We start from the raw sequence: 57671 nt of genomic DNA, 5'->3' as shown, positions 1-57671 counted from the left end.
GGAAAACAAAGGCCTGGATAAGATGAGCCAGGGTCATGACCAGTGTAGCCAGGTAGGGACCAAGGACAATGGAGGCAAAAACACCTCCCATGAAATGGCAGGAAGAGCCTCGGGTAACCTCAAAGTTGGCCATCTCCAGAGCAAAGCAAAAGGCTCCTACGGCACTGGCCAGTAAAACTTCGTTGGTATTGATCCGCTTCCAGGCTTTTTTCAAGCTGTAGGCCAGAACTCCCGCACAGGCCATATCCACGACCAGGCACAGGCTGTCACTATAGAATCCATCCGGTGCATGCACTGATTCCTCTTTCTCCTTTGATTAGTGGCCAGTGGTCAGTAAAAAAGCTGATAACTGAACTACTGTCTTTATTCTGACTCCTGACTTCTCACTCCTGGCTTCTGACTTCTGACTCCTGACTCCTGACTCCTGACTCCTGACTTCTTTATTTTTATTCGGCACGGCGGTGTCCCATATTTGGAAAATTCTGGTCTATTTCTCAACATCGATAAGAGCATGTTCCATAATTGAAACAGGCGAAGTGAACGTTTAACACTTCGATCCTGGTATCAAAACTTATCGGCGTTGTCTTACTATAATCGATATTCCATAATATTTATGGAGGAAAAGTCCAGACCAAAACCCGGTCTCTGGTATCCTCTGGTTCATCTGGTATTCTTCTTGCTTTATTGAGGTCGGAAGGTTGATGAATGAGCATGAGACACTTACTACTGGTATACATCTTTTTTCTACTGCCTTGTTGGAGGATTGTGCATGGATTGCCGCGGAGTGGTTATTACTGGAATGAAAGCTGCCCTCATTACATTTTTATTCCTCTCAGGATGCAGGAGCGATTCATCGGGGGACAACAAGCAAATTACCCCCTATGCTGCAAACAAAGCAGCCCCTCTATCCGGAATAAGGGTTTCAGGAACGCTGGATATTGATTTTTCCGCCTCTTCCCCCCGTGTCAGGATGAAAGGGCCAACAAATCCCGGCCCTGATGGAACCTCCGGCCCGCCGGATGATGTCCCCGGTGCTGGAGGGGGGCCCCAAAGCGGAAGCGGCTCCGGCACAGGGAATGGTCCTCCGGATGGAACTCCCGGCCCGCCGGATGATACTACGGGATCACAGAGTGGGACGACCGGCGGCGGCCCGCCCACCGGGACTCCGGGGCCTCAGAATGCCGGGCAGGGAGCGGGGAGGGGTGGCGGGACCATGAATGCCGTGATCAGCCAGTATGCGGTGGTCATGATTTTGGGAAATACCGGTTTATATGGAGTTCCCGATGCAGAGGGCAGTTTTCAGATTCTGGATTGTCAGGCAGGAAATTATTCTCTGACCTTATATTACGATGGAAATCAGGTGGCCAAAAAAGATATCCGGCTCAGCCTGCCGTATGACCTCGATTTGGGCCGGATCAGCGGCATTGATGCTGACGGACTGTTGATCTGCGACGGATTTGACGGCTACCGCTTCCCCTGGAAAGATGAGGATGGAGATGGAGTAAACGATCTTTTCCAGGATACTGATGGCGACGGAAAAAATGACCTGACCGGCCAGGCATATGCCCACGGTTACGGATGGCAGGATGAGAACGCAGATGGAATAAACGACAGTTTCATCGATGCAGACGGGGATGGGAGGAATGACCTGCTCCCTCAAAGTTCTCCCTATGGTTTTACTTTCGGATTTGTCGATAAGAATAATGACGGGCTGAACGACTTTTTCCAGGACGCGAATGGAGACGGAATCAATGACTTGAATAATCATGTACTCTACTCTCATTTATATGGCTGGCAGGATGAAGATGAAGATGGAATTAACGATAAATTCGCCGACGCGAATGGTGATGGAATCAATGACCTGACCGGACGGCCGGCTATCCACGGATATCGGTTCAAATTTATCGATCAGAACGGAGACGGAACCAATGATATTTTTACCGATGCCGATGGAAACGGAATCTGTGATCCGGGCAAACCGGCTGAGGGAATGTCCTATGCTCATGGATATGGCTGGCAGGATGAAGACAGAAACGGAATCAATGACAACTTTATCGATGCTAATGGAGATGGGATCAATGACCTCACCGGAATTCGGTACTAAGTACCTGAGAAAGTACACAGCACTCTAAATATGCGGTCGGTCGGGATACCGGCAAACAGATTGGAGTATGGTGTCTGATGGGATAGAAGCTCCCCAAACTGCCCCCTTGGAAAAGGGGGCAGTAACGCCCCGCTCTCCATCTGAAAGCGGCTCTGCCGCAGCAGTTCCCAGATCCGAAGGGAAGGTGCCAACTGACCATAAGATTACAGCGCGGTGTGCACAAACAGGTACACAGGATACGATAATTATCCGCCCGGTTGGGTAAAAGGGGGACAGGTGATTTAAACCTGTCCCTCTTGCAATAACTTAACGTCCCCCTCATCATCTTATCCATTACCTTCAAAGCGGATAAGAGGACAGAGTGAGGAAAATAATTCGAACGGATATTTCATTTTGGAGCCTACTCATACCTATGGAATTAGCTAAGTCGGAAGTGGAAGTAGAAGTAGAAGTGGAAGAAGTGGAAGTAGCAGCTGAAGCTGAGCCGGTAAAAACGCAGAAACCTTATCTTGCAATTACTCGAAGGATATTCCTGGATATCCTGGGCAAGGGAATTTTCGGAGCTATAGCCGGGGCATTCATTTACCCGATAATTCGATATCTGATGCCTCCCCAGAGATCAGCCCGAAATTCAAGTGTTGTGGAAGTCAGTGCAGCCGAGGTCACCATGGGAAAGTCCAAGATTATCAATTATAAAGAAACTCCTACTATTGTCATTAACACAGCCAGTGGCCTTGTTGCCCTCTCGGCTGTATGCACCCACCTGGGATGCATCGTACAGTGGGATGAAAGCAGTCAGGAAATCGTCTGCCCATGTCATGGTGCAAAATATGACCTGAACGGAAATGTAAAATCCGGTCCTGCGCCAAAACCTCTGACCATAGTAAAGGCAACTCTGAACAACGATAAGATACTCGTCGGAGAGGCTTGACCTGGCCAGTAATTTTCATTGTATTTCTCCGGCTTGGCAGGTTGTCTGAAAGTCTCCCCTCTCCTGCCCCTCACTCCCCAAAGGGGAAGAGGGACAGGGGGAAGGGGGAAAAGCTGAAAAACCAGTTTACAGAAGAAGAGCTGTAGGAGTCAGCAGCGAGCTCAGCGTTGGCCGGGGAAGAGTCGAAGTCCTGCTTGCGTAGGTTGGATAGGCCACGAGATATGACCAGTTCGCCGCCGGAACATTGGCTGCCAGCCAGGAGACCAGGGTCGGAGGAAGAGCGGAATAATTAGCGGGCAAGGTGAGAGTGATAGGAAGGCCGGTAATCTGGTTAATCAGGATTCCCGGCGGCCAGAGATCGATTCCGGTAAGAGGATCATAATAAGCCATACCAAGGGGAGTATTATAGAGCAGCCAGGGTTCCCTTCGGAAGGGATCCCATGTCAGGCCGGGCTGGGCTGGTAAAACGGTGGCTGGTGTAAGACTGGTGACCAGCGGAGTGGGAAGCCCGGTGGAGGCATTGGTTGGTGATAGTGCCGGAGACCATAACGGCCAGAGAGTATTGTACGGAGGCAGGGCAGCCCAATTTTGAGCCTTGGCTGTTTTTATGCCGGTTACGAGTAATATACTTATCCCGATAAAGAGAGGACGTGATAAAGATACTACCTTCATTACTTTTTCTTTACTCATGGTTTTACCCTCGTATTCTCTTTTATGGTTCCCTCTCCAAGTGTTTAAAAAATATATATCACATTATCTTTCAACCTCCTTTCACCGGGGATAATTCGCCAAGTCACTATGTTTCAAATCATGTTCCAAATTATATTCTTCCCGTGAAAATTAACCGAAGCATACTCCGTGCCATCGTAAAAGATATGATTATTCAAACTGTTAATTACCTGTTGGTCAAGCAGGGATTCTATTTTTGTTTCAATTGTGAAACACGGTAAAAATTCAGGGGGTCCGAATGCGGCAAGAAAGAACTCTGGGCTCATTTGCGGCTTCACTTGATCTTCTCGATGGGAGGATGCAGGTATGAGGAAACTGAAAAAACTGCTGATTATCGCTGGCTCAGGTATCTCCCTTATGAGTGTGATGACTGTTGTTGGGATCAAAATATCCTCTACTGCCTGGTTTTGTCTTCGTTGCCATGAAACATCAAACATTGCCGCTACCTGGAGAAAATCCAAACACAGCCCGGTTAATTCCCAGGGAAGTGCCTGTATACATTGCCACGCCCGCCCAGGGTTCCTGGGTTTTCTCCAAAGCCAGGTCGAGACGGCATTCACTCATCTGGAATTCCTCGATCCGACTTTCCCTTCTTTCCCCTCTTCCTTATCGGCGCGGAATTGTCAGGCAAATCTCGTACAACCAGAACCAACAGCGATACAGCCAACAATCTGCGAGCCGGTGTCCTGCACTCAATCAGGATGCCACCAAATAGAAGATATAGACAACCATGCCCGGCCAGACCGGCTGATTACCTTAAACCACGTCAAGCATATCCAGGTAATGGAAAAAATCGGCACGATTTCAAAATGTATGCCCTGCCATAGAGATGTTGCTCATGGGGAAGGTTCGTTCCTGCCCAATATGAAAAGCTCCTGCTTTCTTTGCCACAAGGAGCGGGATATCGCGGCCGCAAATTGCACTTTGTGCCATAGTCAGAAGTCAGGAGTCAGGAGCCAGAAGTCAGAAGTCAGAAGTCAGAAGTCAGGAGTCAGAATAAAAGCAGCTCCTTAACATTGAGCGCAGGGCAGCATTTTCCCCCCGCTCCACATCTCACCAAAGCTGTTGACAGCGAACAGCTTTTCACGATATGCTAGAAGGAAAATACGACGGTCGAAGCAGGAGAAATACCAGGACAATACGTACCGGGTACTGAAGAAATCAAGAGGTAATGAGTGAGGGTAATACTAAAGATGCAAAACACCAGGCAGAGAAAATTAAGTGAAAGGCAGAGATTTTTTTTAGGCTGGGCATTAGGGGCGGTGGTCTTGCTTTCCTGCACCAGGGGAATCTGGTGGCCAGGTATCGGAGTCGCTCTGGTGGGGTTGTTGATCAGGATCTGGGCGGCCAGCCATATCCAGAAAAATGTCACTCTCTGCACTCAGGGGCCGTACCGATACACCCGGAATCCGCTTTATCTTGGCAGCATGATTATGGCTATCGGCTTCTGTCTGGCTGTTCAAAGACCTGTTCTCCTGGGCTGTACATTTCTTTTCTTTCTCCTTGTTTACTATCCGGTGATTTTCCGGGAAGAGGAAAGATTAAAAAGTAAATTTCCCGATGCATGGTCCAAATATTATCAGAGCGTCCCCCGGCTTGTTCCGAACCCTTTGCGCAGGTCAATGGACAGGGGAGAATCCGCCACCCTCTGGATGCGGGGCATCAGGAAAGAGAAGCAGTGCATTCTGGGATTCACCGGAGCTGTTCTGGCCATGATGTTTTTGGGAAATGTGATCTATCCACGGATATTGCCTCATCTGCATCTTCCGCCAATCATTGCTTCCGTGATCATGTGACCGCTTCAGTAATCATGAGCTGCCCGCTTCCACAACCCGCGTGCGATGCCCATCAATCAGATCAATTCACCGGCCAGCATCTTCCGGAGCGCCTCAAGCCCCGAAGATCCTACGGTAATTCCCAGTTCCTGAGCAGACTGGCTGACCTTTTGGACCGGCTTGTCCAGCATGTCCTGAAAGGTCCTGACACCGGTGACGATAGCTGCAATATCTTTGACTTTATTGGCTGTCTCGATGTCAAAATAGCCACAGCCAAGAAATCCTCCCGGAGCTTCAATAACCAGGATAACGGTATTTCCCGTCGGTATCCTTACCCCTTTCAGCTTGCGCCCATCCAGATCAATTTCCTGGATTTCCATATTTTTTTCCTTTCTTCCCGTATAATGAGTGATCGGGATTATCTCTTTTATTCCTCAGTGCACGGTAATCCATACGATCTATCTTGAGTTGGCATTGATACTCACAGTGTTCTTGGTTACAATTGCCTCTTGATCTCATATTTTTCCAAAAGAGCAATTGTTCTATCCAGAGTATCTTCCTGAGGAGAAAACTTAATAATATTTCTAGACTCGATGTACTTTTTGATTTCAACAATAGCTTCCCCTTGGGTACAGGGGTGTGTTACTCTCTTGGGACTGGTTATTACGGCAAAGAACTCTATGAGTATCTGGGGACAAACACAAAGAGGTAATTCACCTCTCATTCCCTTATCTCTGAGTTGTTTGGCAGGTAAAAAGAATTGAGAAAAGGTCTGTGAAGCATAAACAAGAATATTGCTATCTATAAAAGCAATCTCAGAGGTAGTCATAAATCTCTTCTCTGGTCAACTTACCAATCACATCGGAAGACCAAGTGGCAAAGTTGATTTTTTCCTCTTTGTGATCCATTGTTTCTTTCTCCCTGCAAGCCAGCTTTTTTTGCTTTTTCTTCTAGGAATTCAACTAATTCCTCGACAAGTTTTACATCCTCATCTGGCAAGTCATGAAGATCTATAATTTTATACATTTCTACCAGCCTTTTTATAATAACCGTAAAATAATGCTCATAACATTAAATAGTAAGATAAAAGAGCTTATGAGCACCTTATCCTTATCAATATAATACTACAAAAAAGCTTTCAAGAGCCAATTTTTTGTTCCAGAACCGTCTATCGGTCCAGTGGACATTTCACCTGGCTTAAGCGGCATCGTTTCTGAAACGGGATGCAAACACAGTCTCGATTCGGTTCCTTATTTAGCCGTCAGGGTAAGTACGCCATCCCAGTCAGGCACTGGAGGAGAATGCAGGTATTGACGGCAGCGGTCAAGATAGTATTTCGAGGGCCCATCGGAGGGGCAAATCTCCAAAACCTTCTGAAACTTCCTGAGCCCTTCCTCCCACCGCTGATTCCGGTAAACCCTGAGCCCTTCGGCAAAGCTTCGCAGCAGAGGTTCATAATGGGCCGCTTCTTCCTTCCTGCCCATAAGCTCAAATATTTTCACCGGCTGCGTTTTTCCTTTCACCCGGACCATATCAAGCTCCCGGACGACAAATTCATCCCGGACAAGCTGACAGGTGTGCTCGCTGATTACCACATCCACCCCATAAACCTTGGTAATTCCTTCCAGCCGCGAGGCCAGGTTGACATTATCCCCCAGGACCGTATAATCCATCCGTTCCCTGGAACCCATATTGCCGACGATCATTTCACCGGAATTGATGCCGATGCCGATTTTTATCTGCGGAAAATTCTTCTGATGCAGATTCCGATTGATTCCGGCCAGGGCTGTTCGCATGTCCAGGGCAGCCCGGCAGGCCAACAGGGCATGATCTTCCCGGACAATAGGTGCACAGTAGACAGCCATAATGGCATCGCCGATGAACTTATCCAGAAATCCCGAGTAATTCAGGATGATCGTGGACATGATGCTCATGTATTCATTTAAAAAGGACACCAGGGCTTCCGGCTCCAGCCGCTCGGAGATGGAAGTAAACCCCCGGATATCGGAAAAAAGGACCGTCAGGAGCTTTTTTTCTCCTCCAAGGCTCAGCATCTGCGGATTCTGGATAAGCTCCTGAACCAGGTCGGGAGCGAGGTAGCGCTCAAAGGAGTTTTTGATCCTTTTCTTCTCCTTCTCCTCGGTGGCATATCGGTAAAGGGTAATCATGGTAAAAATGACCATTATTTCCGCAGCCGGATAGACCAGATTGATCCACATCCCCCGCGAAGAGAACAGGTAGTGATTGAACCCGGTATAGCCGGCAAGAAGAGCCGCAGTCAGACTTAATCCCACGAGGGGCCGGGTAAGGGGGAGCAGGAAACCGAGCAGCAGGCCGACAGCCAGCAACAGGCATAAATCTACGAGAATATAATGCCCCGGAAGTGAAAGAAAGTCAAGATGGAGCAGGCTATCCAGGATATTGGCGTGGATTTCCACCCCGGCCATGATGTTATACGGGGTATAGCGCATATCATAGATGCCGGTTGCTGTAGCTCCTACCAGAACAATCCTGTCCCGGAGTTTTTCAGCCGGAATCCGGCGGGAGAGGATATCGCAGATGCTGTAGTGGGCATAGGTGTCGTGCGGCCCTCGGTAATTGATGAGCAGGTGACCTCTGGCATCGACCGGAACAGGCATGCCTTCGAGGAGCAGGCTTTCCACTCCGTGCTCACCCATCTGGATCAGTATGGAATCCCCGTTCAAACCCCAGTAATGCCTGATAACCTGCATATCCAGGGAAGGGTAGTAATTCCCCTGATAGGCAATAATCAGAGGAGCCCAGCGGATCGTACCGTCAAAATCCGGGTACATATTAAAAGCTCCGCTGGCCAGCGCGCAAGCCCCCAGCATGTCCAGACTGGCTTCATAGCCATACCCTTGAGGGATGATGGGGCTGTCCGAAGCCACGGGACCCAACTGCTGAACCAGGGGATAGCGCTGCGAGACAAGATAAGGCGGAGCAGGCCGCAGCCTCTTGCCGGTCGGTACCTCCTGCGGAGAGAGGAAGAAAAACATGCCCAGAATAACATTGCCCGCTTTCCGAATGGCCAGGCTGAAATCCCGGTCCGGGTCAAGGCGGCTTAATGCCTTCCTGATTTGCTGGCGGTCAATCGAAAGAGCGGAGCTGTTGAGATTTTTGACCAGCTCAAGGGCATGCTCTTCAGAGGATTCCGGGTCCAGCTCCGGGGAGGGAAAGGTGATATCAAATGCCACAACCCTGGCTCCGGCAGCTTTCAGCTCATCGACCAGGCGCTTCATTCTGCTGCGCGGCCAGGGCCATCTTCCCAGCTCATCAATGCTTTTCTGGTCTATGGCTGCAATGACCACTTCAGGTCCTTGAGGAATGCACCCCCGCCAGCGAAAACGCAGGTCGAATGCTTTCAGCTCAATGACTTCCATGAACCGGGGGTGTCCAACATAGAGTCCCATCATGGCCAGGCTGATCGAAAGGCTGATGATAAATCCCCAGGCAAGAGTTTTTCTCGAGTTTTTCACTCTCTCACCCCCCCACGCCTGTGCTTTTCTCCGGGCTTACCTCTGTGCCTCTGTATCTGGTGTGGTGTCCTTCAATTCCTGCACCTGTCATGTCAGGTGCAGGATCTCTCCCTGTCTCAGTATTCTGGCTCTGTCCTGAAATTCCTGGCACTCTTTGGCAATCTCTTCAAGGTACTGCGGCTTCATGCCAAAAAGCCAGACCTGAATCTGCGGATCCAATTCAGCCAGGAGCGTGGATAAAGCTGCCGGAATAAGGTGGCCCGTCTCTTCAGCCAATTTCTTCAGCCGGTTCGGAAAGGAAGTTTCAATAAAGGCGGCCTTGAGTTTTTCAGCACTCCTGATAGCCTGAATAATATCCTGAAGACTGCCGGTATCCCCGGAATACAGGATAGCGGTTTCCTGGTCACGAATCAGGTAACCGGCAGTAGGAACCGTATGGCGCACGGGAAAGGAGATAACTTCGAATTCAGCAATGGAACAGGGCAGACCTGGGCGAAGAGGTTGCAGGCGGAACACAGGCTGTCCATGCTGGCCAGGCAGCCGGGTGAAGTCCGGCCATATCTGATCGTTAAATACATGCCGATGGAGGCTGTCAAGCACATCCTGAATGCTGATAATAGAGATGGATTTATGGATCTGCCCGAAAATAGTATCCCCAAGAAAGGGAAGACCCACGACATGGTCCAGGTGGGCATGGGTGAGCAGGATATCACTGATTTGGCATTGATCCTCAATCTTTAACACTCCCCCTATCTCTCCAGCATCAAGGAGAAGATGGTCATTCAATAAAAAACCGCTCGTATAGAAGCCAGGCAGCCTTCCCCCGCAACACCCCAGAACTTGAATCTTCATGGTTATCCTCCTCTCCATCTTTTCGGCCATTTTGCTCTTCTTCACCAGATTTTCGCTCAATGAAAAGAAAGATAGAAGCTGCACGGGAGGGGCAGTTTTGAGGAAGCAAGGTTGCTGCCCCTCCCGTGCTATGGAAGGGAGGCTTGCATGGAGGAGGAAGTGGTCCTCCATGCGGCTTGGAGGAAGGAGAAAAGCTCCCCTCCCTTGGGTTAGGGACGAAATCGGCAATGGATCCGGTCAATAAGGCCGGTCCAAAGGCCGATCAACCTAGATTGCCCACCAGGGGCGGACCTCAAGGTCGATGGTGAATGTTGTAAACCCTCCACGGCCATCCAGAGCAAAAATCTCAACCACATAGAAACCAGGGAATTGAGTCTGGAACGACCAGATTACATTTCCATTCGAATCCGTGCCGATGGAGCCGATATTACAGGACAGATACACTCTGTCTCCATCAGGATCAGTAACGTCAATTTCAGAATCCAGGACGAACAGCTCGCCGGCACGGCAAACCTGCGGATGATCCCAGTCACCGAGCACAACCGGCGGATGGTTCAGCCATGTTCCCGGATTGACGCAATAAACCTCAAATTGATTGACGGTAAAAAAACCTCGGGGGTCATCAACCCTGACCACGATCGCATAAACTCCTTCGAATTGCGGGGTGAACATGATCTCGCCGCTTCGGGGATTGATCAGAGATTCTGCCCATGGCCCATACATATAGGCAGGAAGATCGGCAATGGTCGCGCTCCAGGTCAGGCCGAACTGGTCAGCCTTGGGATGAGTTCCCGTGCCTGTGTAGATGCAGGTATCCGGGTCATTGGCGGTAATGGGATAGTAAAAAGTCTCTCCTACATAAGCGATTTGGTTATCGAGATCTTCCATGATTGGAGGAAAATTATCTACCGGATAGTTGACCACGGAAACAGGGAAGGTCTCGATATCTCTGCTCAGACCGTTGCTCACTTCCACGGTAACAATAAGGTCCTCAAGAACCTGCGGCTGGAACTCCAGAACGGCCACGTTCGGCCAGAACCTGTAGCCGGCGTTCAGCAAAGCCTGCTCGATTAACGCAACTCTGGCCGGCAAGAAATAGTACATTCCTTCGGATTCGTGGCAGGTACCGATACAGTGACCATGAGGAGCCATATGGGGTTCTTCTTTCCCGAAGTGGTAATACGCAGGCAGGTATGCCGGTTTCCCGCTTCCGGGAACGATCTCCAGCGGTCTGATCAGAGTCTGAGTGAATGCCCCGGAACCGCTGCCGCCGCCGATAAAAGCCCTGAATTGCAGCATATCTTCTTCATGGTTGAGATTACCCAAGTTCCTTCTCCTCATGGTTTGATCGGCCAGTACCGGAGATGCCGGATTGAGACCGGCAGCCGTCACCCGGGCCTTGGCAGCCTGAATTTCCGCGTCAGTCCAATTGAGAGGATCCGGTTCGGCAACGTGGGTTGTCCCTGCATTTTTATCGAGCCAGTAAATACTCTCAGGCGCAAAACCATCCCGTGAATCTTGTGCGTAGGCAATGGTAATATCGTCGGGGTTGTTCAGAATATCGTAGATATTACCCATGTGGTCTTCGGCAAAAACGAGCCTTTGCGTTGGCGCAAACAACTGGACAAAAAGTGGGCCAATCTTATAGAGGTAAGGGCATCCTATACCCTGAGCGCTTCCCAGACCATCGGGCCGGGTCTGTGAGAAGGTAATATCATCCAGCCGGTACTGATTGCCCCTGACCATGATCTGGGTAATACCGGTAATGGATTCGGCTGGGGCAGTACCAACATAAGCAGCCAGGATGTCGTCCAGATTCTGGTTGACCAGGTGCCAGGTGCTATCCTGGAATTCCCTGCCCAGATATACTTCAATGACATCGGAATTGGCTGCAATTGTGCTGCAATTGGCGTTTTTGGGGATTACACTATCCACACTGGTCAAAGTGCAGCCCACAGATCGTTCCCTGGGGATAAAAACGATACGGGCAAAACCGCCGAGAGAAGTTGTAACATCAACGATGACACGGAACGTATCGAACTGCTCTACGGAAAGAGGAGCTCTGACTTTAAAGCTCAACAGGCTGTGGGGGCCTGATGTGCCAAAGTTAATGTTCAGCGGTCTTATGATAGTATATGGCATGTACCGAAGCCGATCTGCCAGGGGATTCGATAATGGGGGCTCGGTAAATGGCAGGAAAGCCGAAACCGGACGATATACATCCAGTACCCGGCTCCCTTCCTGAAAATCCATGACAGTCAGGATTTGTCCATAGCCGATTCCATATCCCCACACCGGATAGTCTGGTTCGCAGGAAATCCAGCCATGATTTTTGGCATCATCCCAATATTCGAAGTTGTCGATCAGGATATCGCCGCCAGTTGGATTAGCGGGATCATTATAATTCGGCAACTGGATAGGGACCATGGTCTGCTGGGTAAACTGAGACGGCACATTCTGGACCGGAGGATGATCTTGAGCAGTAGCTCGGCCGCTCCAGAGCAGCGATACAAGAGCGGTTGTGAAAAAAGTTAATAATAATAACCTGATACACTTACCTGTTTCCCTCATCTTTCCTTTCTCCTTTACATCACTTCTAACCTTAAAAAACCTGTCAAACCTCAAAAAGTTAGTGAAAATTTATGAAACTTACCCCCCTTTCCCATAAAATTAACTTAACCAAACCTTGATTTGTGCATGCCCATGTTAAACAATCTTTTTGTCAGGCCGGATTTGCCGGGGAACACAAGACAGCCTTTTCGGCCTGGAGTTGCCTGAAGTGTCGGTTCAGGATTGAATTACGGAAGCTGCAATAATCTGAAGGGTTGGTGTAAGTATATAACCTTGTGAATCAAAGGCATACCTGGAGTGTAAAGTAGCGGTATTCAGCCGGTAAGTATCCCAAAAATGTACAGCCTTTTGTCTCTGCTCTCGATAATGACCTGAAAAATGATACCTGAAATCCAGATAATCCCTCTTGTTTCGTGCATAGAGGCAAGCGGATAGACCAGGCAATGTCCTGCTGATTCCATCAATCAGCAGGTCCAGTAACTGACTGGAAATAATGCCAGACCTCTCATTCCAGGCAGTTATCTGCGGCGATTCGGCAAAGTCGTCAACAATCACCGGTATCTCGAGAAACTCACAGACTCCGATATCCCGACAATGGACATAGGCTGGAGCATCCAGGGCTTCCAGACCACAAATAACAGCCGCCAATATCACAGAAAAAAGAAAGAATTTCTGGAGCTTCACCATAGGTAACAGGGCTTTCTTATCTCAATACCAGCTACGCAAGTAATTGAGTATTCTCAGCAAGCCAAAAAGTTATGCTTTGGAAAAGCATGTATTCGATAATACAATACAAAAATTATCTTCAGAGGTTAATTCAATGATGCCTGCAGGTGGGATGAATGATTCAACATCTGATAACAGCAATAGTTTTGATCAGGAAGGCTTGCGAAGAAAAGCCGCTTCCTGGCGAAGGAGAAAATTGTTCCTTACCGGCTAAAACCTTACTCCCTTCTCCCAGGAGAGGAGGGTATAATGCTTTGTGGACAGGATGAAAAAACCGGTCCAGCATCTGATCGAATTTCCATACAACATCACCCTGGAGTTTGGCGGTGTCTGTCAGATGAATGATCTTTCCCGGGTATGGCAAAAAGAAGGGAGGCTGTCCGAAACAGACCTTGGAGGATAAGCTCTGATGAGTAAATCTGCCAATGGCTTCCATGATAACTTTCGATTTTTGAGGAGCACCTACATCCCCGCAGATTTCCAGGAATTCACAGATCCCAATATGCCTGCATCGGATGTATTCCGGGGCGTCGAGCCCGCTCAGCAGGCACACAAATCCTATGAGAGACACACCCAGAACCAGGGAAGAGACTCTGGTCCTTCTCAGAAGAAAAGGACTGATCACTATTGTTCTCATAGTTTCGATTAGTTCCATTTCAAAATAGCTATACCTATACAATGATATTTCACAATACAATGATATTTCACAATCGCTGCCTTTTCTGAGAGAAGCTGCAATCTCTATGCCATATAATTCTCTTGAACTTCGCTTATCAAATAAAACCATTATACGGTCAATTGGTATCGTAAAGTCAAATAAATATCCCTCTGATAAGGGCAAGTGCTCAGGTAACTCTGCGGCCCGGAGAAAGACTTTTTCCGGGAAAATTGTGAAATTTTTTTCAACCTGATAAGCAATTTATTTCACACTGGCCCTCAATCATCGGATTGTCTGACCATGCAGATTGTGCTATAAAATCCTTATGGATTATGCAGTCCTTATGGAATATTGCAGAAAAAAAGAATGAAATAGCCGAAATATATATGTAAGATATATATAGAATCGGCGTTCGACCAGAGAAGGATTCTGATAATGAGGAGATAAAAATGGAGTCTACGGGGAAAATCCTGGCTGGAGTTGTATCATTGCTCCTTATTTTGCTGATTATGCCATTTTGGGGCAATCTTGTATCTCACATATGCCTGGCCCAGAAAATGATGGAAACTCAGGAAGTCAGAGAGGTTGAAGTCGATATCGAGCCCGGTTACTGCCCCAATCCACTCGATGTGGAAAGCCGGCGCACCATTCCGGTCGCCATCCTTGGCACCGACAACCTGGATGTAACCAGGATCGATCCTGAAACCGTCCAGCTCGAAGGAGTCTCTTCCGTCAATTACCGGAAAGAAGATGTAAGCGCACCGGTCATTGACCGCCAGGATGTCTGCGACTGCACCATCAATGGAGAAGACGGGATGGATGATCTGGTTTTCGAGTTTAATATTCCGGAAGTGGCGTCCACCATCGGAGAGCTCGGCAACGACGATATAGCTGTGCTGACAATCACGGGTACCCTATTGGATGGAACTCCCATCGAGGGTGAGGATTGTGTCGTTATTCGAAAGACTTCAGCAGGGTCCCAGGACTAAAAGTACGCGACGCGCAAATCCGCGGCCAGTTAGGCTCGACAAAGAGATCGCGTGCGGTATTTGGTGGGGTAAAAAAGCAGCCCCACCCTTCCGCCGTGCATCTCTTGAATGGTTCAATGAGGGTATTTCCCGCCAAGAAGCCGAAAAGTAATTACACTTTCTCATAATCACTTCATCGGTTAAAGGGGAACATATTGACGAATCAGGAGATGAACAGAGAACTGCCGATAGATCGGATAACCATAGGCAACATCCGGATTACGCCTGAAGAAGCAAGCGTGTTTACCCGCTGGCTGACCATCCTGAACGAGGCAGGTGTCGAGTACGTGGTGGGCGGGGCCTTTGCCGTATATGCTTATACCGGCATCTGGCGGGATACGAAGGATCTGGACATCTTTCTCCAGCCGGGCGATGTCAAAAAAGCCCTCAATGCCCTGAGCAGGGCCGGGTTCGAGACCGAGGTCCGGGATGTATACTGGCTGGCCAAAGTGCACCAGAGGCCGTACCTCATGGACCTTATTTTCGGAACATCGAGCAGCCAATTCCCGATTGACGGGACATGGTTCGAATACTGTCAGCCTGCCGAGCTCATGGGCGTCAGGACTCAACTGGCCGCAGTGGAGGAATTGATCGCCTCCAAAGTTTATATGCTCAAGAGAGACCGCTTTGACGGTGCAGATATTGTCCATCTTATGCTGGCAGTTCAGGGAAAGATTGACTGGCAGCGGGTGCTCATTCACCTGAAAGACAACCGGGAGATACTGCTGATCTATCTGATCCTCTTTGATTTTGTTTATCCTTCCCATTCAGATTACCTGCCGAAGGAACTGCTGGCTGCCCTGTTCGAGCAGATGCGGGAGGGCTGGTCGAAGCCCAAGAGACCGAAGGCGTTCCGCGGCATGCTGCTCGATCCGTTCGCCTTTGCCGTGGACTGCCGGGAGTGGGGCTTTGAAAACGGATGCAACCTGATTCCCCTGGTCAACGATAAGGGAGAGCGTCTATGAGAATCGCCGCCATCGGCGATCTGCACTGCAAGCCTGATTCGAGCGGAATGATCAGGCAGCTTCTGAAGGGGATTGACCGCGAAGCGGACATACTGATCCTGGCAGGCGACATCACCAATCTGGGGCAGATCAGGGAGATGGAAGTTCTCCTGGATGAGCTCAGCGTTTTTTCCCTGCCGATAATTGCAGTCATCGGAAATCATGACCATGAGAGCGACCAGGCCGAAGTCCTGGCCAGAATGATGAGAGGAAGCGGCATTTGTGTTCTGGATGGGAATACCTGCATAATCAACAACGTGGGAATTGTCGGTACCAAAGGTTTTTGCGGCGGATTCGGAAAACTGCATGTCCAGCCCTTTGGCGAGCAGGCTCTGAAAAATTTCATTAAAACCAGCATCAACGAAGCCGCCCGGATAGATAAGGCATTGGGGAACCTGAACTGCCGTTTCAGGGTAGCGGCCATGCACTACGCGCCGATCAAGGAGACACTGGCAGGCGAAGAAGTCGAACTGTACCCTTTTCTCGGATCGTCACTCTTTGCCGATGTCTTTGACCGTCACGGCGTGGATGTGATTGTTCATGCGCACGCCCACCATGGCTCGCCGCACGCTTTTACGCCAGGGGGGATTCCGGTTCACAACGTTTCCCGCTTTGTTCAGAGCCGCTTCGGTCAGCGCGCCTACTGCCTGCTGACCGTGGGAGAGTAAGAGTGGTCAGGAGGAAAAGTGGTCAGTGGCCAGTGGTCAGTAAAAACTGATAACTGAATTATCATAACACGTTGGGATTAACACCGCTTATGGAAAATATAAACATCTCTGAGCGGATAGAATCTGAATGCACTTTTTGCAGGATCATGCGGGGCGAGGTCAAAAGCTTCATTATTTTTGAGGATGAAAATACTCTCGCTTTCCTCGATCATCAGCCCCTGCTCAGAGGTCATATCCTGGTAATTCCCAGGCAGCACTATGAAACCTTTCTTGACTTGCCGCACCATCTCATTCAGCCACTCTTCTCCCAGGCCCAGGTTCTGGCCCGCGCTCTTGAACTGGGCCTGAAAGCCGATGGTTCCTTTATCGCCATCAATAACCGGGTCAGTCAGAGGGTAATGCACCTTCACATTCATGTTGTTCCCCGCTGGAAAAAAGACGGCCTGTTTACCCGGGGATTCGTCTGGCGACGCCAGCCCTACCAGAGTCAGAGCAGCATTCTCACTACGCAGAAAGCCATTCAGACGGCATTGAAGAAGTTGAAAGAGCAGCCCCCCTGACAGCCCATCGTTCTGAGGGATCGCCAGGTCAGTTCCCACACCATGCACTGAGCTGCGATCTTTTCTTGCCTTTACTTTTACCCGTATCCCTGTATAATATTCTCCAGTTATTCTCGTTCAGGAATGAATGCTTTTCTATTTATGGAGAGAGGATAAGATAGTGTACCTTTACCGAAGAATTAAATATGGCCAACCAATTGTTATTGTTTCAGGACTGCCCCGTTCCGGGACATCCATGCTCATGAAGATATTGGAAGCTGGCGGCATGCAAGTCGTTACCGATGGTTTGCGTACTGCCGATACCGATAATCCAAAGGGTTACTATGAACTGGAGAAAGTGAAAGAGCTTGACAAAGGTACTGACAAAGCATGGTTAGCTGAATTAAGGGGCAAAGCGGTCAAGATCGTTTCTTATTTTTTGGAGCATCTGCCAAATAATAACAACTATAAGGTAATCTTTATAGAACGTAACCTTCAGGAAGTGATTGCCTCTCAAAATAAAATGCTTGCCCACAGGGGCGTGGCCATCGATGACCCGGCGGGTGACGAAAAGATGATTCAAAATTATGAAAACCATCTTCGCAAGGTAAAATATATGCTGGACCACGAACCTCATTTTAAAGTTCTCTTCATCGACCATAGTAAGTTGCTGAAAAGCCCTGCCGAAGAGGTTGAAAAAATCAATCGATTTCTGGGTGGACACCTCGATAGGGGAAAAATGGCCGGGGTGGTCGACCCCAGCCTCTATCGCAACCGTAAATAAGTATTGCCCAGTGAGCCTATGGTTCTCGTCCTCAGTATAATGCTGGCAGCCTCTGTCTTGTTCATCGGCGGCTGGCTGCGCCCTGACCTGGTGGCCCTGCTGGTGCCGATAGCTCTCTCTATCACCGGAGTCATCAGTTGGGGGGAGGTATTCAGTGGATTCACCAGCTCAGCGGTTATTGTGCTCCTGGCCGCTTTCGTTATTACAGAAACCATCAGGCAAACAGGTCTTGGTGAAATCCTGAGTGCCTTCCTGGTGCGGATAACCGGCCACAGTGAAAGATCCTTATTGTTTTCCATCTCCCTGAGCGCTGCTTTCCTCTCCCTCTTCATGAATAATATTGCTGCTGCCGCTGTGCTGATGCCCGCCGGTATCTCCGCCATGCGCAGGGTATCAGCCAGCCCAAAAAGATTGCTGCTGCCTATGGCTTTTGCCACGCAACTGGCAGGCATGGCCACCCTGCTGACGACCTCCAATATCGTAATGTCATCCATACTCAGAAATCATGGCCTGCCTGCTTTCGGGCTCCTCGATTTTCTCCCTGTCGGCGGCCCTGTCGCTGTCGTCGGTCTGGCAGTCATGATCTGGCTGACCCCGCGATTACTTCCCGCCTCATCTGAAATGTTCCTGCCCCCGGAGGAGAAGGGCCAATTTATACCATTGGCTGAGCTTTATGGGCTTCAAGGTGAATTTCATATGGCCTCCGTTCTGCCTGACTCGCCCCTGGTTGGCTCTACGCTGGCTTCCAGCGGCTTGCGCAAGGTTTTGGATATAAATATCGTGGCCATCTACCGCAGCAGCGGTCAGGTAATCTTCACGCCTGGATCGAAAGAACAACTGGCCGTGCATGACCGCCTTCTTTTCACCCCCTCCTGTCCGGCAGCAAAGCTCACGGCCCTGGGGCTGGAAGCAGAGTCAGGCGATGATGGCCAGCGTGAGAGGTTAATGCCGAAAAAGGTTGGCCTGGTCGAGGCCATCATCACTCCGCGATCGTCACTGGCCCATAAGACCCTGCGCCAGATACTGTTTCGCCAGCGCTATGGCTTAAGTGTACTCGCTATCTGGCGCAATGGACAGCCAATCCGCCAGGGCATCAAAGAGCTGCCCTTGCAGTTTGGCGATGCCTTGCTTCTCCAGGGTACGCATGCGCGTCTTAACCAGCTTAAAACTGACCATGATTTAATCGTCCTGGGCAGGAAAGAGGATAAACAACCGCCTCTTGGAAAGTCCTGGGTTGCCCTGGTGATTATTGCGGCTGCGCTTGCCTGTGCCGCCACGCAGTGGCTCCCGGTGGCCGAGACACTCTTTATTGGTGCCACGCTGCTAATTTTGACCCGCCAGATCACTATGGATGATGCCTATGAAGCCATTGACTGGCGCTCCATTGTGCTCGTCGGTGGAATGCTGCCCGCAGGGGCCGCTCTCAATAAAACAGGCGCCGCTCACCTTATGGCCAGGCTCCTCACAGACACCCTGGGCCGATTCGGGCCGTTTGCTCTGCTGGCTGGTTTTTGCGGACTTACGGTCGTGCTTACTCAGTTTATCCCTGGCGGTGCTGCTATCCCCTTGATAATCGGCCCCATTGCCATTAGTGCCGGGCTGCACGTCGGAGCTGACCCGCGTGCCTTTGCCATGACTGTGGCCATTGCTACCTCTGCCTCTTTTCTCACCACCTTCTCACATCCGGTCAATCTGCTGGTCATGGGGCCTGGCGGCTATAGCGGCCGTGACTATGTACGCCTTGGCTTCCCCCTGGTCGTTTTGACCGTTATCCTGACCTTGCTGCTCGTACCCCTGATCTACCCCCTCTACGGGTTTTAAAGTGGGGCTCACAGGCCCCGCCAGACACCATTTTGCCATCCATCTCCCTGACGGGCAGCCCATTCCTGGTGCCGTGGTGCGCTCAGGCAATCGTCACCTCCTTTGCCAGGTAAACATCCTGGACCGCATTCAGCAGGGCAATTCCTTCCTTCAACGGCTTCTGGAAAGCTTTTCGCCCGGTAATCAGCCCTGTACCGCCCGCCCGCTTATTGATTACTGCCGTGCGCACGGCCTGGCCAAGATCACCCTTGCCGAGCGATTCGCCGCCTGAGTTGATCAGCCCTGACCGTCCCATATAGCAATTGGCCACCTGATAGCGGGTCCATTCAATGGGATGGTCCGGCACCAGCTCCGAATAGACCCTCTTATCCGTCTTTCCAAACTTCAGAGCTGGATAGCCGCCATTGTTTTCCGGCTGCTTTTGCTTAACGATGTCAGCCTGAATGGTCACGCCCAGGTGATTCGCCTGCCCGGTCAGATCCGCGGAATTATGGTAATCCTTGTCCTGTTTGAAGGCCGAATTGCGCAGATAGCACCACAGCACGGTGAACATCCCAAGTTCATGGGCCTGCTCGAACACCCGGGCAATTTCAACGATCTGCCGCCTCGATTCCGGCGAACCGAAGTAGATAGTGGCCCCGACTCCTACCGCACCCATCTCAAAGGCTTTGTCTACACTGGCAAACTCCACCTGATCATAGGTGTTTGGATATGACAGCAGCTCATTGTGATTGAGTTTGAGAATGAAAGGGATCTTATGGGCATATTTGCGGGCTACGGCACCCAGTACCCCACAGGTTGAGGCAACAGCGTTGCATCCTCCCTCAATGGCCAGCCTGACGATATTTTCCGGATCAAAATAATCCGGATTGGGAGCAAAGGCAGAACCTGCCGAATGCTCGATACCCTGGTCAACGGGAAGGATGGATAGATACCCTGTACCAGCCAGACGTCCGGTGTTGAACATCCACCGAAGATTCCGGAGCGTGGCAACCGGCCGGTCAGTCGGCACCAGCACCCGCTCGATAAAATCAGGGCCGGGCAAATGAAGCCTGTCTCTTGAAATCCCCCGGCATGAATAGGTCAAAAGCGATGTTTCATCACCAAGCAATTCCTCAATCCGTTCTATGAATCGTTCCATACTAGGTAATCCTCCTTACTCTGCATTCTATATCCTCATGACATAACTCTCGGAATAAATTTCCTTGCGTATACTACAAAAAGACAAAGACAAAAGACAAAGACATAAGGATACCACTCAAGACACAGAGGTAAGCCCAGAGGAGGAGCGGAAGTAGGGGGTGGGGGTGTGACGAAGAAGCTTGTCAGCCGCCTACAGCAGCAATTTTCCGAGCAGCGACTGCATCCCTTCCCTGACTTTTTCCCTGGTGCCGGCATCATAGAAAGAGATTGGATTGTAGGCATCCGTAAGGATGATGCCCGAATCTGCCTTGATGTCGATTTTGTGTTCCCCCAGGCTGCTCAGCTCATCATAGAGAGGATAGAAACAGCGGTTGCGGTCAATCTCGATCAGCCGACCGGGGTCTTTGTGCTCATCGGCAGCCAGGAAATAAATGTTGCCCCCGATCTGGTCCGCCGACAGATTGGTAAAGGCAACCACCTGGACGAAGACCTGCTGCAGAGTCCTGGCCAGAGAACAGGTGCCGAACGAATGTTCGGGGGCCAGGGAGCCGAAAAAGTTGATGCTCAGGACTCCGCCGGGATTGAGGAGCCGCTTGAGGTCTTGAAACATTTCCAGGGTCAGGAGATGCTCAGGAACGGAATCCCCGTTGAAAGCATCGAGAAAAATCAGGTCGTATTTCTTGCGGCAGTTTCTGACAAAGTATCTGGCATCCTGAATTTCCAGATTAAGGCCAGCGGGGTTAAAGCCGAAATACTTTTCCGACACTCTGGCCATGACCGGATTGATCTCGACGCAATCGACCACAAAATTATCCCTGCGAAGCTCGGAAGGGACAGTTCCCGCTCCAAGACCGATGGCCAGGGCTGTCCTTCCGCCGGGGTTGTAAGACCTGGCAATAAGCTGCAAGGCATAGGTATATGCATGGACGGAGAGGCCGCTCGAAAGGTCGATGGCATTCTGGGTGAGACCATCCAGGACCAGGATCCTGAAGCGGTCATTGGCATCGATCACCTTGATCTGGCCATAGGCGGAGTTCTCCTCCGCTACGATATGAAACCGGGTCTGGTTGATTACCTGATCACCCTGCGGTCCGGCATGAAGCCTGCTCAGCACTATGGGGACAGCAAGGGCTGCCAGAATTACGGGCAGCAGGCCGCTGGCCCCTTTTTTTTCCCGGAAAAAGAGCCAGTAAGCCAGGGGAAGAGCCAAAAGCGTGGCTGAGACAAGGAGCAGAATCGATTCGTTTTTAAAATGGGGAATAAGCACAAAGCCGGTCAAAACCGTGCCCGCGAAACTGCCGGCCGTGGAGATGGCGTAAAGATGGCCGACAACCTTGCCGATATGCCCGAGATCATGAGCATAAAGCCTGACCAGGTAAGGAGTTACAGCTCCAAGGAGAAAGAGCGGAAGAAAAAACAGCAGAAACGAACCTGCCAGGCTGCCCACTCTCAGCCCAAGATGGGAGGAGAGGACCAGAAAGGTTTTCTTCAGTCCGGGAATGAAGAGCAGAAAAAATCCGGCCAGGGAAATCAGCAGGTACAAAAAGCCAGCCTTCTTTTTTCTGTCAGCTATATGACCGCCACACCAGTAGCCGCCAGCCAGGGCTACCAGGGTCACGGTAATCAGCGAGGTCCAGACATACAGACTGACCCCAAAATACGGGCTGATGATCCGTGTGCCAAGAAGCTCGATCATCATCACCGCCGCACCGGTGACCAGGGGTGTGACGATCAAAAGGACTTTCAGCCTGGCCGATGGCAGGGTCTTTGGCGTCTCTCCGGACACAAGGCGATTTCCGCCTCTTTGCGAGGACATGGCCGGGGGATCACTCTTCTTCATCGTCCTCGAACATATCCTCTTCGTCTTCCTCTTCTTCCTCGAATATCAGATCGTCGCCGAATATGTCCTCGTCATCCTCGCCGTTCTCGCCGTAATCCTCTTCCTCATCGAAGAAGTCTTCATCTTCATCTTCATCTTCCCAGTCCAGATCTTCCTCGTCATCTCCGTTTCCGGTATAGCCGCACATTCCGACTCGCGGCGAATTAACCACCGGCAGGAGCATCTCCTCACCACATTCATGGTCTTCGGCACACTCGCTGCACAGCCACCCCTCACCCTCGTCGATACACTGACTGCACACCACGGTAGCCGGTTTTCCACATACCTCACAGTTTATCTGAGGGGCTTCATTCCTCGCCAGCAGTCGAACAGGCCAGTCGCCAGGGCTGCTTTCCCGCTCCGACAGGACTCTCAGCGAAAGGTCCGTGGTGGTGCCGAAGTCATACTCGTGGTAAAATTTCATCTTGGGGCTGAGAATGCTGCCCAGCTCGATATCGAATCCCTCTTCGCCGCTGTCCCGGTCAGGCCCTGAGACGAAGGTTCGCCCTTCGATGGTGAAAGCGCTCATGTGCCCGCAGCACTCAAGCCAGATATCCCGGAGGAATTCATCCAGATCATCGAGAGTAGCCTTGGTTTTTACCTCCAGATGCATCCAGTATTCAGGCTGGTAGCGTCCTTCCACCAGAAGATGAAAGCTTTTGTTCTTGCTTGCCTTTTTGTTCTTCTGGACTGCCATTTCGGAAGCTGCCCTTGCCTTGCACGAGGATAAGTGTCTGGTCATCTCTGTCTTGCTGAAGGCAGAATTACAGAAGAAGCATCTTCCCTTCGGTATTTCTCTTTCCTGTTGTTCTTCCATTTTTAATCCTTCCTTTGTTGAGCCTTTCTTGTTTGGATTGGAATAATATTTTCTGGTGATAGCCGCTTTGCTCCTCTTAATCAGGATTAATCAGGAGCTGAATGGTAAATTTACCGTGGGCTGAAACGGCATTTATGCCAATATATTATAGCACATTTATGCCATAACACCAAGCAAGGGAAAATTGCCCAGATGTTCCCCATCTTGTATGGGAGCATCCACTATTCTCTTCCCCCTTGAGGGGGGAGGCTGGGTGGGGGTGATGGTTATTTTCACCCTCCTCATTGAGAAAAGGGACATGGGGAACATCCGAAATTGCTGCAGGGATGAGGAACATTTGATATGCCCAGGCTCCTGGCAATTTTCACCTGTAAAAAAGCTCTTTATTGTATATTAATTTATTCTTGCTGTCAATAGAACAGCAAATCAGTCAACTACCACCGCCAGAGGCGGTGGCATGTTTATTGGCCCTGGAAGGGCCTTGTAATGGATAGGTTTTTCTGTCACCTTATGGTGTATTGGAGAAACCTATTGATTTAACTCATAGGTACCTTTCCCGCTCGACAGTAGCCGGAAGCGAACAAACAACAGAGCGCCTGGAGTCAGATTCATTTCGGGTGAGCACAATCACTTCCTTGGAAACACCAGGGCCGCACAGTGCCCGGAAAGCTTTTTGCTCTCATTGATACCTGGGCAGAGAGGATGCCGGGATAATCATCATGAGATCATAATCACTGTCAGTCCTTTGTTCTTCGCGTGCCCGCGAGCCGAAAAGATAAATCCGCTCCGGTGAAAATGCAGCCACCAGCCTTCTGACCATTTTCAGCCAAAGCCTGATCACCTTGGAGTAATTTTTCGTTAATCATGGCTATAAATCCCCTCCCCTGCTCCCGGTGATCCTGATGTATGTCTGCCCCTCCAGCCGTTCGCCTCCCATGATCCACTCCCGGAAAAGGTCTTGCAGCTTTTCCAGCGGGAACTGGCGGTCGATCAGGTTTTCGTACAACTGATCAAGGTTGCGGCGGACTACGCTTACCTTGCCGAGGAAGGCTTCATTCAGGGCTTCGATGACCTGATCTGAAAGAAGCTCATCCAGGCGGTCAAGGAGTCCGGCGACTCCCCGTGGTCCGCTATTCTCCCGGCCAAGGTCCAGTAATTGCCGGATTTGTTCCGCTTCGGCCCGCCGTCCGATCTCTTCCAGGGTCAGGGTATAGGGGATGATCCGCTGCCGGTATCCCTCCTCCTGAAAGGCTTCGAGGTACTGGCTGATGCCTTGCTCCAGCAATGACCCGATCTCGGTCACCGGGGGTAAATCAGGCCGCTGGCCAAGCCTGTAGCCGCAGGAGCAGACAGGAGTTGTCTCAAGCTGATCGTGGGGATCGCGTGCGCATCGCCGGCTCAAGACAGCAGCCAGGATCCGGTCAACCCTGCCGGGGTCGTCTTTGACCGAGATGAAGCTGATCCGGGAAAGCCGCTTCAGAATGCTATAGTGACGACAGCACCTGATCTCCTCGTAGGGCGCAAACAGGCCGGGTAAAGAAAAATCCTGGTGTCCCTTCTGGTAGGCCAGCCGGTACTTTTCGCAGAAGCGGTCGAATCCGGCCTCAAGGTCCGCAAAGCAGCTCTCGGAAAAGAAAAGATAGGTATTGGCCAGAAGGTCCAGGATCTCCCGGTGCAGGGTGGAAAGATCAGGCTGATCTTCGGGAACTGCCAGCCCCGGATGGGTGACATAGTGATAGATGAACACCAGACGGTCATATTTCTTCAACAGAATGGTTTGCAGACCGGACCATAATTTATAGTCCTGCCCATGCTCCGGCGACTTGCGGTACTGGTCGAGGAACTGCGAAAGCCCCTGCCTGGCGGAAAATCCGGGGTCGAGGTTTGCCCACAGCCTGGCTACACCGCCAAGAACCTTCCGGGCCCGATCGAGCCCCTCACGGCCAAGGCCGGAAAACTCGCGGCCATTCTCCAGTCTGGACAGCCGGGATGAGGCGATCAGGATGTTTTCCTCTTCCTCTTCCTTGAATTTGCGCAAAAAATCCCAGGTTTCCTCCTGGAGAGGCAGGGAATATTCTCCCTGGAGCTTTTTGGGTAAAAAGGGAAGCTCCGGCAGCAGGGACTGCAGTTCCGGCTGAATCAACTCGCCCTTGCCCACGGCGGTAATCTTGTCCAGATTGTAGATGGTAACCTGATCGAGCGGCTTTCGCTTCTGGCCACTGTAAGGTGTCAGAAGCCCTCCGAAGATCAGGGAGAGCGAAAGAAGCTCGAACTGAAGACGGGTCAGGCCCCACTCACCTTTTCGCAGCAGCCAGTAGAGCCGGTCAAACGGCTCCTGATCGCTCTGGATGAGGGAGAGAACATGGGCGATGAGAGCGTTTTTCCGGGAATCCAGGCGCAGGCGAAAGCCGCTGGTGGTGCGTACCGCAAGGTCCATAGGCCGCAGAAAACCCTCGATCAGGGCACGGACTCCCTGCTGCTCCTGATAGCCGAAGATGATCTCCCCCCTGGTCAGAAAGGTGTCGATGGCCTCTTGAATAATCCCCCGCTGAACATACTCAAGACCCGGAGCGATCGACTTGTGCCGGGGGAACCGGCTGTTCAGGCCCTGGGCGATCAGGGTGTCGAGAAGCCGGGTGAAGGCGAGGGTGCCAAGGGAGCCAAGGTCCACGACCGGCTTGAGATAGCCATCGACAATCGTTCCGCTGAAATAGGCGCGGGTGAATTCCTCTTTGATCCTGCTCTGATTGGCCTCGACCTGTCCTTCGAGGTATTGATGAATCTGCCTCCCCAGCTCGGTGTGGTCGGAGGAATATTTGTCCCGCAGCAGTTGATGGCACAGAGCAAGCCGCATGAATTCCCTGTCCCCGACCTCGGCGGGCAGCCAGAAGAAAACCACGGGCTTGAGGGCTGGCGGGATGATCGGTGCCAGATGCTCGAAAACCGCCTCCCGCTGAGTTTCCGAACCAAGGCTCGGACCGATCAGGAGGGCAAAATCAAGCTCGGTCTGCTGAAGCGCCCGAAGGATATCCTGAAACTCCTCCCGTGGAAATTCATCGAGCCGGGCAAGGGCAATACGGCCCTCACGGCCGGTGTTCTGCCACTTGAAGGTCTGCGGCCAGCTTTCCTGGCTGATGAAACGGCTCAGGGGCAGATGGATCAGATCCACCGACTGGCCAAGGTGGTAGAAGATGCGGGCATCCTCCCTGGTTACACTCTGCTTCATGCTCTCGATCTTATTGGCTACCACCAGTTGAAAATCCGCCTCAAGGTCTATGGCCAGAACATCCTCTGCCGGTGTCGCCCCCTTGTCCACCAGCTTCAGGTAAGCGCCCTTCTGATAGAGCTGATCGAGTATCTCCCGGATATATTCATAGTTTATGGAAGACTCAAGGCCGGTCACCTTGTGAAGCAGGGTTTCGGCAAGCTGATATGCAGTATACTTTTTTTTCACCGGACAGATGGCCAGAAGGATCAGGATCTTGATGAGGCGAAAACCAATGGCCTGCTGCTCTTCATCCGGCAGGATCCTGGCCATCTCGTTGGTGTAGTACTTGAAGACCGTTCTGACGTAGGGGTTTGTTTCCACCCGTCCCTGGATGCGGGGCAGGAAGTGATCGAATATCCTGTCCGCAGTGAGCAGAAAATCCGCCTCCTCCTCCAGAATACCGGGCTGGGAAGCGGCAGGACCGCCCCTGACCTGATGGTAGATGAAGTCCACCACTCCGCGCTGCTGGGAGAACAGGGACTTGAGATCGTCCAGAAGATCGATGGTTGCCGGATGCACCGGATAGAGCCGCAGGAAGCGCTCTGCACTAATGGGCAGGGTGGTGAAGGCCTGCTTGTATTCCTGATAGAGAGCGCTGATAACTTCCTGACTTCCCGGATTTTTCTGGATCAGCCTGCTGCTGATGAGCTCCTCGATGTGAGTGCCGGTCAGAGAGAGGCGAAGGGGATAGCGGTCCCTGATCTTGTTGAACAGATCCTGGGGCAGTTGGGCCGTATCTTCGATGTATTCCTGAACCGTGCCCACTACCCAGATCGGGTACAGGGCAGGAACATCGGCGGCAGCGGGAAGCCCCTCGGCCAGAAATTGCAGGAAGCGGATATCTTCATGAAAACCCGGCTCTTCCTTTTTGGAGTTGAGGAATTCGGATAACTCGTCCAGGAGAATGATCAGACCGCAAATACGGTGCTGCTCAAAAAGCTTCCCCAGACGATTGAAAGCCTCGAGGCGGTGGAACCGCAGGTGATAGGGCAGATTGATCCTGGCCAGAAAGCGGTGAATCAGGGCTACGGATTCCGGAAGATCAGGAGAAATGTCTGTAAGCGAGACGCCTTTTTTCCGGCTGAATTCCTCCCACTCGCTGCTGTAGTGCTGCGAGATCAAAAGCTTCATGTCAGCCACAAACTTCTGCGGATCGTGAAAGGTCAGGTTCTCGCCGAACAGGCCATGAATCCTGCGATCGAGGTGGCGGAGCACGATCTCCTCCAGAGACTCCGTGGTGCGGCTGGCCACCAGCGAGATATCGAGCACCAGATAGCGCTCTTTCCTCAGCGCCTCGGCGTATTCCTGAAAAGCCGCCTTCTGCTCCAGGATGGGCAGCCAGGCATCGCTTTCCTGAAACAGCAGGCTCAGGATGCTGAGCAGGTGAGATTTCCCCGAACCGAAGTGGCCCTGAATAAAAGCCCCTTCCCCCCTCCCCTGCCGGACCGAGGCCAGGAGGCTCTGGAGAATATCCGCCGCTTCCCTGGTCAGGACAAAATTTTGAAATATGGACCTTCGAAGATCCTGATCATAAACATCCGACAGCCTGATCACGGTCCTGATTTCAGGTACCCGGATCAGATCCTTGATTTTCGGCATAGCTTTTTTATTCCTTCCTGTGGAGCGAAAAAGGGTGAAACTTTGCTTTTTAGGTCAATTTAATAAATTTATCATAAAGATGGCTGAAGTACAAAGAAAAAAAGAGCAGGAAAAGCACAAAGAGATTAGGGTGGACATGAAAGATAGCCTCATACTTTCAGATTTTCGTACCTCATCTTGATCATGAAGAAAAGATTGAATAAACTTAACACAGCGTAGTATACTATATCGATGACCTGGCGGAAATGGGAATATAAGTTATGGCCATAACCAATGAAATTCCTTTCGTAGACGATCCCATTGAAAAGCAGCGGATTGCAGCTCAATATCAATTGGATTCCAAAAGAACACAGACTGAACGGAACAAACTAGGTCAATTTGCCACTCCAACAATACTGGCAACAGATATACTGGAATATGCCAAAACAATGATGCCCCCACATCAGCAAATCCGTTTTCTTGACCCTGCTTTTGGCACAGGCTCGTTTTATGCTGCTTTATTACGCTCATGGCCGTTATCACAGATAGCTCAAGCCTGGGGTTATGAAATTGACCTCCACTATGGGCAGGAGGCGGCAAGGCTCTGGGCTGATACACCATTACAGCTCAACATAGGAGACTTTACCAGGGTAAAAGCACCGGATTCGGATGATAGGAGAGCCAACCTGCTTATCTGTAATCCTCCCTATGTGCGGCATCATCACTTGCCTATCGATGAAAAATTACGATTACAGATGGTCAGTAAGCAGATAACTGGTTTGAAAATGAGTGGCTTGGCTGGGCTATACTGCTACTTCATTTTAATTTCGCATAACTGGCTGGCAAATAGTGGTCTGGCCGGATGGTTGATCCCAAGCGAGTTTATGGATGTCAATTATGGGAGCCAGATTAAACAATATCTCTCATCGCAAGTAACCCTCCTGCAGATTCATTGCTTTAATCCTGACGATGTACAATTTCAAGATGCATATGTATCCTCATCCGTAATCTGGTATAGAAAAGGAAAAGCACCTGCGGAGCATGTGGTTGATTTTAGCTATGGTGGTACGCTCGCAAAGCCGGAGATATCTCATCGTATTCCACTGAAAGCACTTAATCAATCAAAAAAGTGGACTGACTTCCCCAAAACACCTGGTTGCACTAATGCGTTTTTTACCTCTCCTGTAAAAACTGTTTCTCCTCAGATCAGATTATCGGATTTGTTTACAATTAAACGCGGTTTAGCTACAGGGGCAAACAAGTTCTTCGTACTTACCCGAGAGCAGACCTTGAAGTATAAACTACCATCAGAGTTTCTTATACCGGTATTACCCGGTCCCCGATATTTATTAACGGATGAAATTGAAGCTGATGACGATGGGGATCCTGTCCCTGCTCAGCAACTATTCTTATTGGCTTGCAATCGGCCAGAAAGCGATATAAAGGCAAACTACCCATCATTATGGGAATACCTGCAAATCGGCAGAGAGAAAGGTATTCATAATCGCTACTTATGCAGGCATAGGTATCCCTGGTTCTCTCAAGAAAACCGCCCTCCCGCACCCTTTCTCTGTACCTATATGGGTCGCCAATCAGTAAAAAACGGTAATCCATTCCGTTTTATTCTGAATCATTCTAAGGCTACCGTACTCAATGTGTATCTCATGTTATATCCAAAGCCAATGCTCGCAAAAGAGCTTGGGAGCAACCTGGAACTATTCAAAGCTGTATGGAAGGCCCTCAACGAAATCTCACCCGATATATTAATGAGCAAGGGGCGTGTTTATGGAGGCGGACTTCATAAGATCGAACCGAAAGAACTGGCAAATGTACCAGCTCATAGCATCTTAGCGGCTATGCCAAAAGTGTCTGTCAATCAGTCGAGACAAATGCTTCTTTTCGATTCAGAGGGTGACTGTCGTTGACCAGAACAAATCCATCAATAAACTTGTACAGGTTCTGACAATCATCTCGTCAATTTTATCTTTTGAAAAGATAAATGCTTCCCCGGGCTTTTTTCCGTTTTTGGGGTAACATGAACGAGATAATCATTGGCCAAACTCCGATAGAATTCTGCTGCCAGCCAGTCTTTATTTTTCCTGTCATGGAGAAATCCCATGAAATTCAATGTTATTTCGAAGTAGCATTTACGTACGTCCCGTATAGTCTTACAATCATCAATACCCTGTCTTTCAGGCTCATGGAATATGATAGTAAACAACCTCTTTAAATGATCGGGATTATAGTAATCCTCATTTATTGGAACCCGTATCCCTTCACAGTATAACTTACTATTGTTTAGTTTAAATTTCAATATTATTTTATACTTTTTTGATTTTTGATAACAATATTATAGGCTCGGCAAAGAGATCGCGTGCGGTATTTGGTGGGACAAAAAAGCGGCCCCACCCTACATGTAGTCGTTGCCTTTCTCATGGGGGGATAGCTGTCCTCCACTCCCGAAAAGTTAGTTCATGGTTTCCGGGGCTATGGCGCAATAAGGAAAAGTACACAAGGAAAGGCACTCAAAGAAAGGCACTCAAGGAAAAGGTTACCGGAAGCCCGCAAAGCTCACCAGGAGGATAGCTGCCAGTCTGATACCCTCGTGCTGCCCTGGTGAGCTTTGCGGTTAGGCGGTCATCCCTCCCTGATGGCAGCGGCCATGGTGCGCCCAAGATTTTTGCAGGCAGCCAGCTCAGGTTCCTTGGGCTGCCATTTAGCCAGTACGCCCTGGACAGCCACCGGAATTCGGCAGTGGTTCAAGTGCTCTTCGATGAGTTTAACCGCCTCTCCGCTCCAGCCATAGGTCCCGAAGGCTGCGCCGATCTTGTTTTGGAACTTCAGGCCCTTAAGGTCTTCCAGAATGGGGGTGATGGTTGGCAGAAGGCCGTTATTCAGGGTCGGTGATCCGATGATAACCGCCCTGGTCTTGAAGATTTCGGCGATAACATCATTGCGGTCCGTGACCGCCATATGAAACAGCTTGTAAGGGACATCCGCATCAGCCAGGCCCTCACCAATGGCCTCGGCCATTTTCCGGGTGCCTTCCCACATGGTGTCATAAAGAATGACCGCACTCTTTTGGGGAACCTGGGCAGCCCACTCCTGGTACTTCCTGACGATCTGGACCGGATCCTTGCGCCAGATAACCCCGTGGCTGGGAGCGATGATGTCAACAGGCAGGTTCAGGGCCAGAACCTCGTCGATCTTTTTGGTGACCAGCTTGCTGAATGGAGTCAGAATATTGGCATAATATTTCAGAGCTTCCTCGAAAAGCTCCTCCTGATCCACTTCATCGTTATACCGGAAGCCGGTCGCATAATGCTGGCCGAAAGCATCATTGGGCATGAGAACGTTCCTGCCGGTCAGATAGGTGAACATGCTGTCCGGCCAGTGAAGCATCGGGGCTTCGATGAAGACGAGATCGCTGCTGCCGATATTGATTCTGTCACCCGTTTTTACTATCTTGAAATTCCACGGCTGGTGATAGTGCCCTTCAATGCTTTCCGCGCCCCGCGGTGAGACCACGACCAGGGCATTCGGAGCATGCCGCACGACCGCTGGAAGTCCTCCCGAATGATCAACCTCGGCATGATTGGCCACTATGATGTCGATTTTAGCCGGATCGATAATCCGGCTGATGTTCTCGATCAACTGCTCCTGGAAGGGACCCCATACGGTATCCACCAGCACGACTTTCTGATCGACAATGAGATAGGCGTTATAGGTCGAGCCCCGGTGCGTCGAAAGCTCATGCCCGTGAAAATGCCTCAGTGCCCAGTCTACAACTCCAACCCAATAAACACCTTCAGTCAATTGCTGTATTGCCATACCCAAAATCCTCCTTTCTAACCTTGACGGTATAAAATTTTTACTCTCCTCATGCCGTGTACCGGTTGATGTGCAAGTACACAGGCCAACCGCTCCCCCTATTTTTCAGCATTTCTTTCCTCTTGACAAGACCTTTTTTCTCGTTTATATTGTGAATGCTTATTCACAAGCTCACTGCCCGGATTCTCCAGGGCTCACCATGCCCGGAGATCGAAGTGAATGAATATGGAGCCGGGCAGTATAGTATGGAGATAACAATGGCTGTTCTGGAAACCAGGAATCTTACCCGCGTCTTTGGCCAGATGACGGCAGTTGATGCCTTGAACATTTGCGTGGAATCCGGCGAGGTATTTGGACTGCTTGGTCCGAACGGGGCAGGCAAGAGCACGGCCATCAAGATGCTGACTACCCTGCTGCCGCCGACTTCGGGCACGGCCATGGTGGCCGGATGCGATCTTGCCTGCCGCGCTCATGATGTGCGGCGCATGATCGGGTATGTGCCGCAGATTCTGTCTGCCGATGGCACCCTGACCGGCTACGAGAACCTTCTGATCTTTGCCAAGCTTTACGATCTGCCCCGGTCAGAGCGAAAAGATCGGGTGCGGGAAGCCCTCTCCTTCATGGGGCTTTCCGAGGCTGCCGATAAACTGGTGCGCACCTACTCAGGGGGAATGATCAGGCGGATGGAAATAGCCCAGTCCCTGCTGCACCGGCCACGGCTGCTTTTTCTGGATGAGCCGACCGTGGGCCTTGATCCCCTGGCCCGCAAAGCGGTCTGGAAACATATCGAACAACTGATGGCCGATTACGGCACTACCATTTTTCTGACCACTCACTATCTGGAAGAAGCCGACGCCCTGTGCAGCCGGGTAGCAGTGATGCACCTTGGCAAAGTGGTGGCCATCGGCACGCCAGCCCATCTCAAGGCATCAATCGGTGGAAACGGCGATGCAACCCTGAACGAAGTATTCGCCCATTATACCGATGCGGACGAGGTGGAGGCCGAATCAAAAAGGAGTTATTGTGAAACCTCAAGAACAAGGACCACTGCACGGCGGCTCGGTTGACCAGCCCTGCCCGGCCAGTGCAGCCAATCCGCTGATGTCGATTATCCGCTTCCTGAAAAAAACCCTTACCATTGCCGAGCTGGAAGTACGGAAGCTGCGCCACGATCCCACTGAGCTCATCCTGCGCGCGGTCCAGCCAACGCTGTGGCTGTTATTATTCGGACAGGTATTCTCCCGTGCCCGGGCCATTCCTACCGGGGGCCTGCGCTACCTCGACTTCATGACCCCCGGTATTCTGGCCCAGAGTGTGCTGTTTATCGCTATTTTTTATGGCGTGGCTATTATCTGGGAGCGGGATCTGGGACTGGTCCACAAGCTCCTTGCAAGTCCCACTCCGCGGCCGGCCCTGGTACTGGGCAAGGCGCTGTCTGCCGGTATCCGCAGCCTCCTGCAGATGTTTGTCATCTACACCCTGGCTCTGCTGCTGGGAGTGAAGATAAACTGGAATCCCCTGGCACTTTTGGGCGTTCTGGCGATTGTGCTTCTGGGGGCAGCGCTTTTTTCCACTTTTTCCGTGATTATCGCCTGCCTGGTCAAGACACGCGAGCGGTTCATGGGCGTAGGCCAGGTACTGACCATGCCCCTGTTCTTTGCCAGCAATGCCATCTATCCGATCTCGATGATGCCGCGCTGGCTCCAGGTGATAGCCAGAGCCAATCCGCTGACCTATGAGGTGGACGCCCTGCGGACATTGATGCTGGTTAACGGCACCGCTACCTCCAGGCTGGGACTGGATTTTGCCGTGCTGCTGCTTGGTACGACATTCCTGGTTATTGCTGGAGGGAAGCTGTATCCGAATGCCGCTGTTTGATGAGTGGCCACTGGCCACTTTTCTCAAGGTTTCATACTATGAGCACAGAGAAATTGAATACTGAAATCAGGCAGGAGCAGATTGCCCAGGCAGCCATGGAACTGGTTGTCAGCCAGGGGCTCAGGAACTTGAACGTAGCCGCAGTAGCCGAACGGGTCGGCATTGTTCCATCGGCAATTTACCGCCACTTCAGGAACAAGGATGAATTGCTCGAAGCTGTGCTTGACCTTATCCAGGACAGGTTTCTTGCCCATATCACGGCAGTCCGCGAAGAAACTCAAGACTCCCTGCGGCGTCTTGAGGCCCTGCTGATGCGCCACATTCAGATAGTCCAGAAGAACCAGGCCATTCCGCGCCTTATTTTCTCCGATGATTTCTCGGTCGATCGTCCTGAGAGGAAGGCCAGGGTGTATGAGATTATCACCAGCTATCTTGACAATGTGGCCGAAATTATCCATCAGGGCCAGCAGGAAGGACAGATACGTCAGGATATCGATCCCAAAACAATCTCCATCATGTTTCTGGGGCTGGTACAGCAGGCAGGGGTTCTCTGGCATCTCAGCAATGGGAGGTTCGAGGCCGTACGGCATGCACAGGAGTCCTGGCGGATATTCCGTGAGAGCGTCGGAACACATGAATCTTCTCAAAGATAACTCCCCAGGGCATAGAGAGACACAGGAGGTTTTACTCTTTCCTTTTCTTTTCTCTGTGTCTGGTGTGGTGTCCTTTGTTTTTTTGCCTTTGCCTTTGTCTTTGCCTTGAGTTTTTATAATCTTATGGCCAGTTACTTAACAAGAGGTTTCGGGTGATGAAAAATAAGAAAAAGTTACTCATACCGCTGCTGATTATTCTGATGGCATCTATCGGAGCATACACTTACTACCGGAAAAGAGGATTTTCGGATGATCCGGATATCATTCGTCTCTCAGGCAACATCGAGGTCACCGAGGCTGAGTTGAGTTTTATGGTTGCTGGCCGGGTGGAAGATCGTCCGGTTTCCGAAGGCGAGACGGTCAGGGCCGGTCAGGTGGTTGCCTGGCTGGAGAGCACTGAATTCGATCGGGAAGTTGCCCTTCGCAAGGCCGAAGTCCAGGTGGCCCAGGCGCTTTTGGCCGAGCTTGTTGCCGGATCGAGACCTGAAGAAATCGCCCGGGAGAAGGCCGCGGTCGGGAGAGCGCAGGCCAGGCTCGATGAACTGCTCGGAGGGTCGAGGCCCCAGGAGGTGGCTGCGGCCAAAGCGGCGGTGCAGAGGATGAAGGCTGAAAGTGACCGCGCAGAGAAAGACCATGAACGATTGCTGAAACTGTACCGGAAAGAGGTTATTTCAGCGCGGGAATACGAGACAGCCCAGGCTTCCTTTGAGGCGGCCCGGGCCAGGCTGAAGGAGAGCGAGGAGCAGTTAAAGCTCGTTCAGGAAGGCCCACGGAAAGAGCAGATCGAGCAGGCCCGCGAGGCCCTGAAAGAAGCCAGAGAGCGGCTTGCGCTGGTGGAAAAAGGTCCGCGAAAGGAAACTATCGATCAGGCCAGCGCCCGCCTCAGGCAGGCTCAGGAAGCCCAGGCCCTGGCCGAGACCCGTCTTGCTTACACCACCCTGATTTCTCCGCTCTCGGGCGTTGTCCTGTCACAGGCCATCGAGCCGGGAGAGCGGGTCACTCCCGGAACCCCGGTCGTTACGGTCGGTGACCTGAAAAAGGTATATCTGCGAACCTATGTCAACGAGACCGATCTTGGCCGGGTGAAGATCGGCCAGAGGGTACAGGTGACCACGGATACCTATCCGGGGAAAATATACGAAGGCCGCATCTCCTTTATCAGCCCGGAGGCGGAGTTCACTCCCAAGAACGTTCAGACCGAGACCGAGCGGGTCAAGCTGGTCTTTCGCCTCAAGGTGGATATTCCCAATCCCAATATGGAATTAAAGCCCGGCATGCCTGCGGATGCGCAAATCCTGACCGGCCAGGGATAAATGAAAAGCAAAGGCATTAACCACGAAATACACGAAACACACGAAAGCTCTTTGGCTATGATGAATGAATGAGGTTTCAGGGAATGGACGCCGCCATAACAACCGCAGCCCTTACCAGGTCATTTGGCGATTTGACTGCCGTTGATCAGCTTACCCTGTCGGTGGCTGAAGGGGAGATATTCGGCCTGGTCGGTCCGGATGGTGCCGGGAAAACCACGACCATGCGGCTCTTGACCTCGATCATGGAGCCGACTTCGGGTGATGCCTGGATATCCGGTCACCATGTGGTGAGGGAGGCTGAAGCGGTCAAGAGGGAGATCGGGTATATGAGCCAGAGATTTGGCCTCTATGCAGACCTTTCGGTGATCGAGAATATCAATTTCTATGCCGATATCTACTCCGTGCCCGCCAGGGAGCGGAAGGGAAGGATCGACCAACTGCTGGCCTTCAGCAACCTGACGCCTTTCAAAAAGCGGCTGGCGGGCAACCTCTCCGGCGGTATGAAGCAAAAGCTCGGCCTGACCTGCGCCCTGATTCATACTCCCAGGGTGCTTTTCCTCGATGAGCCGACCAATGGCGTGGACCCTATCTCCCGGCGGGACTTCTGGCGCATTCTCTATCAACTGCTCCGTGAGAAGGTGACGATCTTTATCTCGACCGCTTACCTCGATGAGGCCGAGCGCTGCAACCGGCTGGGACTCATTCATCAGGGGAAGCTTCTGGCCCTCGGTACTCCGGCTGAGGTCAAGAAGCTGATGAGCGGCACCATTCTCGAAGTCCGCACCCTGAAGCCGCGCCAGGCTGCATCGCTGCTGCGGGAGCAACTGGCAGCGGCTGATGCGATCAACCTTTTCGGCGACCGCCTTCACCTGGTGACCAGGGAGCCGGAGAAAACAGCCAGACAGACAGAGCAGATACTGACCAGAGCCGGCCTTGAAGTCTCCAGTATCCGGCCAATCAGGCCAAGCCTTGAGGATGTGTTCGTCTCGGTCCTGAATGACGGGAACGGAGGCCGGAAATGAACGCCAGCAGCGGGCAGGAAAAAGCCGTCATCGTCAGGAATCTTGAGCGGAGGTTTGGCAGCTTCGTGGCTGTCAACCGGATCAGCTTCGAGGTGGCCAGGGGTGAAATCTTCGGCTTTCTGGGCCCCAACGGAGCAGGCAAGTCAACCACCATCCGCATGCTCTGCGGACTCCTTGCCCCAACCGGCGGCTTTGGAACAGTGGCGGGATTCGATATCAGCACCGAGGTGGAAAAGGTCAAATCCCGCATCGGGTACATGAGCCAGAAGTTTTCACTCTACGAGGACCTGACTGCGGAGGAAAATATCGATTTCTACAGCGGCATCTATCGCCTTCCGCCGGAGAAGAAGAAGGAGCGCAAAGAGTGGGTGATCGAGATGGCGGGTCTTGCCGGACATCGCCATTCCCGGACAGGCATTCTCTCCGGCGGATGGAAGCAGAGGCTGGCCCTTGGCTGCGCCATTCTCCATGAGCCGCCGGTCATCTTCCTCGACGAGCCGACATCCGGGGTAGACCCGATCAGCCGCCGCAATTTCTGGAACCTGATCTACGAGCTGTCCCATAGAGGAATAACCATCTTTGTCACCACCCATTACCTGGATGAAGCTGAATACTGCGACCGGGTCGGCCTTATCTACCGGGGCGATCTGATTGCCCTCGGAACACCGCTGCAGCTCAAGACCGCCTTTATGACCGAGGATATTCTGGAAGTGAGCTGCGATCAGCCCCAGGAAGCCATGATCAGAATCGAAAAACTGAGCGGCATCAAAGAGGTGGCCCTGTTCGGCCAGGAGCTCCATGTAATTGTCGAGAATGCGGCAGCAGCGGAGCCGACTATCCGGCACCTGCTCGCTCAGCAGGGATTCCGGGTCCAGTCGATCGAGAAAATCATCCCCTCGCTGGAGGATGTCTTTGTCTCACTCATCGAGGCCAGAGACCGCGCCGAACAGCCGCAGCAGGAAGTGAAAAAATGAGCCCCGTGAGAACGTGGGCCATGGCCCGCAAGGAGTTTCTCCACATCATCCGCGATCCGCGAAGCCTTGGCATGGGCATTGCCATTCCCATGCTGATGCTGATCCTTTACGGCTATGCCCTGACCCTGGATGTGGACAATGTGCCGACCACGGTCTGGGACCAGAGCATGTCCAGAGAAAGCCGGGAGTTCCTGAGCAGGTTCAGCGGCTCCCGCTATTTCTCGCTCCACGAGTATGTCCAGAGTTACCGGGAAATCGAGGAGGCCATCGATTCAGGCCGGTCGGTTCTGGCCCTCATCATCCCGTCGGACTTTGCCGGACAGGTCAAAGCAGGCCGGCCGGCCCCGGTTCAATTGATCGCCGATGGAAGCAACTCCAATACCGCCACCATCGCTATCGGCTATGCCACGGCCATCTGCCAGGCATACTCACAAAAAGTGACTATTGACCGGATCAGACGCTCCGGCCACCAGAGCCTCTCCCTGCCGGTTGATTTTCAGCCCAGGGTCTGGTTCAATGCTGACCTGAAATCCAGAAACTTTATCATTCCCGGCCTGATCGCCGTAATCATGATGGTCGTGGCCGCGCTCCTGACCTCCCTGACCGTGGCCCGCGAATGGGAGAATGGAACCATGGAGCAGTTGATCTCCACGCCGGTCGGGGCCGGAGAGCTGATCCTGGGCAAATTCCTGCCCTATTTCGGCATCGGCATGCTCGATGTGCTCATAGCCGTGCTCATGGGGCAATTCGTCTTCCGGGTGCCGATGCGCGGCAGTGCAGCCCTGCTCTTTGGCATGGCCGCTATTTTCCTGGCCGGATCCCTGTCCCTGGGACTTTTGATCAGCATCGTGACCAGGAGCCAGCTCCTGGCCAGCCAACTGGCCATGCTGCTGACCCTCCTGCCCGCGTTTTTGCTCTCAGGATTCGTGTTTGCCATTATCAATATGCCGCGCCCGCTGCAATTCATAACCCGCCTGGTTCCTGCCAGATACTTCGTGACCCTGGTCAAGGGAATCTACCTGAAAGGTGTGGGGCTTGAGATCCTCGGCCTCGAAGCCGCGCTCCTGACCGGCTTTGGCATCAGCATAGTCATTCTGGCCAGACTGAAATTTAAAAAGAAGCTGGGGTGATTTTGGAGTAACTATGTTCGAGCGAATCAGACAGATGGTGATTAAAGAATTTATTCAGATCTTCCGTGATCCGAGGATGAGAATGGTTATCTTCGTCATGCCCATTGTCCAGGTGCTGGCGCTCAGCTATGCGGTGACAACCGATGTCAAGCATATCACCACGGCCATCCATGACCTCGATCACAGCAGGGTAAGCCGGGAACTGATAGCCCGGTTCGTGGAATCGGAGTATTTCGACATTGTGGAGTACATCGACGGGGAAGACCGGGGACGGGAACTGCTCGACCGCGGGAAGGCGCAGGCCGTTATTCGTCTGAACAAGGGCTTTGCGCAGGACCTTCTGGCCGCAAGACCGGCCAGGGTCCAGATAATCGTGGACGGGACCGACTCCAATGCAGCCGGTATTATACTCAACTATGCCAGTAAGATCACCGGGCAATTTTCTCAGCAGATTCTGATCAGCCGGACTCATCGGCTCAGCGGTTCAGCAGCTCCCGGATTCAATCAGGTTGATCTGCAAACCCGCGCCTGGTTCAACGAGAACCTTGAAAGCCGCAATTTTTACGTGCCTGGTGTGATCGCCTTTGTCATTACCCTGGTCAGCCTGCTGTTGACCAGTATGGCCGTGGTGCGCGAGCGGGAGATCGGGACCATGGAGCAGATCATGGTCACCCCGATCACCCAGACCGAATTCATCCTCGGAAAAACCGTGCCCTTTGCTCTGGTCTGCATCGTTGATGTGATCCTGATTACCCTGCTTGGGGTCTTCTGGTTTAAGGTGCCGATCCGGGGAAGTCTCTGGCTGCTCCTTGCAGCCACAGCCCTGTATCTCATGACCACCCTGGGGGTCGGTCTTTTTATCTCCACGGTCAGCCGCACCCAGCAGCAGGCCATGATGAGCACATTTTTCTTTTTCTTTCCCTCCATGCTGCTTTCAGGATTCGTCTTTCCCATCGCCAACATGCCGGTTCCGGTTCAGTGGCTTACCCTCCTGAACCCCATGCGCTACTTTCTGGTGATCATCCGGAGCATCTTCCTGAAAGGAGTGGGGTGGCACATCCTCTGGCCTCAAATGGCTGCCCTGGCAGTGATGGGAGTTACTATCCTGTGGCTGGCATCACGGAGATTTCAGAAAACCCTGGCTTGAATTCCAGGGGACTGGTTAAATTGCAAAGAGGAAATACAAAGGCAAAAGCAAAGTGTCCTTTGCTTTTGCCTTTGCATTACCCGCAATATTAAGCTATGCAGGAAGTTATTCAAGGAGGTTAATATGCGTAACCACGTATTGAAAGCCATAATCAGGGTCTTTCCGGTTCTCGTCTTCCTGGCAATGGCGATTTCCGGAGGATGTGCCTCTTCTCCGAGGCCAAAGGAACCGCTACCCTCCTCCCCAGCCCCCAAGGCCACTGAACCAGCAACTCCGCATCCCTCTCAGTCCTCGCCATCTCCATCCTCCTCCTCTTCTCCCCCTCTGACGCTGGCTGAATGCATCAAAATCGCCCTTGCTCAGAATCCTCTGAACCGGGCGGCCCAGGAGGGAGTAACCGCAGCCAGGGAGAAAGTGGGAGAGGCGACCGCACCTTATTACCCGGAAATCGGCCTCAATGCCGGCTACAGCCGGTGGCAGAAGTACGCCTTTCTGCCCAGCGGCATCTCCCGGCCTGGGATGTCGAAAGTCATCGGTCCGACGGACGATTGGACTGCCGGGTTGAAGGCCCGCCTTCTGCTCTTTGACAGCGGCGAGCGCAAAGCCCGCCTGACAGCAGCCCTGGCCGGGCAGTGGGCTCTTGAAGAGGATGCGGAAAGGGCGCGCCAGGACATCATCATGCAGGTCCATCAGGCCTACTATGGCCTCAGATCAGCTCAGGAAGCCAGGTCAGTTGCAGGGAAGAACCTGGCCAGGGCCGAGGACCACCTTCGCCTGGCTACAGAGAGGAAGGAGGCCGGTGCTGCTCCCAAGGTGGACGTGATCCGGGCTCAGGGTGAGGTTGCCCAGGCCAGACTGACCGTAGTCAAAACTGAAAATCTGGTGCGCATAGCCAAAGGGAAACTGAACATCGCTATGGGCTCTCCGGTTGAGACCAGGCTTCAGATTACCGACCAGCCCGAAGTCATCAATCCACCGGACAATATCAATATCTATGATGCTCTCGATCAGGCGACCCGGACCAGACCTGCACTGAAGGCGGCACTTTTCCGCGTGGCTGCGGCCCGGAGAGAAATCAGGGCAGCCCGCAGCACTTTTGGCCCCAAGATAAGGGCCGAGGGCGGATATGGCTGGCGCGGCCCGGACCGCTTCCCCGATGATGAAGAGTGGCTGGCGGGAATTACTCTTGACTGGCCGATATTTACCGGCTTCTCAAGCATGCACCTGCTGTCCAGGACGAGAGCCCGGGCATTACAGGAAGAAGCCGAAGCCGAGCGGCTTGCCCTGGAAGTGCAGGATGAGGTGTGGTCAGCTTATTCGAAGCTTCAGGAAACCTATGAGGCCATTCAGACTGCGCAGGCTCTGATCCAGACCGCTCAGGAGGGCCTGCGGCTGGCCCGCGAGCGCTATGAGGCCGGGAGCGGATCCATGAGCGACCTTCTCGATACCCAGACTACCCTTGCCCAGGCCGAAGCCTCTCACCTTGAAGCCCAGTGGGACTATCTCCTGGCCAGGGCATCATTCCAGCGGGCCATCGGTCAACTTGGGCAGCAGGCAGGGGCTGCCGGGATAAGCCATGAGGAAAGCAGCAGGGAGAACCCGTAGTACAGAACTTCTTAAATATATCTCTCACAACTTCGGCAGCCTTTAATCCTCCTCTCACAAGTTCTACTTTCTCCTATCAGCCACCTCAATTTCCCCTGGAGAATACCGGAGACTGGAAGGCCGTGAAAGGAGGTACGGGAGGTGCTACGATATACTGGATACCATTAGGAACCTAGCAATATGTCTCTGAAGTAGTTAAGGGGCAAGATCAATAATGATCTTGCCCCTTTTTCCCTGTCTATGGTTTCAGGAACTGGACAGGTTTTCTTTCAGGCCAAGCTCTTTCTCCCTCAACAAACTTCCAATGTTTACACCCCGCCCCAGAAAATTCGGGTAATACCCTTTTGTCATACACACTGGATATCACCCCTTTTTCACAATAATTCATAATTTAGATAAATATAAAGAAGTATATTGACATTAATAAATTTTATATTTATAATTAATATACTTAAATTTTAAATAATATGAAATTTATTAACCTAAGCAACGCTATGGATCAGGGGGCGGATGCGTAGCGCACTGAGTATATCTTGCAGGTATCGCTTAAAAATAACACGCCTTCCATATTCAAGCCGAATCCCTTCCACGCATGTACCCCTGATGAAGGTCCCTGCTTTCCCCTTAGCCTGTTGAGTGGCCAGTAAATATGTGGCCACTGAAGGTGAGCTATCCTACGAGCACACCATCCCACCAATACGGAAAGGAGGTGAAAGCAATAAAGGCTAAAACCAAGGTTAAGGCTGGCAGGGGGATCAGTGGGGACTGGTCGGAGTATTTGAATTAGCTATTTACATTTTCCACATTGAAAGGAGAGTAAAGATGAATAATAAGCAGGTTATGGTAAGGTGGCTGGGGACGTTTTTGGTTGCAGTTTCTCTGGCAATTGGAGGGATAAGGGGTAATTGCCGAGCCGAAGAGGCACCATCTCAAGAGCCGGTCACTATTACCAAGAGATTGAGCGCTGGCTGGAATCTGATCTCTCTGGAGGTTAGTCCTACAGCTTTTCAGGATGTGGAAGGGATGTGTAAGGACATCAATGCCCAGGGCGGGGGCTGTGTGGAGATCGATGGATGGATAGGAGGAAATTGGAGCCGGTATATCTGTGGCTATCTGGAAAATAATTTCGCTGTTCAGGAAGGATCATTCTATTTTATCAAATGCGAAATGCCATCTGAATGGAAGGTAAGCGGAATTGTTAATCCCATAAGCTCATCGAATCAAGTAAGCTCATCCGCCTCTGGATACGAGTCCACGGGAGAGAGCGAATCGCCAGGCACGCTGGAGGGAGTTGAGTTACCGTATGGATCACTTGGACCGCTTTTGACTCAGGATGGAACACTATCAGAGATTCCCGATTCTCTCACTCCCGGCTCTATCACTTTCTCCCTGACTTCTAAGGATGCTGCCTGCGGCTGGCTTCGCACCTCACCAAGGGTATACCTCCATACAGGCACAGACAATGTAGGCATTGGGACGCCAAATCCGGTAAGAAAACTGGATGTTATCGGCAATTCTTCTACTTCTCCTGGCACCGGGACACTTACAAGCAGCGGCACTACAGTTACAGGAGCTGGCACGAGTTTTACCACTCAACTGCATATTGGCGATATCATCATTGTTGGTACACAACAAAGGATGGTGAAACGGATTAATTCAAACACCTCTCTCACAACTTCGACAGCCTTCAATCCTCCTCTCACAAGTTCTACTTTTTCCTACCAGCAACCGATTGCAAGTATCAGGAAGAGTGGGGCAGCCCCGTCTATTTTGGTGAATAGCGTTGGCAACGTTGGCGTTAGCACAAGCTTACCTGAAAAGAAACTCCATGTCTCTGGTGGAGATTATGACGGTATTCTTTTGGATAATACCGAAGATCTGTATTGGAAAAGCACGGCAGGAACTGCCGTACCAGTATTGACCATGCATAGTGATAATGACGTATATCTCGATGCTACTGCCGATGTAACAAGCAGCGATCTGAAGTTTCGCGCCGGAACAAACGCAAATGTTGATATGGTTATTACGCCAAACGGCAACGTCGGTATTGGGACGACGAATCCAGAGGCGAAATTGCATCTGGCAGGCACTAACCCTGAGATCAGAATAGATAATACAGCAGCTTCGACATCGAAAATGAGGCTCATTAGTTATACTGGTGGTGATACCTGGATACAGGCTGGTACAACTTGGAATACCGGCTCAGTTGCACCAATTAGATTCTCAGGGATTGGTGGCACACCAGTGCGTATGTCAATTTTAGGAAACGGTAATGTCGGCATTGGCACGACGGGCCCGGGATACAAATTAGAAGTTAATGGAAGCGCTGGCAAACCTGGCGGTGGATCTTGGTCAGATTCTTCTGATGCGAGGTTGAAAAAGAATGTACAAAACCTTACCGGAGCCTTAGATAGGTTGACTAAATTACAAGGTGTAACCTTCGAATGGATCAACCCCGGAGAGCATGGGAATCAGAGTGATGCTCAGGCAGGACTGATTGCACAGGAAGTAGAAAAAGTATTTCCTGAGTGGGTCTCGGAAGTTGAACCGATTGGGAAAGATAAGGATTTAGCAAAGGGAGGTGAAAAGGTAAAGTCACTTCAATTTCCGCACGGCTTTAATGCCTACCTCATTGAGGCAATCAAGGAACTGAAAGCACAGAACGAAGCGCTTAAAGCGAAGGATGAAGCCAAGCAAGCCCAGATTGAAGCTTTACAGGCACGGATCGAGGCTTTGGAGAGCAGATAGATCAATATTGTCTCTGAAGTAGTTAAAAGGGGCAAGGTCATTATTGACCTTGCCCCTTTTTTGGTCAAATTATGCCAATTGAATCTGGAGATACATCATCTCTTGATTGCAATTAATCCACACCCATCATACCTGAATTCACCTGCAAAAGTTAAATTCCAAGCCGGTTATGGCATAAATTCAGCATTTAATACTTTACAAATTACCCTTGTACTGATATAGTTTACCGTTCAATGAAATAGTTACGATTTATTGAAATTATTTCAGGAAAGGTATAGTGTATGAAAAAGATTGGTGTGCTGGTCAAGAATCATTCTTCCATTATTTTAAAGGACCAACAATGGGAATCAGGGAAAGTCCTGAAGACGAGAAGATACATTCCGGGTGTTTACCTGCGGGGCGCGATAACCGATCAATTACTCCAGGGCCGGTCCTACCTGAATCGATGCTTCGATCAATTGTTCTGTGATCCTCATCGATGGGGGATGGAGATAGTCTTTCCCAACTGCTATCCCAATCTGAATGCTTATACCTTTCCCATGCTGCTGCCAATAACAGCCAAAAGCTGCAAATGGAAGCCGGGCTTTGTGCAGGATACCAGTTTTGACGAGCAGCACGGAGTCTTCGATACCCTGCTCAACCAGGTCATATTCCGGCAGGTACTGGCTTCTTCCACCCAAAGCGGGCGTCCATCGCGAAGCCTGAGCCTGATTCGGGATGCATATTACCGGCTTATCGAGCAGGGAACCCTCTATTGCAGCACTTGTCATGGAATTGCCGATTCCTATCAGGTCGAGTATGCCAAACCCCACGGCAATTTCCGGGAGATCCCGGTCCGGACCTATTGCCAGCCGGGGTCAGTATTGACTTTCGCCCGCAACCGCACAGAAAAAGATACTTCCACTGATCAGCGGGGCCGGTTCATCGAATTTATCAGTGAACGGACCTGGTTTCTCGGATTCTCTTTTCTTCCGGCTGATCCGTCCCTGATCGGGTTGTACAAGGATTCCCTGGAAAGTATCACTCACCTTGGAGAAATCGGCAATCAGGAAACAGGAAGGGTTGAGGTCAAGGTCCGGGAAATCGAGGACCATGAATTATCCCTGCGGCAAAGGGTCTTGAAGCTCAACCAGAAATACCGCCAGATGCAGAAGGAATACTCGGTTCACCAACCTGATATGCTTATCACCGTGAACCTTCAGTCCGAAATCATTCTCAGAGACCGGAACGGGAAGCCTGCAACCAGACTCGATTCATCTTTTCTGAGAGAGGAACTTCAGCGGGTTTACCGCAGGATTGCGGGTGAGGACCTTCCACTTCAGGCAACCATCTGCCAGGAAGTAATTTCCTTTTCGCGGCCTGTGTATGTGGAAGGCTGGTACAGCAGAGGAAAATCAACCGACAAGGCGGTTCCGGCCATAGCCAGAGGGAGTGTATTTGTTTTCTCGTTTCCCGGCGGCATCAGCCCCAAAGTTTTCCAGGCACTGGAGCATCTTGAAAAGTCCGGCATTGGCGAAAACCGGGGCGAAGGGTATGGCCAGATCCTCATATGCGACCCCTTCCACCTGGAAGTTCCGGCCAAATCCAGTTAAGTGCAGAGCTCGATTTCATCATAACTATACAATAAACTTAAGACTCCAGGGGGATGGACAAATAATGAATAATACCTCTGATAGTATGCAGGACCGGCAGGTACTTCAGGATGAGCAGATCAGGCGGCTCTGCACAAGGGCCGGGTCCCTGTTAGACCATTACGGCATTTGTCACGGCATAATCAATACGCCCGGTATTGACACTCATGCCCTGGCCTGGGTCTTTACCTATGTAAGGCTGTTTGCCCTGAAAGAGATCAGGCAGGACATGAGGCATAACTATCAGACCAAGGATATATCTCACCTGCAAAATGAGCTGTCGATGTCCCTGGCCAGGGCTTATGCCGGTACGCTCTCCTCCCCGCCTGAAAAAGACAGGGCACTCGATCGGGTGTTTATCCGGAACATCATCAATTTTATTCCCCGGGGAGGGGGCAATGGAGATGAGCTTCGGCTGTTCATTCTGGATATCATGAGGCGTCATGGCATACGGGAGGGGCATCGGCCCGGGATCGACGATCCGTTTCTCGAACAGTGGCATCAGAAGCTGCACAGCAATTGTACTTCCGAGGATATCACGATTTGTGAAGCCTATATCGCCTTTCAGGAAACGAATTCACGAGACTTTTTTTATCAAATCTTATGGGATCGGGGGAGGATATCGAGAGATTTTCTCCGGAACATGGCCAGGCCCCTGACCCATGAGCCCCGGTATATGCCGCAACTGGTGCCGGACTTAAAGCATCTGCTCTGGATATTGAAGCAGATCCACGGCAGCTCACAGAATCTTCATTACCTCCTGCACGTGTCACGGTGGCAGTTTGATGGGGAGCTTTTCTCCATGCTGGAAGATGTCGAGAATAACTTCGGTGCCTGGTGGCTGCCGGGAAAGATTATCGACTGCCGCGAAAGGTTAAGGCATTATCTTCGCAGCGACTGCCCGCGCGATCCGCTCATGATCGATGTTGCCCTCGACAATATCTACAAGGCATCGATCGAGCGAATTGACCTTCGCACCCTGAGCGGCGATGACCTGGTGAACCTGATCCTGCTGACCCTCCGGAATGTCCAGTTAACCTACGACCATGAGAAAACAGCCTCCTGTATCGGATTGTGGAGGCGGATAAAATACGTTCCTGACGGCCATGCATGGTCGCGGGAATGGGGATTGCAGGCCCTGGCTGCCCTGACCTATATCCAGTCGATCATTCATTCGTATACGGATGAGCTCTCTGAGTTCATCCAGCCCAAAGCCCGGACAATCGGAGAATCCTGTGCTATCGGTGAATCCTCTATCACCCATTTTGCCGAGGAAGTGGTCCGGAGCCAGAATACCCTGTGCCTGTCAAAGCTTATCGATACCCTCTTTCCCATGGTCAGGAGAACGGCCCAGGTCGGCTGCTGGAAAATCATCAGTCAGGGCCGGGGGAGCGCGACCGGAATGCTCGGCGTGGCTGAGTCGCTGCGTTCCATTCAGGGTACATCATCGGACCACCATAGCCAGATTATGCTGGTGAATACCGTGGAGGGCATCGAGGAGATTCCCCCCTGGGCAAGCGCTATACTCACCCTGAGTGATGTCGATATATTATCCCATATTGCAATCCGCTGCCGGAGCTCCAGGGTCATATTGTGCACCTGCTATGAACGGGATGCATTTGAAAGACTTACCCTGTGTCAGGGCAGAGGAGTGACTGTCTCAATCGAAAACGGCACGGTTCATTGCCGTGAGGCTGCTGCCGGAGGGGATAAGGCCATTGCTGTCACTCTTGCGGAAGACAGGGAAGACAGCAGAGTCACCGGCGGCAGGGGCAATGGTTCCAAGTCAGGCAATCTGGCCAGGCTGCGGGAAAAACTCTCCAGTTTCATCACGGTGCCATCTTCGGCTGTCATACCCTATGAAGTGTTTGAACAGACGCTTCACGGCAACCCCGAATCACTATCAGTATTCAATGAATTAACGTCACAGCTTTGCTCTGATCCGGAAAATTACCCGCATCTCCTGCCCCGCATCCGAGGGGTAATCCACGATCTTACTGTGCCCGCAGATCTTGCCCGGTTTATTCAGAAGGAAATCACCGGGCAGGAGGGAATTGTCAGCCGCTGGTCACAGCCACTGGAGAAGGCCCTTATTTCCCATATCAAAATGGTATGGGGCTCGGTATGGAATGAACGGGCCTATCTCAGCCGGCTTGCACGGAACATCACGAGTGACCAGGTCCATATGAGGGTGCTCGTTCAAAAGACCATTCCTGCTGATTATTCATTTATCATCCATACCCATAACCCGATATCCGGCAGCAGCTCCGAGATATTATCCGAGATTGTGGTCGGGCTCGGTGAAACCCTGGCCGGTAATTCACCGGGGACACCCTGGGGTGTTGTTTCGACCAGAAAAGAACACCGGCATATGATTACCTCCTACCCCTCGAAACAGACAGCCCTCTTCGATTCCCGGCAGGATGAAAGCGGGAGTGAATCATGCATCGTCCGATCCGATTCCAATGACGAGGATTTATCCGACTCTCCGGGGGCCGGGCTGTATGACAGCTATTTTATCAATAAACCCGCTCCTGTCCTGGTACGGTACGATCAGGAAAAGCTATTCTGGGACACAGGCTTCCAGCGCTTTTTGTTTGATTCGATCGCTCAGGTGGCTGAAGAGATCGAAGGTATCATGAAATGCCCGCAGGATATCGAAGGAATGTATGCCAACGGCTCTTTTTATGTGGTTCAAACCCGCAGTCAGATTGTATAGAAGGGATGCTCTTATGTTGAGGCGGCTAACTGCCGCCTTATCTTCGTGGCTTTCAACTGAAGGGAGAACACTGATCGAAGGATTTCTTCCCTCTCTGGAAAAGGTTTTCAAAAAATGACATTTTCTTTTCTACCTTGGGAGAGCCGCATTTCGGGCACTTTTGAACAGACTCGTTTTCCCTTACCAGTGACTCAAAGTCCATACCACATTCCTGGCAGTGAAATTCATGGAGCGGCATGATTTATTTCCTCCTCCGTATTATGGTGATATGACCTGTTTGCTCTCTACCTGCTCACTCTGTTCTAATTCTGTTGTACCCTGATACTTTCTCACTGTCAAGGATTATGGTAGTGAAATTAATTTGTTGCGGTCTCATTAAAAGTGACAGGTTTCCTCGTCGCTGACAAAGTCAGCTACATCGATGCTCAGGCTTGTTGTAAGATCGGTCTCCCGGTCAGACAGTATTTCTATACAGTTAAAGGTAAGTTTGGTATGATATTTATATATATCTGAAACAGAACGCCTCAAAAGTCGGGCAAGCGGATAGTTTATTTTCTGTGCTTGACTCATGACCTTTACGTCGATTTTTACTTCCTCATCAGGTTCAATAATCTGACCAAGTGCCAGAAATTGGGAATCTAAAGCGGGAGTTCCACTGTCAGCGGGTGTATAGTCGATCCGCACGCTCTCAATCCTGATGTCTGAAGCCGGTAAGGTCTTATTTTTATTGCTTAATACCTGAGACTTGATTTGGACGGAGATAGAATCAGGTTTAATTATGGACCTGTCGCAAATGTTATCATTGTTACTGTCCATCCATACCTGAATATCGGAATCAAGTGAAGGTTGTTCACTGCTTACCGTGACTAATACCGTATCGAAATATTCCGCCCCGCCACTTGAGGATGATCCGCAACCACTTGCCAACAAAGCAAACCAACAAAGCAACAGTGGAAAAATCATATACTTCCGCATCGCTTACTTCTCCTTATTTATAGTATCCTAACACCTTGATTCCCGATATCTTCGATTCCCGATATCTTCAGGTTGTGTTCTCTACTTCATGGCATTTCAGAGCAGCTTCACTGGCTGTCGGTAAAATTATAGTATACTGGTCTGGAGAATTCCAGCAAAAACTGCACTTTTCCAGAGGAGTCAGGAGTCAGAATTCAGAAGAAGGTATGGGCCGCCAATGGCGATCCTGGCTGGTGAGTGCTGGCGGCAATAGCGGTAAACCGCCTCGGCTGCCCTGGCATCGGTCGTTACCGGCGGCGTTGCTCGCCTTGGTGAGGTTGAGTTTGATGATGATCAGGCCAGAGGAGGGAAGCCTTCCGGCTGCACCGATCAGGTCAATCGCCCTGGTGATGCTGGTGGTATAATCGGTAAAGGCAACCTGGGAAACCGCTGCTCGCAAATTATTTCTTCCCTCCGATCACCTGATGCAGCACTTCGGCCAGTTCCTCGACCTTATATGGCTTGGCGATGATGCCGGAAAAGCCTGCCCGGCGGAAATCAGCCAGAATGGCATCGTTGGAGTAGCCGCTTGAAACGATGGCCCGCACTCCAGGATCGATCTCATGCATTTTTTGGATGGCCTGCTCGCCTCCCATGCCTCCCTGCACGGTCAAGTCCATGATCACTGCATCAAAGGGGTGTCCTGATTCCCTTGCCTTTTTGTACAGGTCAATCGCTTCATTGCCGTCAATGGCCGCCTCAGCCTCGTAGCCGAGAAATCTGAGCATATGAGTGACAACGTTTCGAACGGTCGTTTCATCATCCATAACCAGAACCTTCCCCTGGCCGCGTCGAAAGCTTGCGGGGAAGGTCCGGGTTTCTGATACTGCTGCGGCCTTCTCCGGAACGGCCGGGAGATACATGGTAAACACCGTTCCGACGCCGAGCCTGGACCTGACATTGATATATCCGTCATGCTTCCTGATAATCGAATAGCTGGTGGCCAGTCCCAGGCCCGATCCTTTTTCCTTGGTCGTGAAATACGGATCGAATATATTCTGCAGGTGTTCAGCCGGTATGCCGCTCCCCTGGTCTTCGACGGATATTCTGATGTACTTGCCCGCCAGCAGGGGCGTATCGTTTTCTGACCCCGGCCCCATTGTCACGTTTTCGGCCGTCACCCTGACTATGCCCCCATCGGGCATGGCCTGTTTGGCATTGATGACCAGATTGTTGATGACCTGGCTGATCTGTCCGGTATCGACTTCAACCGGCCACAGGTCTTCGGCCAGGAAGAATTCGGCTTTCACTCTGGAGCCCCGCAGGGCAAAGGTGGAAACTTCCCGCAGGAGCTCCCGGATCGAAGCGGTTTTTTTGACCGGTGCTCCGCCTTTGGAAAAAGTAAGCAGTTGCTGAGTCAGGTCTCTGGCCTGAAAGGATGATTTTTCCGTTTCGGTCAGCAGCCCGTGAATTCTGCTCTCAGATTTGGCATACATTCTCGCCAGCGAGATATTGCCGATAATGGAGGTCAGGATATTGTTAAAGTCGTGAGCTATCCCTCCGGCCAGAATCCCGATCGATTCAAGTCTCTCAGCCCTTTGTCTCTCCTCCTCCAGTCTTTTGCGCTCGGTGATGTCCCGGATAATGATCACGGTGGCAGGCCTGGCCTGATACTGGATAGTTCCGGCAGATATTTCGGCATCTTTGACCGCACCATCTTTTGCCTGAATTTTCACCTCGCAGGGAGAAGGAACATCTTTACCGACCGAGCGCAAAGCATACCGTTCGGCTACCAGATTCCGGTATTCGGGGGCAATGATATCCAGCAGGGGCCTGCCGAGGATCTCTTCCACAGAATAGCCGGTAAGACAGGTTACGGCCTGGTTGCTGAATTGAAAAACTCCATCCTGGACGATGACCACCCAGTCCCTGGCCTGCTCGACCACGGTCGAATACTTCAATTCCGACTCCCGCAGTTTCTCTTCTGCCCGGCGGCGTTCTTCGATCTCCTGACGCAGCTTCTCGTTGGCTGCCATAAGATCACTGGTTCGCTCCTTCACCAGTTCCTCAAGGTGATGGTGGTAGCGCTCCAGTTCCAGTTCCACCTTCCTGCGCTCGGTGATATCGGAAATGGTCACTACTCCGGCCACTATCTGCCCGTCCCGGTCCCGGATCGGTGCAGAACTGATGCTTATGGTGCCGCAGGAGCCGTCACCGCGAAGGATGGCAATCTCCTCGTTCATGACCACCTCGCCGGTGCGGATGGAACGTGCCAGCGGCCATTCCTCATGCTGATAGGGCCTGCCGTCAGGGTGAAACCCTTTCCACTCGCTGTACTGCTCGATGGAAGCAGATTTCAGGGGAGGGTGCCGCCAGATTTTCTCCACCTGCTCATTGCTGAGCACGAGCTTTCCCGAGGGGGCCTCTGCAATACTCACACCGGCAGGCATCTGCTGCACCACGGCCTCAAGCCGGCTCTGCTCCGCTTCCAGCAGCCTATACAGCCGCTCGCGCTCCTCCTGAGACCTCTTTTCCAGGGTGATGTCGGTGATGATCTGGACAGCGCCGCTGAATAGGCCCGCTTCGTCCATGACCGGATCAAGGCTCATATGGAACCACCGGTCATGGAATTGCCAGTCGAACGACTCCCGGCGACCGGTCTCCCGCAGGTGTTGATAACAGGCCCCTTCCGAATCGAGCTTCTCGCACCCGATGAGCTCCCCGCACTTTTTGCCGGTGATCTCATCCGGCGGTTTGTCCAGCAGCTTTATCATGGCCTGGTTGCACTGAACGATTTTCCCTTCTTCATCCAGCAGGCAAACACCGTCGCTGATGGTGTCGAAGGTAATCTGCCACTTCCGGGCAGCGGTCACCACCCGCGTTTCCGCCTGGTGCATCCGGAGAAGGGCTTTGATCGTGGCAATCAATACCGGCGGCTCGACCGGGTGAGTCAGGTATGCGTCCGCCCCCCCTTCCAGACCTGCCACTCGGGAATGGCTGTCCATATAGGTTGCCGACAGGTGGAGGACCGGTATCAGGGCCGTGGCTGGATCAGCCTTGAGCATCTTGCAGACCTCGAATCCGCTGATATCGGGAAGATGGACATCGAGCAGGACCAGATCGGGCATAATCTTTCCGGCCATCTCCAGCGCCTGCCTGCCGGTTGCCGCCTCCTTGACCGCAAACCCGGCCTTTTGCAGGATCCGTCCAATGGCATAGCGTCCGGCATCATCGTCATCGACGTTCAGGATAGTGAATTTGTCAACATTCCGCTCATCGGGTGAATTGTTTGATGTCTTGTCTGATGAAATTAATTTCGTCATCGTTATGTATTTTCTCCCTAAACATTATTACTACTTGTATTACCACCTGGCTCCTTCGACTGCAAGACCTTCAGCAGGGTCTCTCTGATCCGGTCAATGGCCTCATTGCGCGGCACTCCTTTGGAGATAATATCCAATGCCCCCTGAGCCAGGCGCTTGCGGTCTTCTTCTTCCAGGTCCTTGGCCGTGACAATGATAACCGGGATATCGCGGGTAGCGGGATCAGCTTTCAGCCGGTCCAGGACTTCGAAGCCATCCATTTCCGGCATGATCAGGTCGAGGAAAATAACCTGCGGCTGCTCGCTGGCCGCCAGGCGAAGCCCTTCCTGCCCGCCGGTTGCCTCGATAACCCTGTAGCGCGTATCAGCCAGCAAACCTTTCAGCAGGTAGCGGGAAATCTCCTGGTCGTCAATAATCAGAACCTTATCCATCGGCATCCGGCTCTCCAGGAGCCGGAGCTTGTTCAAAAGCCATTGCCGCCGTACCGGCTTGACACAATAGTCTTCCGCTCCCAGGACCATCCCTTTTTGCGGATCATTGACATTACTGACTATCAGGACAGGAATGTCCCAGGTGGCCTCGTTCTCCTTCAACTCGGCCAGGAAACACCAGCCACACTCATCCGGCAGCAGAATATCCAGAATGACGGCCATTGGCCGGACCTGCTTGAGCGACTGCCGGGCTTCCGCCAGACCTGTGGCCGGGATGAGCTGAAAACCTGATCCGGCGAGGAACTTCTCGTATGTGTACAGAGTTGTCGGGTCATCTTCAATCACCAGCACCGGATAACGGGTCAGATCTATTCGCTGCTGCTGTTTCTCCACTTCCCGGGGTATCTGCCGGGCCAGTTCCCCATGGACCGCCGGGATAGTGAGGGAAAAGGTCGATCCCTTTCCCGGCTGGCTTTTCAGGGTGATAGTGCCTCCCAGCATCGCAGCCAGTTTCCGGGACAGCGACAGCCCAAGGCCCGTCCCCCTGGTTCGCTGAAGAGGATTTGGCAACTGGATGAATTCCTCGAAAATCCGCTCCTGGTCCTCGGATGCAATCCCGATCCCCGTATCAGCCACGGAAAAGGTTACGCTCCTGTCCACGTCATTGTAGCCTGCCGATACGCGAACCTCGCCTGCCTCGGTAAATTTAAGGGCATTGGAGAGGAAGTTCCTCAAAATCTGGGAAACCTTGCCTTCATCGGTGTAAAGCGCAGGTATATCCACGGGATCTTCGAATATAAGGTCCACGGCTTCATTAACCAAAAGCGGGCGTATAATCCCCCGTATACCGCCAAAAAGGTCAGCCGCCTCGAATTTATTCAGATTGAGCGTGGTCTTGCCGGCCTCAATCCTGCCCAGGTCCAGAAGATCGTTAATCAGGGTCAGGAGACCCTGGGCTGCCTTGATGATAAAGTTCAACTGCTTTTCCTGCTCCCCAGTCAGGTCCCCGTCGGTGCGGTCGAGCAGAATCTGACCAAGGGCCAGGATCGACTTGATCGGGGTACGGAATTCATGACTCATGTCCGAGAGGAAGCGGGACTTCAGTTGATCGGACCGGCGCAGATGCTCGGCCTTTTCTTCAAGCTCGGCATACAGGGCCATGATCCCGCGATTGGTGTCTTCCAGTTCGCGATTCACGCAGGCCAGCTCGTCCTGGCGACGGCGAAGCTCATCCAGCGTGCGCAGAAGCTCCCGGTGCTGCTGCCGGATAGTTGCGGCAAACGGGTCTTCCGGCGTCTTCTCCGCCAGGATGAGAGCGATCCTGGTCAGGTTATCCCCGGTCACGAGCGGCGCACCCGCCGGCAGGGGATTTCCCAGCAGCACGATCGTTCCCCGGCCAGGGCCTGATTCAATATGGAAATACTCCACCAGGCGCCTGGCCCTGAGAATGCCCATCCCCTTTTCGGTTCCTTCGGCCCCTTTCACATATCGTTCATCGGTTCCTTTCACACATCGTCCTTCCAGAGCAGCCTGCACATCGATGATCCCCGGCCCCTGGTCACTGATTCGCATGAGGAACATCTGCGGCGCCCGGCCTTCGATCAGATATGCAGCCTTGCCTCCTCCCCCATGTATCAGGGCATTGCGGGCGATCTCCGAGGCAGCGGCAGAGATGTGGGTCTGATCCAGGTCCCTGAACCCAAGAGCCCCGGCTATCTGCCCGGCCCGCTGCCGCACCAGAACGACATCGCGCTCTGAATGAATCTCCATGCTGAAAATGGTAATGCTCATGATGTCAACCTTTTTTACTGACTACTGGCCATTGATCACTCTCTTTGCTGACCACTGGCCACTTTCCTTCACTGCCAGCACAGTAACATCATCGGTCCCCCTGGTATAATCCCGGTACAGGATGCCGGCGATCAGGCTGGGGTGTTTGCGTATCAGGCCGGGATGCTGGCTGAGCTTCCAGTGGGCAGCCAGTCCATCGGAGTGCATGATCAGAACCGCACCTTCCGGCCAGGGATAGGTAAGCTGCCGGATCCTGCTGATTTCTCCTCCTGCGGTGCCGTTATATGAGGCCAGATGAGTGGTCTTTTCAGCAGTGATAATCTGACTGGAAATATTCCCCACTCCGGTAAAGACAACAATCCGCCGGGCCAGGTTCAGTCTCGACACAACTACGGCTGCCCCCCGTGTGCTCCAGAGGGCGGCATGGATAGCTTCAAGTATTCTACCGGGATCAAGGCGGGTATTCGCCCTGAATACCCTCTGCGCGGTCAGAGAAGCTTCGGCTGCCAATGGGCCATGCCCCAGGCCGTCGGTCACCAGAAAGAGGCATTTCCCCGGCTGACAGACCTGCGCCCAACTGTCGCCGGAGACGTCCTCGCCGGGCTTGGACAGGCAAATCGCACCTGTCTCGATACCGGATAGCGGATGGCCTTTGGGCAGGGGCTTTGCCCATATTTGTGCCACCAGGGCTGTTCCGGTTCCCTGTTCGGAATAGATGTCGAACAGGCTGGAAAGGCGGCAGATCGACCCAAGGCCGATCCCCGGACTGCCGGACGTGGAATAGCCGTCAGCCATGCACTGGCTGACATTGGCCATGCCCGGCCCCCTGTCCAGGGTCATGATTTCAATACCTTTCATGCTCTCAACTTCGAGATGCCGGATAATCAGCTCACCCCTCCCGGCATGCTTGACCAGGTTCCTCGCCGCCTCGGTAGCCACAATCGCTACCTTTCCGGTAACGGTCTCATCGAAGCCTAGATTTTTCGCCATCTCAACAGCCATCCGCCGCGCTTCAGCGGCCTGACTCTGGTTGATTATCGGCCAGGCTATTTGCCTAAGCATGTTTTTTCAATAATCCCCTCCCTTCGTATTTCTCCCACCCCCTGCCTTACCTCCACTTGGTAACGACCACCCGCGTACCTTCTCCCACGCGGGAGGTGATCTGAAACTCATTCATCAGCCTCCGGGAGCCGCCAAGACCCAGGCCAAGACCTCCCCTCGTGCTGTAGCCATCCTTCAGGGCCAGCTCAACATCAGGAATACCGGGGCCGTGGTCCTCGAAGGTCAGGCGCAGTCCCTGCCGTCCGGTTTCGCCGGTGACGGCTTCCAGCAGCACGGTTCCGCTGCCTGCATAGTCCACGATGTTGCGGGCCAGTTCGCTGGCGGCTGTAACGATCTTGGTCTGGTCCACCAGGCTGAAACCCAGCTCAATAGCCCAGGCGCGGACGGCCTGCCGTATCCGGACAACGCTTTCAGAAGAGCTGACCGACAAGGTCTCCTGCTTCCTTATGGCTGCCATTGCCCCCCTCTGATCTGCTCATCGAGTATGGACCGGAGGAGGTTCACCCCTTTTTCAACGTTCAGAGCGGTATGAACTCCTTGCAGGGAGACACCAAGCTCGACCAGAGTGATGGCTACTGTCGGACGCATGCCGACCACTACAGTCTCGGCGCCAAGTATCCTCGACATCTTGGCGATATTTGCCACCATCCGGCCGATAAAAGAATCCACTACATTCAGGGCTGAAATATCCAGCAGCACGCCGCGGGCTCCGGTTCTTCTGACGCTCTCCAGCAGGTCAGCCTGAAGGTCCATGGCCATCTGATCGTGCAGATCGAACTGGATGCTCACCAGGAGGAGATGACCGACTTTCAGGATAGGAATCCTGCTCCCGTAGGTACGTTCCATGGAAATCTCCTTCTTCCTCACGACTGGCCCTGCTGAGACTGAATTCTCGCCAGACCGATTCCAACCCGCTTCAAAGCCAGGGCAAAGGCATCGGCCAGATTCGCCCTGGTGGTCACATCGCTGATATCAACCCCAAGGTGAACGATAGCCTGGGCGATCTGCGGGCGGATGCCGCTGATGAAGCACTCGGTGCCCATCAGCCGGGCTGCGGCCACGGTCTTGAGCAGATACTGGGCAACCA

The 57671-nt window shown here is 52.1% G+C and carries 47 protein-coding genes (2 of these 47 cut by a window edge); 23 read left to right on the top strand and 24 right to left on the bottom strand.

All coding sequences use genetic code 11. The features are described 5' to 3' along the window. A protein-coding gene (locus tag AB1611_08600) for an energy-coupling factor ABC transporter permease (protein MEW6379656.1) crosses the window boundary here: on the bottom strand, window positions 1–295 show its 5' end (the start). The gene continues 662 nt to the left of window position 1, outside the view; the window shows 295 of its 957 coding nt (coding positions 1–295); it begins with the start codon at window positions 293–295; its stop codon lies beyond the left edge, outside the window. 474 nt (window positions 296–769) lie between these two features. Here AB1611_08600 and AB1611_08595 point away from each other — a divergent pair, with 474 nt between their 5' ends. Next, a complete protein-coding gene (locus AB1611_08595) occupies window positions 770–2104 on the top strand; it encodes a hypothetical protein (protein ID MEW6379655.1) in 1335 nt (444 codons plus the stop codon). 412 nt (window positions 2105–2516) lie between these two features. Beyond that, on the top strand, window positions 2517–3035 hold the full coding sequence (locus tag AB1611_08590) for a Rieske 2Fe-2S domain-containing protein (protein MEW6379654.1): 519 nt from the start codon (window positions 2517–2519) through the stop codon (window positions 3033–3035). Between the two features lie 126 nt (window positions 3036–3161). Here the strand turns inward: AB1611_08590 and AB1611_08585 are convergent, their stop codons facing one another. Next, window positions 3162–3725, bottom strand: coding sequence for a hypothetical protein (locus AB1611_08585; GenBank protein ID MEW6379653.1), 564 nt, complete (start codon window positions 3723–3725; stop codon window positions 3162–3164). A gap of 345 nt (window positions 3726–4070) precedes the next feature. On the opposite strand from AB1611_08585, the gene AB1611_08580 reads away from it, so the two are divergent. Both AB1611_08580 and AB1611_08575 read left to right on the top strand, forming a co-directional pair. Further along, a complete protein-coding gene (locus tag AB1611_08580) occupies window positions 4071–4778 on the top strand; it encodes a NapC/NirT family cytochrome c (GenBank protein MEW6379652.1) in 708 nt (235 codons plus the stop codon). A gap of 179 nt (window positions 4779–4957) precedes the next feature. Beyond that, window positions 4958–5560 carry an isoprenylcysteine carboxylmethyltransferase family protein gene (locus AB1611_08575; GenBank protein MEW6379651.1) on the top strand — a complete coding sequence of 201 codons (603 nt, stop codon included), beginning with the start codon at window positions 4958–4960 and terminating at the stop codon, window positions 5558–5560. Between the two features lie 56 nt (window positions 5561–5616). Here AB1611_08575 and AB1611_08570 read toward each other — a convergent pair whose 3' ends face one another. The 7 genes from AB1611_08570 to AB1611_08540 form a co-directional block, all read right to left on the bottom strand. Next, window positions 5617–5919 (bottom strand): DUF1805 domain-containing protein, encoded by a 303-nt coding sequence (locus tag AB1611_08570; protein ID MEW6379650.1) that lies wholly within the window; start codon window positions 5917–5919, stop codon window positions 5617–5619. A 116-nt stretch (window positions 5920–6035) separates the two neighbouring features. Next, a complete protein-coding gene (locus AB1611_08565) occupies window positions 6036–6368 on the bottom strand; it encodes a hypothetical protein (protein MEW6379649.1) in 333 nt (110 codons plus the stop codon). 421 nt (window positions 6369–6789) lie between these two features. Further along, on the bottom strand, window positions 6790–9036 hold the full coding sequence (locus tag AB1611_08560; protein ID MEW6379648.1) for an adenylate/guanylate cyclase domain-containing protein: 2247 nt from the start codon (window positions 9034–9036) through the stop codon (window positions 6790–6792). An 87-nt stretch (window positions 9037–9123) separates the two neighbouring features. Next, on the bottom strand, window positions 9124–9888 hold the full coding sequence (locus tag AB1611_08555) for a 3',5'-cyclic-nucleotide phosphodiesterase (GenBank protein ID MEW6379647.1): 765 nt from the start codon (window positions 9886–9888) through the stop codon (window positions 9124–9126). Window positions 9889–10155: 267 nt separating this feature from the next. Beyond that, a complete protein-coding gene (locus AB1611_08550) occupies window positions 10156–12459 on the bottom strand; it encodes a hypothetical protein (GenBank protein ID MEW6379646.1) in 2304 nt (767 codons plus the stop codon). Window positions 12460–12675: 216 nt separating this feature from the next. After that, complete coding sequence (locus tag AB1611_08545; protein MEW6379645.1) at window positions 12676–13107, bottom strand: hypothetical protein; 432 nt, start codon at window positions 13105–13107, stop codon at window positions 12676–12678. A 199-nt stretch (window positions 13108–13306) separates the two neighbouring features. Continuing rightward, window positions 13307–13822 (bottom strand): hypothetical protein, encoded by a 516-nt coding sequence (locus AB1611_08540; GenBank protein ID MEW6379644.1) that lies wholly within the window; start codon window positions 13820–13822, stop codon window positions 13307–13309. A 470-nt stretch (window positions 13823–14292) separates the two neighbouring features. On the opposite strand from AB1611_08540, the gene AB1611_08535 reads away from it, so the two are divergent. The 6 genes from AB1611_08535 to AB1611_08510 all read left to right on the top strand — a co-directional run bounded on the left by AB1611_08535 (window position 14293) and on the right by AB1611_08510 (window position 19687). Beyond that, a complete protein-coding gene (locus AB1611_08535) occupies window positions 14293–14832 on the top strand; it encodes a hypothetical protein (GenBank protein ID MEW6379643.1) in 540 nt (179 codons plus the stop codon). A gap of 209 nt (window positions 14833–15041) precedes the next feature. After that, entirely contained in the window at window positions 15042–15836 is a 795-nt protein-coding gene (locus AB1611_08530) for a nucleotidyltransferase (protein ID MEW6379642.1), read from the top strand. Beyond that, window positions 15833–16543 (top strand): metallophosphoesterase, encoded by a 711-nt coding sequence (locus AB1611_08525; protein ID MEW6379641.1) that lies wholly within the window; start codon window positions 15833–15835, stop codon window positions 16541–16543. The genes AB1611_08530 and AB1611_08525 overlap by 4 nt, the downstream gene beginning before the upstream one ends. Before the next feature lie 89 nt (window positions 16544–16632). Continuing rightward, window positions 16633–17103: an HIT family protein gene (locus AB1611_08520; protein ID MEW6379640.1), complete on the top strand. Its 471-nt coding sequence runs from the start codon at window positions 16633–16635 to the stop codon at window positions 17101–17103. Window positions 17104–17230: 127 nt separating this feature from the next. Further along, window positions 17231–17866: a sulfotransferase domain-containing protein gene (locus tag AB1611_08515; GenBank protein ID MEW6379639.1), complete on the top strand. Its 636-nt coding sequence runs from the start codon at window positions 17231–17233 to the stop codon at window positions 17864–17866. An 18-nt stretch (window positions 17867–17884) separates the two neighbouring features. After that, a complete protein-coding gene (locus tag AB1611_08510) occupies window positions 17885–19687 on the top strand; it encodes an SLC13 family permease (GenBank protein ID MEW6379638.1) in 1803 nt (600 codons plus the stop codon). Between the two features lie 82 nt (window positions 19688–19769). Here AB1611_08510 and AB1611_08505 read toward each other — a convergent pair whose 3' ends face one another. The 5 genes from AB1611_08505 to AB1611_08485 form a co-directional block, all read right to left on the bottom strand. Next, window positions 19770–20828 carry a class I fructose-bisphosphate aldolase gene (locus AB1611_08505; protein ID MEW6379637.1) on the bottom strand — a complete coding sequence of 353 codons (1059 nt, stop codon included), beginning with the start codon at window positions 20826–20828 and terminating at the stop codon, window positions 19770–19772. A gap of 192 nt (window positions 20829–21020) precedes the next feature. Next, window positions 21021–22670, bottom strand: a complete 1650-nt coding sequence (locus tag AB1611_08500; GenBank protein ID MEW6379636.1) for a fused MFS/spermidine synthase — start codon at window positions 22668–22670, stop codon at window positions 21021–21023. Beyond that, window positions 22657–23526, bottom strand: a complete 870-nt coding sequence (locus tag AB1611_08495; protein ID MEW6379635.1) for a hypothetical protein — start codon at window positions 23524–23526, stop codon at window positions 22657–22659. Before AB1611_08495 ends, AB1611_08500 begins: the two co-directional genes overlap by 14 nt. Window positions 23527–24205: 679 nt before the next feature. Further along, window positions 24206–24367 carry a nucleotidyltransferase domain-containing protein gene (locus tag AB1611_08490; GenBank protein ID MEW6379634.1) on the bottom strand — a complete coding sequence of 54 codons (162 nt, stop codon included), beginning with the start codon at window positions 24365–24367 and terminating at the stop codon, window positions 24206–24208. Between the two features lie 27 nt (window positions 24368–24394). Then, window positions 24395–28393, bottom strand: a complete 3999-nt coding sequence (locus AB1611_08485; GenBank protein ID MEW6379633.1) for a DUF6079 family protein — start codon at window positions 28391–28393, stop codon at window positions 24395–24397. Between the two features lie 260 nt (window positions 28394–28653). Between AB1611_08485 and AB1611_08480 the strand changes: the two genes are divergently transcribed. Further along, window positions 28654–30297 (top strand): class I SAM-dependent methyltransferase, encoded by a 1644-nt coding sequence (locus AB1611_08480; protein ID MEW6379632.1) that lies wholly within the window; start codon window positions 28654–28656, stop codon window positions 30295–30297. Window positions 30298–31009: 712 nt separating this feature from the next. On the opposite strand, the gene AB1611_08475 is transcribed toward AB1611_08480, so the two are convergent. Then, window positions 31010–32203 carry an MBL fold metallo-hydrolase gene (locus AB1611_08475; protein MEW6379631.1) on the bottom strand — a complete coding sequence of 398 codons (1194 nt, stop codon included), beginning with the start codon at window positions 32201–32203 and terminating at the stop codon, window positions 31010–31012. 245 nt (window positions 32204–32448) lie between these two features. Between AB1611_08475 and AB1611_08470 the strand changes: the two genes are divergently transcribed. The 12 genes from AB1611_08470 (at window position 32449) to AB1611_08415 (ending at window position 49023) form a co-directional block, all read left to right on the top strand. After that, window positions 32449–33270: an ATP-binding cassette domain-containing protein gene (locus AB1611_08470; GenBank protein ID MEW6379630.1), complete on the top strand. Its 822-nt coding sequence runs from the start codon at window positions 32449–32451 to the stop codon at window positions 33268–33270. A 34-nt stretch (window positions 33271–33304) separates the two neighbouring features. After that, window positions 33305–34081, top strand: a complete 777-nt coding sequence (locus tag AB1611_08465; GenBank protein MEW6379629.1) for an ABC transporter permease — start codon at window positions 33305–33307, stop codon at window positions 34079–34081. Window positions 34082–34119: 38 nt separating this feature from the next. After that, complete coding sequence (locus tag AB1611_08460) at window positions 34120–34734, top strand: TetR/AcrR family transcriptional regulator (protein MEW6379628.1); 615 nt, start codon at window positions 34120–34122, stop codon at window positions 34732–34734. A gap of 155 nt (window positions 34735–34889) precedes the next feature. Then, a complete protein-coding gene (locus AB1611_08455) occupies window positions 34890–36047 on the top strand; it encodes an efflux RND transporter periplasmic adaptor subunit (protein ID MEW6379627.1) in 1158 nt (385 codons plus the stop codon). Window positions 36048–36130: 83 nt separating this feature from the next. Beyond that, the gene (locus AB1611_08450; protein MEW6379626.1) at window positions 36131–37069 is read left to right on the top strand and encodes an ABC transporter ATP-binding protein; all 939 of its coding nucleotides are present in this window, start codon (window positions 36131–36133) and stop codon (window positions 37067–37069) included. Beyond that, complete coding sequence (locus AB1611_08445) at window positions 37066–38043, top strand: ABC transporter ATP-binding protein (GenBank protein ID MEW6379625.1); 978 nt, start codon at window positions 37066–37068, stop codon at window positions 38041–38043. Before AB1611_08450 ends, AB1611_08445 begins: the two co-directional genes overlap by 4 nt. Continuing rightward, window positions 38040–39173 carry an ABC transporter permease gene (locus AB1611_08440; protein MEW6379624.1) on the top strand — a complete coding sequence of 378 codons (1134 nt, stop codon included), beginning with the start codon at window positions 38040–38042 and terminating at the stop codon, window positions 39171–39173. Before AB1611_08445 ends, AB1611_08440 begins: the two co-directional genes overlap by 4 nt. Before the next feature lie 13 nt (window positions 39174–39186). Then, window positions 39187–40320 (top strand): ABC transporter permease, encoded by a 1134-nt coding sequence (locus tag AB1611_08435; GenBank protein MEW6379623.1) that lies wholly within the window; start codon window positions 39187–39189, stop codon window positions 40318–40320. A 123-nt stretch (window positions 40321–40443) separates the two neighbouring features. After that, window positions 40444–41925 (top strand): TolC family protein, encoded by a 1482-nt coding sequence (locus AB1611_08430; GenBank protein ID MEW6379622.1) that lies wholly within the window; start codon window positions 40444–40446, stop codon window positions 41923–41925. An 822-nt stretch (window positions 41926–42747) separates the two neighbouring features. Further along, complete coding sequence (locus tag AB1611_08425; GenBank protein ID MEW6379621.1) at window positions 42748–44673, top strand: tail fiber domain-containing protein; 1926 nt, start codon at window positions 42748–42750, stop codon at window positions 44671–44673. A gap of 281 nt (window positions 44674–44954) precedes the next feature. Next, a complete protein-coding gene (locus tag AB1611_08420; GenBank protein MEW6379620.1) occupies window positions 44955–46265 on the top strand; it encodes a type III-B CRISPR module-associated Cmr3 family protein in 1311 nt (436 codons plus the stop codon). Window positions 46266–46329: 64 nt separating this feature from the next. Next, the gene (locus AB1611_08415) at window positions 46330–49023 is read left to right on the top strand and encodes a PEP/pyruvate-binding domain-containing protein (GenBank protein MEW6379619.1); all 2694 of its coding nucleotides are present in this window, start codon (window positions 46330–46332) and stop codon (window positions 49021–49023) included. Between the two features lie 52 nt (window positions 49024–49075). On the opposite strand, the gene AB1611_08410 is transcribed toward AB1611_08415, so the two are convergent. From AB1611_08410 to AB1611_08370, 9 genes are all read right to left on the bottom strand, one after another. Next, a complete protein-coding gene (locus AB1611_08410) occupies window positions 49076–49261 on the bottom strand; it encodes a zinc ribbon domain-containing protein (GenBank protein MEW6379618.1) in 186 nt (61 codons plus the stop codon). A 137-nt stretch (window positions 49262–49398) separates the two neighbouring features. After that, window positions 49399–49998 carry a hypothetical protein gene (locus tag AB1611_08405; GenBank protein ID MEW6379617.1) on the bottom strand — a complete coding sequence of 200 codons (600 nt, stop codon included), beginning with the start codon at window positions 49996–49998 and terminating at the stop codon, window positions 49399–49401. 187 nt (window positions 49999–50185) lie between these two features. Next, on the bottom strand, window positions 50186–50437 hold the full coding sequence (locus tag AB1611_08400) for a hypothetical protein (protein MEW6379616.1): 252 nt from the start codon (window positions 50435–50437) through the stop codon (window positions 50186–50188). 1 nt (window position 50438) lies between these two features. Then, on the bottom strand, window positions 50439–53300 hold the full coding sequence (locus AB1611_08395) for a PAS domain S-box protein (GenBank protein ID MEW6379615.1): 2862 nt from the start codon (window positions 53298–53300) through the stop codon (window positions 50439–50441). A gap of 17 nt (window positions 53301–53317) precedes the next feature. Continuing rightward, entirely contained in the window at window positions 53318–55522 is a 2205-nt protein-coding gene (locus AB1611_08390) for a response regulator (protein MEW6379614.1), read from the bottom strand. 21 nt (window positions 55523–55543) lie between these two features. Then, window positions 55544–56584 (bottom strand): ATP-binding SpoIIE family protein phosphatase, encoded by a 1041-nt coding sequence (locus AB1611_08385; GenBank protein MEW6379613.1) that lies wholly within the window; start codon window positions 56582–56584, stop codon window positions 55544–55546. Between the two features lie 46 nt (window positions 56585–56630). Further along, entirely contained in the window at window positions 56631–57041 is a 411-nt protein-coding gene (locus tag AB1611_08380) for an anti-sigma regulatory factor (GenBank protein MEW6379612.1), read from the bottom strand. Further along, the gene (locus AB1611_08375; protein MEW6379611.1) at window positions 57029–57430 is read right to left on the bottom strand and encodes an STAS domain-containing protein; all 402 of its coding nucleotides are present in this window, start codon (window positions 57428–57430) and stop codon (window positions 57029–57031) included. The genes AB1611_08380 and AB1611_08375 overlap by 13 nt, the downstream gene beginning before the upstream one ends. Before the next feature lie 17 nt (window positions 57431–57447). Further along, a protein-coding gene (locus tag AB1611_08370; GenBank protein ID MEW6379610.1) for an STAS domain-containing protein crosses the window boundary here: on the bottom strand, window positions 57448–57671 show its final stretch. The gene runs 658 nt beyond the window's last position; the window shows 224 of its 882 coding nt (coding positions 659–882); its start codon lies off the right edge, out of view; the stop codon is at window positions 57448–57450.

The organism is bacterium (assembly GCA_040755755.1).
Lineage (GTDB): Bacteria > SZUA-182 > SZUA-182 > DTGQ01 > DTGQ01 > DTGQ01.
Note: the sequence above shows the minus strand (reverse complement) of the source record. Positions and strands in the feature narration are given on the sequence as shown.

Coding starts and splice junctions, on each gene's coding strand:
- AB1611_08595 (MEW6379655.1), top strand. CDS start 770: ATGGATTGCCGCGGAGTGGTTATTACTGGAATGAAAGCTGCCCTCATT.
- AB1611_08590 (MEW6379654.1), top strand. CDS start 2,517: ATGGAATTAGCTAAGTCGGAAGTGGAAGTAGAAGTAGAAGTGGAAGAA.
- AB1611_08585 (MEW6379653.1), bottom strand. CDS start 3,725: ATGAGTAAAGAAAAAGTAATGAAGGTAGTATCTTTATCACGTCCTCTC.
- AB1611_08580 (MEW6379652.1), top strand. CDS start 4,071: ATGAGGAAACTGAAAAAACTGCTGATTATCGCTGGCTCAGGTATCTCC.
- AB1611_08575 (MEW6379651.1), top strand. CDS start 4,958: ATGCAAAACACCAGGCAGAGAAAATTAAGTGAAAGGCAGAGATTTTTT.
- AB1611_08570 (MEW6379650.1), bottom strand. CDS start 5,919: ATGGAAATCCAGGAAATTGATCTGGATGGGCGCAAGCTGAAAGGGGTA.
- AB1611_08565 (MEW6379649.1), bottom strand. CDS start 6,368: ATGACTACCTCTGAGATTGCTTTTATAGATAGCAATATTCTTGTTTAT.
- AB1611_08555 (MEW6379647.1), bottom strand. CDS start 9,888: ATGAAGATTCAAGTTCTGGGGTGTTGCGGGGGAAGGCTGCCTGGCTTC.
- AB1611_08550 (MEW6379646.1), bottom strand. CDS start 12,459: ATGAGGGAAACAGGTAAGTGTATCAGGTTATTATTATTAACTTTTTTC.
- AB1611_08540 (MEW6379644.1), bottom strand. CDS start 13,822: ATGAGAACAATAGTGATCAGTCCTTTTCTTCTGAGAAGGACCAGAGTC.
- AB1611_08535 (MEW6379643.1), top strand. CDS start 14,293: ATGGAGTCTACGGGGAAAATCCTGGCTGGAGTTGTATCATTGCTCCTT.
- AB1611_08530 (MEW6379642.1), top strand. CDS start 15,042: ATGAACAGAGAACTGCCGATAGATCGGATAACCATAGGCAACATCCGG.
- AB1611_08525 (MEW6379641.1), top strand. CDS start 15,833: ATGAGAATCGCCGCCATCGGCGATCTGCACTGCAAGCCTGATTCGAGC.
- AB1611_08520 (MEW6379640.1), top strand. CDS start 16,633: ATGGAAAATATAAACATCTCTGAGCGGATAGAATCTGAATGCACTTTT.
- AB1611_08515 (MEW6379639.1), top strand. CDS start 17,231: ATGCTTTTCTATTTATGGAGAGAGGATAAGATAGTGTACCTTTACCGA.
- AB1611_08510 (MEW6379638.1), top strand. CDS start 17,885: ATGGTTCTCGTCCTCAGTATAATGCTGGCAGCCTCTGTCTTGTTCATC.
- AB1611_08505 (MEW6379637.1), bottom strand. CDS start 20,828: ATGGAACGATTCATAGAACGGATTGAGGAATTGCTTGGTGATGAAACA.
- AB1611_08500 (MEW6379636.1), bottom strand. CDS start 22,670: ATGAAGAAGAGTGATCCCCCGGCCATGTCCTCGCAAAGAGGCGGAAAT.
- AB1611_08495 (MEW6379635.1), bottom strand. CDS start 23,526: ATGGAAGAACAACAGGAAAGAGAAATACCGAAGGGAAGATGCTTCTTC.
- AB1611_08485 (MEW6379633.1), bottom strand. CDS start 28,393: ATGCCGAAAATCAAGGATCTGATCCGGGTACCTGAAATCAGGACCGTG.
- AB1611_08480 (MEW6379632.1), top strand. CDS start 28,654: ATGGCCATAACCAATGAAATTCCTTTCGTAGACGATCCCATTGAAAAG.
- AB1611_08475 (MEW6379631.1), bottom strand. CDS start 32,203: ATGGCAATACAGCAATTGACTGAAGGTGTTTATTGGGTTGGAGTTGTA.
- AB1611_08470 (MEW6379630.1), top strand. CDS start 32,449: ATGGAGATAACAATGGCTGTTCTGGAAACCAGGAATCTTACCCGCGTC.
- AB1611_08465 (MEW6379629.1), top strand. CDS start 33,305: ATGTCGATTATCCGCTTCCTGAAAAAAACCCTTACCATTGCCGAGCTG.
- AB1611_08460 (MEW6379628.1), top strand. CDS start 34,120: ATGAGCACAGAGAAATTGAATACTGAAATCAGGCAGGAGCAGATTGCC.
- AB1611_08455 (MEW6379627.1), top strand. CDS start 34,890: ATGAAAAATAAGAAAAAGTTACTCATACCGCTGCTGATTATTCTGATG.
- AB1611_08450 (MEW6379626.1), top strand. CDS start 36,131: ATGGACGCCGCCATAACAACCGCAGCCCTTACCAGGTCATTTGGCGAT.
- AB1611_08445 (MEW6379625.1), top strand. CDS start 37,066: ATGAACGCCAGCAGCGGGCAGGAAAAAGCCGTCATCGTCAGGAATCTT.
- AB1611_08440 (MEW6379624.1), top strand. CDS start 38,040: ATGAGCCCCGTGAGAACGTGGGCCATGGCCCGCAAGGAGTTTCTCCAC.
- AB1611_08435 (MEW6379623.1), top strand. CDS start 39,187: ATGTTCGAGCGAATCAGACAGATGGTGATTAAAGAATTTATTCAGATC.
- AB1611_08430 (MEW6379622.1), top strand. CDS start 40,444: ATGCGTAACCACGTATTGAAAGCCATAATCAGGGTCTTTCCGGTTCTC.
- AB1611_08425 (MEW6379621.1), top strand. CDS start 42,748: ATGAATAATAAGCAGGTTATGGTAAGGTGGCTGGGGACGTTTTTGGTT.
- AB1611_08420 (MEW6379620.1), top strand. CDS start 44,955: ATGAAAAAGATTGGTGTGCTGGTCAAGAATCATTCTTCCATTATTTTA.
- AB1611_08415 (MEW6379619.1), top strand. CDS start 46,330: ATGAATAATACCTCTGATAGTATGCAGGACCGGCAGGTACTTCAGGAT.
- AB1611_08410 (MEW6379618.1), bottom strand. CDS start 49,261: ATGCCGCTCCATGAATTTCACTGCCAGGAATGTGGTATGGACTTTGAG.
- AB1611_08405 (MEW6379617.1), bottom strand. CDS start 49,998: ATGCGGAAGTATATGATTTTTCCACTGTTGCTTTGTTGGTTTGCTTTG.
- AB1611_08395 (MEW6379615.1), bottom strand. CDS start 53,300: ATGACGAAATTAATTTCATCAGACAAGACATCAAACAATTCACCCGAT.
- AB1611_08390 (MEW6379614.1), bottom strand. CDS start 55,522: ATGAGCATTACCATTTTCAGCATGGAGATTCATTCAGAGCGCGATGTC.
- AB1611_08385 (MEW6379613.1), bottom strand. CDS start 56,584: ATGCTTAGGCAAATAGCCTGGCCGATAATCAACCAGAGTCAGGCCGCT.
- AB1611_08380 (MEW6379612.1), bottom strand. CDS start 57,041: ATGGCAGCCATAAGGAAGCAGGAGACCTTGTCGGTCAGCTCTTCTGAA.
- AB1611_08375 (MEW6379611.1), bottom strand. CDS start 57,430: ATGGAACGTACCTACGGGAGCAGGATTCCTATCCTGAAAGTCGGTCAT.